The organism is Paenibacillus ottowii, from assembly GCF_006874425.1.
GTDB classification, from domain to species: domain Bacteria; phylum Bacillota; class Bacilli; order Paenibacillales; family Paenibacillaceae; genus Paenibacillus; species Paenibacillus ottowii.
This window is the reverse complement of sequence record NZ_VIJZ01000012.1, coordinates 57,672-115,342: the sequence shown is the minus strand read 5'-3', so window position 1 is coordinate 115,342 and position 57,671 is coordinate 57,672. Positions and strand designations below refer to the sequence as shown.

Annotated in this window: 60 protein-coding genes and 1 pseudogene (2 of these 61 cut by a window edge); 29 read left to right on the top strand and 32 right to left on the bottom strand. The window is 41.9% G+C overall.

Features of this window, described 5'->3' with window-relative positions; all coding sequences use genetic code 11:
* From FKV70_RS22840 to FKV70_RS22825, 4 genes are all read right to left on the bottom strand, one after another.
* Positions 1-1,371 carry the 5' portion of a S9 family peptidase gene (locus FKV70_RS22840; protein WP_142614656.1) on the bottom strand. The gene continues 657 nt to the left of window position 1, outside the view, so the window shows 1,371 of its 2,028 coding nt (coding positions 1-1,371); it begins with the start codon at positions 1,369-1,371; its stop codon lies off the left edge, out of view.
* A gap of 324 nt (positions 1,372-1,695) precedes the next feature.
* On the bottom strand, positions 1,696-2,244 hold the full coding sequence (locus tag FKV70_RS22835; protein WP_064797005.1) for a GNAT family N-acetyltransferase: 549 nt from the start codon (positions 2,242-2,244) through the stop codon (positions 1,696-1,698).
* A 291-nt stretch (positions 2,245-2,535) separates the two neighbouring features.
* A complete protein-coding gene (locus FKV70_RS22830) occupies positions 2,536-3,039 on the bottom strand; it encodes a ferritin (RefSeq protein WP_063212945.1) in 504 nt (167 codons plus the stop codon).
* Between the two features lie 136 nt (positions 3,040-3,175).
* A complete protein-coding gene (locus FKV70_RS22825) occupies positions 3,176-6,163 on the bottom strand; it encodes a glycoside hydrolase family 48 protein (RefSeq protein WP_142614655.1) in 2,988 nt (995 codons plus the stop codon).
* 277 nt (positions 6,164-6,440) lie between these two features.
* Between FKV70_RS22825 and FKV70_RS22820 the strand changes: the two genes are divergently transcribed.
* The gene (locus FKV70_RS22820; protein ID WP_142614654.1) at positions 6,441-6,809 is read left to right on the top strand and encodes a DUF423 domain-containing protein; all 369 of its coding nucleotides are present in this window, start codon (positions 6,441-6,443) and stop codon (positions 6,807-6,809) included.
* Between the two features lie 86 nt (positions 6,810-6,895).
* On the opposite strand, the gene FKV70_RS22815 is transcribed toward FKV70_RS22820, so the two are convergent.
* Positions 6,896-7,753, bottom strand: coding sequence for a sugar phosphate isomerase/epimerase family protein (locus FKV70_RS22815; protein ID WP_142614653.1), 858 nt, complete (start codon positions 7,751-7,753; stop codon positions 6,896-6,898).
* A 16-nt stretch (positions 7,754-7,769) separates the two neighbouring features.
* A complete protein-coding gene (locus FKV70_RS22810) occupies positions 7,770-8,504 on the bottom strand; it encodes a thioesterase II family protein (RefSeq protein WP_142614652.1) in 735 nt (244 codons plus the stop codon).
* Positions 8,505-8,723: 219 nt separating this feature from the next.
* On the opposite strand from FKV70_RS22810, the gene FKV70_RS22805 reads away from it, so the two are divergent.
* The 3 genes from FKV70_RS22805 (at position 8,724) to FKV70_RS22795 (ending at position 13,064) form a co-directional block, all read left to right on the top strand.
* Entirely contained in the window at positions 8,724-11,159 is a 2,436-nt protein-coding gene (locus FKV70_RS22805) for a glycoside hydrolase family 94 protein (RefSeq protein WP_142614651.1), read from the top strand.
* Between the two features lie 94 nt (positions 11,160-11,253).
* Positions 11,254-12,378, top strand: coding sequence for a GGDEF domain-containing protein (locus FKV70_RS22800; protein ID WP_142614650.1), 1,125 nt, complete (start codon positions 11,254-11,256; stop codon positions 12,376-12,378).
* 167 nt (positions 12,379-12,545) lie between these two features.
* Positions 12,546-13,064: an NAD(P)H-dependent oxidoreductase gene (locus tag FKV70_RS22795; protein ID WP_063212938.1), complete on the top strand. Its 519-nt coding sequence runs from the start codon at positions 12,546-12,548 to the stop codon at positions 13,062-13,064.
* A 92-nt stretch (positions 13,065-13,156) separates the two neighbouring features.
* Here FKV70_RS22795 and ectB read toward each other — a convergent pair whose 3' ends face one another.
* Entirely contained in the window at positions 13,157-14,419 is a 1,263-nt protein-coding gene (gene ectB / locus FKV70_RS22790) for a diaminobutyrate--2-oxoglutarate transaminase (protein WP_063212937.1), read from the bottom strand.
* A gap of 548 nt (positions 14,420-14,967) precedes the next feature.
* On the opposite strand from ectB, the gene FKV70_RS22785 reads away from it, so the two are divergent.
* Complete coding sequence (locus tag FKV70_RS22785) at positions 14,968-15,660, top strand: response regulator transcription factor (protein ID WP_142614649.1); 693 nt, start codon at positions 14,968-14,970, stop codon at positions 15,658-15,660.
* 5 nt (positions 15,661-15,665) lie between these two features.
* Here FKV70_RS22785 and FKV70_RS22780 read toward each other — a convergent pair whose 3' ends face one another.
* Both FKV70_RS22780 and FKV70_RS22775 read right to left on the bottom strand, forming a co-directional pair.
* The gene (locus FKV70_RS22780; protein ID WP_142614648.1) at positions 15,666-18,227 is read right to left on the bottom strand and encodes a hybrid sensor histidine kinase/response regulator; all 2,562 of its coding nucleotides are present in this window, start codon (positions 18,225-18,227) and stop codon (positions 15,666-15,668) included.
* Between the two features lie 152 nt (positions 18,228-18,379).
* On the bottom strand, positions 18,380-20,380 hold the full coding sequence (locus FKV70_RS22775) for a methyl-accepting chemotaxis protein (protein ID WP_142614647.1): 2,001 nt from the start codon (positions 20,378-20,380) through the stop codon (positions 18,380-18,382).
* Between the two features lie 754 nt (positions 20,381-21,134).
* Here FKV70_RS22775 and FKV70_RS22765 point away from each other — a divergent pair.
* Positions 21,135-21,329, top strand: a complete 195-nt coding sequence (locus FKV70_RS22765) for a hypothetical protein (RefSeq protein WP_244310817.1) — start codon at positions 21,135-21,137, stop codon at positions 21,327-21,329.
* 672 nt (positions 21,330-22,001) lie between these two features.
* Here FKV70_RS22765 and FKV70_RS22755 read toward each other — a convergent pair.
* Together FKV70_RS22755 and FKV70_RS25980 are read right to left on the bottom strand one after the other, a co-directional pair.
* Complete coding sequence (locus FKV70_RS22755) at positions 22,002-22,268, bottom strand: IS3 family transposase (protein WP_142614644.1); 267 nt, start codon at positions 22,266-22,268, stop codon at positions 22,002-22,004.
* 275 nt (positions 22,269-22,543) lie between these two features.
* Complete coding sequence (locus FKV70_RS25980; protein WP_162305689.1) at positions 22,544-22,705, bottom strand: hypothetical protein; 162 nt, start codon at positions 22,703-22,705, stop codon at positions 22,544-22,546.
* A 168-nt stretch (positions 22,706-22,873) separates the two neighbouring features.
* On the opposite strand from FKV70_RS25980, the gene FKV70_RS22750 reads away from it, so the two are divergent.
* Both FKV70_RS22750 and FKV70_RS22745 read left to right on the top strand, forming a co-directional pair.
* Positions 22,874-23,191, top strand: coding sequence for a helix-turn-helix domain-containing protein (locus FKV70_RS22750; RefSeq protein ID WP_244310816.1), 318 nt, complete (start codon positions 22,874-22,876; stop codon positions 23,189-23,191).
* A complete protein-coding gene (locus tag FKV70_RS22745; RefSeq protein WP_142614643.1) occupies positions 23,179-24,015 on the top strand; it encodes an IS3 family transposase in 837 nt (278 codons plus the stop codon). The genes FKV70_RS22750 and FKV70_RS22745 overlap by 13 nt, the downstream gene beginning before the upstream one ends.
* Positions 24,016-24,107: 92 nt before the next feature.
* Here the strand turns inward: FKV70_RS22745 and FKV70_RS22740 are convergent, their stop codons facing one another.
* Together FKV70_RS22740 and FKV70_RS22735 are read right to left on the bottom strand one after the other, a co-directional pair.
* Positions 24,108-25,097, bottom strand: a complete 990-nt coding sequence (locus FKV70_RS22740) for an alpha/beta hydrolase fold domain-containing protein (protein ID WP_142614668.1) — start codon at positions 25,095-25,097, stop codon at positions 24,108-24,110.
* A gap of 283 nt (positions 25,098-25,380) precedes the next feature.
* Complete coding sequence (locus FKV70_RS22735) at positions 25,381-25,650, bottom strand: CD3324 family protein (protein WP_142614642.1); 270 nt, start codon at positions 25,648-25,650, stop codon at positions 25,381-25,383.
* Positions 25,651-26,187: 537 nt separating this feature from the next.
* Here FKV70_RS22735 and FKV70_RS22730 point away from each other — a divergent pair.
* Positions 26,188-26,718, top strand: coding sequence for a DUF4303 domain-containing protein (locus FKV70_RS22730; protein WP_142614641.1), 531 nt, complete (start codon positions 26,188-26,190; stop codon positions 26,716-26,718).
* A 102-nt stretch (positions 26,719-26,820) separates the two neighbouring features.
* Here the strand turns inward: FKV70_RS22730 and FKV70_RS22725 are convergent, their stop codons facing one another.
* Together FKV70_RS22725 and FKV70_RS22720 are read right to left on the bottom strand one after the other, a co-directional pair.
* A complete protein-coding gene (locus FKV70_RS22725; RefSeq protein ID WP_142614640.1) occupies positions 26,821-27,489 on the bottom strand; it encodes an alpha/beta hydrolase in 669 nt (222 codons plus the stop codon).
* A 59-nt stretch (positions 27,490-27,548) separates the two neighbouring features.
* A complete protein-coding gene (locus FKV70_RS22720; RefSeq protein ID WP_142614639.1) occupies positions 27,549-28,274 on the bottom strand; it encodes an RNA polymerase sigma factor in 726 nt (241 codons plus the stop codon).
* Positions 28,275-28,472: 198 nt separating this feature from the next.
* On the opposite strand from FKV70_RS22720, the gene clpP reads away from it, so the two are divergent.
* From clpP to FKV70_RS22705, 3 genes are all read left to right on the top strand, one after another.
* A complete protein-coding gene (gene clpP / locus FKV70_RS22715; RefSeq protein ID WP_142614638.1) occupies positions 28,473-29,057 on the top strand; it encodes an ATP-dependent Clp endopeptidase proteolytic subunit ClpP in 585 nt (194 codons plus the stop codon).
* 70 nt (positions 29,058-29,127) lie between these two features.
* Positions 29,128-29,334 (top strand): hypothetical protein, encoded by a 207-nt coding sequence (locus FKV70_RS22710; protein WP_142614637.1) that lies wholly within the window; start codon positions 29,128-29,130, stop codon positions 29,332-29,334.
* Between the two features lie 112 nt (positions 29,335-29,446).
* Positions 29,447-30,112 (top strand): MBL fold metallo-hydrolase, encoded by a 666-nt coding sequence (locus FKV70_RS22705; protein ID WP_142614636.1) that lies wholly within the window; start codon positions 29,447-29,449, stop codon positions 30,110-30,112.
* Between the two features lie 735 nt (positions 30,113-30,847).
* Here the strand turns inward: FKV70_RS22705 and FKV70_RS22695 are convergent.
* Positions 30,848-32,140, bottom strand: coding sequence for a DNA-methyltransferase (locus FKV70_RS22695; RefSeq protein WP_142614635.1), 1,293 nt, complete (start codon positions 32,138-32,140; stop codon positions 30,848-30,850).
* A gap of 97 nt (positions 32,141-32,237) precedes the next feature.
* Here FKV70_RS22695 and FKV70_RS22690 point away from each other — a divergent pair, with 97 nt between their 5' ends.
* The 3 genes from FKV70_RS22690 to FKV70_RS22680 all read left to right on the top strand — a co-directional run bounded on the left by FKV70_RS22690 (position 32,238) and on the right by FKV70_RS22680 (position 33,616).
* The gene (locus FKV70_RS22690; RefSeq protein ID WP_142614634.1) at positions 32,238-32,483 is read left to right on the top strand and encodes a helix-turn-helix domain-containing protein; all 246 of its coding nucleotides are present in this window, start codon (positions 32,238-32,240) and stop codon (positions 32,481-32,483) included.
* A 17-nt stretch (positions 32,484-32,500) separates the two neighbouring features.
* Positions 32,501-33,142: a PDDEXK family nuclease gene (locus tag FKV70_RS22685; RefSeq protein WP_142614633.1), complete on the top strand. Its 642-nt coding sequence runs from the start codon at positions 32,501-32,503 to the stop codon at positions 33,140-33,142.
* A 246-nt stretch (positions 33,143-33,388) separates the two neighbouring features.
* A complete protein-coding gene (locus FKV70_RS22680; protein ID WP_425280379.1) occupies positions 33,389-33,616 on the top strand; it encodes a helix-turn-helix domain-containing protein in 228 nt (75 codons plus the stop codon).
* Positions 33,617-33,697: 81 nt separating this feature from the next.
* Here the strand turns inward: FKV70_RS22680 and FKV70_RS22675 are convergent, their stop codons facing one another.
* The gene (locus FKV70_RS22675; protein WP_142614629.1) at positions 33,698-33,976 is read right to left on the bottom strand and encodes a DUF6809 family protein; all 279 of its coding nucleotides are present in this window, start codon (positions 33,974-33,976) and stop codon (positions 33,698-33,700) included.
* A 115-nt stretch (positions 33,977-34,091) separates the two neighbouring features.
* Here FKV70_RS22675 and FKV70_RS22670 point away from each other — a divergent pair, with 115 nt between their 5' ends.
* Positions 34,092-34,310, top strand: coding sequence for a helix-turn-helix domain-containing protein (locus tag FKV70_RS22670; protein ID WP_142614627.1), 219 nt, complete (start codon positions 34,092-34,094; stop codon positions 34,308-34,310).
* 493 nt (positions 34,311-34,803) lie between these two features.
* Positions 34,804-35,265: a hypothetical protein gene (locus FKV70_RS22665; protein WP_142614626.1), complete on the top strand. Its 462-nt coding sequence runs from the start codon at positions 34,804-34,806 to the stop codon at positions 35,263-35,265.
* Between the two features lie 77 nt (positions 35,266-35,342).
* Here the strand turns inward: FKV70_RS22665 and mle are convergent.
* Both mle and FKV70_RS22655 read right to left on the bottom strand, forming a co-directional pair.
* Positions 35,343-36,184: pseudogene (mle, locus tag FKV70_RS22660) on the bottom strand (alpha/beta fold macrolide esterase).
* Positions 36,185-36,258: 74 nt separating this feature from the next.
* Positions 36,259-36,627: a hypothetical protein gene (locus tag FKV70_RS22655; RefSeq protein ID WP_142614625.1), complete on the bottom strand. Its 369-nt coding sequence runs from the start codon at positions 36,625-36,627 to the stop codon at positions 36,259-36,261.
* A 244-nt stretch (positions 36,628-36,871) separates the two neighbouring features.
* On the opposite strand from FKV70_RS22655, the gene FKV70_RS22650 reads away from it, so the two are divergent.
* Genes FKV70_RS22650 through FKV70_RS22635 form a run of 4 tightly spaced genes read left to right on the top strand, consistent with a single transcriptional unit; the run spans position 36,872 to position 40,869 of the window.
* On the top strand, positions 36,872-38,299 hold the full coding sequence (locus tag FKV70_RS22650) for a spore germination protein (RefSeq protein ID WP_142614624.1): 1,428 nt from the start codon (positions 36,872-36,874) through the stop codon (positions 38,297-38,299).
* 14 nt (positions 38,300-38,313) lie between these two features.
* Complete coding sequence (locus tag FKV70_RS22645) at positions 38,314-39,522, top strand: Ger(x)C family spore germination protein (protein WP_063210764.1); 1,209 nt, start codon at positions 38,314-38,316, stop codon at positions 39,520-39,522.
* Between the two features lie 6 nt (positions 39,523-39,528).
* Positions 39,529-39,756, top strand: coding sequence for a hypothetical protein (locus FKV70_RS22640; RefSeq protein WP_142614623.1), 228 nt, complete (start codon positions 39,529-39,531; stop codon positions 39,754-39,756).
* A gap of 12 nt (positions 39,757-39,768) precedes the next feature.
* Positions 39,769-40,869 carry a GerAB/ArcD/ProY family transporter gene (locus FKV70_RS22635; protein WP_142614622.1) on the top strand — a complete coding sequence of 367 codons (1,101 nt, stop codon included), beginning with the start codon at positions 39,769-39,771 and terminating at the stop codon, positions 40,867-40,869.
* 56 nt (positions 40,870-40,925) lie between these two features.
* Here FKV70_RS22635 and FKV70_RS22630 read toward each other — a convergent pair whose 3' ends face one another.
* Complete coding sequence (locus FKV70_RS22630; RefSeq protein ID WP_142614621.1) at positions 40,926-41,618, bottom strand: pseudouridine synthase; 693 nt, start codon at positions 41,616-41,618, stop codon at positions 40,926-40,928.
* Positions 41,619-41,759: 141 nt separating this feature from the next.
* Positions 41,760-41,948 (bottom strand): DUF3934 family protein, encoded by a 189-nt coding sequence (locus tag FKV70_RS22625; protein WP_142614620.1) that lies wholly within the window; start codon positions 41,946-41,948, stop codon positions 41,760-41,762.
* 212 nt (positions 41,949-42,160) lie between these two features.
* Between FKV70_RS22625 and FKV70_RS22620 the strand changes: the two genes are divergently transcribed.
* Positions 42,161-42,589, top strand: a complete 429-nt coding sequence (locus FKV70_RS22620; protein WP_142614619.1) for a VOC family protein — start codon at positions 42,161-42,163, stop codon at positions 42,587-42,589.
* A 71-nt stretch (positions 42,590-42,660) separates the two neighbouring features.
* On the opposite strand, the gene FKV70_RS22615 is transcribed toward FKV70_RS22620, so the two are convergent.
* Positions 42,661-43,044 carry a winged helix-turn-helix transcriptional regulator gene (locus tag FKV70_RS22615; protein ID WP_063210757.1) on the bottom strand — a complete coding sequence of 128 codons (384 nt, stop codon included), beginning with the start codon at positions 43,042-43,044 and terminating at the stop codon, positions 42,661-42,663.
* A gap of 235 nt (positions 43,045-43,279) precedes the next feature.
* Between FKV70_RS22615 and FKV70_RS22610 the strand changes: the two genes are divergently transcribed.
* On the top strand, positions 43,280-43,855 hold the full coding sequence (locus tag FKV70_RS22610; RefSeq protein ID WP_142614618.1) for an NAD(P)H oxidoreductase: 576 nt from the start codon (positions 43,280-43,282) through the stop codon (positions 43,853-43,855).
* Positions 43,856-43,988: 133 nt separating this feature from the next.
* On the opposite strand, the gene FKV70_RS22605 is transcribed toward FKV70_RS22610, so the two are convergent.
* Positions 43,989-44,438, bottom strand: a complete 450-nt coding sequence (locus FKV70_RS22605) for an Imm63 family immunity protein (protein WP_142614617.1) — start codon at positions 44,436-44,438, stop codon at positions 43,989-43,991.
* A gap of 177 nt (positions 44,439-44,615) precedes the next feature.
* Between FKV70_RS22605 and FKV70_RS22600 the strand changes: the two genes are divergently transcribed.
* On the top strand, positions 44,616-45,050 hold the full coding sequence (locus FKV70_RS22600) for a hypothetical protein (protein ID WP_142614616.1): 435 nt from the start codon (positions 44,616-44,618) through the stop codon (positions 45,048-45,050).
* 47 nt (positions 45,051-45,097) lie between these two features.
* On the opposite strand, the gene FKV70_RS22595 is transcribed toward FKV70_RS22600, so the two are convergent.
* The 7 genes from FKV70_RS22595 to FKV70_RS22565 form a co-directional block, all read right to left on the bottom strand.
* Positions 45,098-46,018 (bottom strand): aminoglycoside phosphotransferase family protein, encoded by a 921-nt coding sequence (locus FKV70_RS22595; RefSeq protein WP_142614615.1) that lies wholly within the window; start codon positions 46,016-46,018, stop codon positions 45,098-45,100.
* A 209-nt stretch (positions 46,019-46,227) separates the two neighbouring features.
* Positions 46,228-46,773, bottom strand: a complete 546-nt coding sequence (locus FKV70_RS22590; protein WP_142614614.1) for a hypothetical protein — start codon at positions 46,771-46,773, stop codon at positions 46,228-46,230.
* Between the two features lie 142 nt (positions 46,774-46,915).
* A complete protein-coding gene (gene aguB, locus FKV70_RS22585; RefSeq protein ID WP_063210749.1) occupies positions 46,916-47,791 on the bottom strand; it encodes an N-carbamoylputrescine amidase in 876 nt (291 codons plus the stop codon).
* Positions 47,792-47,823: 32 nt separating this feature from the next.
* Positions 47,824-48,855 (bottom strand): agmatine deiminase family protein, encoded by a 1,032-nt coding sequence (locus tag FKV70_RS22580; RefSeq protein ID WP_142614613.1) that lies wholly within the window; start codon positions 48,853-48,855, stop codon positions 47,824-47,826.
* Positions 48,856-48,974: 119 nt separating this feature from the next.
* Entirely contained in the window at positions 48,975-49,526 is a 552-nt protein-coding gene (gene yfcE / locus FKV70_RS22575; RefSeq protein WP_142614612.1) for a phosphodiesterase, read from the bottom strand.
* Positions 49,527-49,758: 232 nt separating this feature from the next.
* Positions 49,759-51,174, bottom strand: coding sequence for a glycoside hydrolase family 1 protein (locus tag FKV70_RS22570; RefSeq protein ID WP_063210743.1), 1,416 nt, complete (start codon positions 51,172-51,174; stop codon positions 49,759-49,761).
* A 260-nt stretch (positions 51,175-51,434) separates the two neighbouring features.
* Positions 51,435-52,343: an ROK family protein gene (locus FKV70_RS22565; protein ID WP_142614611.1), complete on the bottom strand. Its 909-nt coding sequence runs from the start codon at positions 52,341-52,343 to the stop codon at positions 51,435-51,437.
* Between the two features lie 318 nt (positions 52,344-52,661).
* On the opposite strand from FKV70_RS22565, the gene FKV70_RS22560 reads away from it, so the two are divergent.
* From FKV70_RS22560 to FKV70_RS22545, 4 genes are all read left to right on the top strand, one after another.
* A complete protein-coding gene (locus FKV70_RS22560) occupies positions 52,662-53,012 on the top strand; it encodes a hypothetical protein (protein WP_142614610.1) in 351 nt (116 codons plus the stop codon).
* Between the two features lies 1 nt (position 53,013).
* Positions 53,014-53,493 carry a Cys-tRNA(Pro) deacylase gene (gene ybaK, locus FKV70_RS22555; RefSeq protein ID WP_142614609.1) on the top strand — a complete coding sequence of 160 codons (480 nt, stop codon included), beginning with the start codon at positions 53,014-53,016 and terminating at the stop codon, positions 53,491-53,493.
* Between the two features lie 89 nt (positions 53,494-53,582).
* Complete coding sequence (locus FKV70_RS22550) at positions 53,583-54,770, top strand: oxalate decarboxylase family bicupin (RefSeq protein ID WP_208738439.1); 1,188 nt, start codon at positions 53,583-53,585, stop codon at positions 54,768-54,770.
* Between the two features lie 173 nt (positions 54,771-54,943).
* Complete coding sequence (locus tag FKV70_RS22545) at positions 54,944-55,696, top strand: COG4705 family protein (protein WP_142614607.1); 753 nt, start codon at positions 54,944-54,946, stop codon at positions 55,694-55,696.
* Between the two features lie 228 nt (positions 55,697-55,924).
* On the opposite strand, the gene FKV70_RS22540 is transcribed toward FKV70_RS22545, so the two are convergent.
* Complete coding sequence (locus FKV70_RS22540) at positions 55,925-56,644, bottom strand: YebC/PmpR family DNA-binding transcriptional regulator (protein ID WP_063210795.1); 720 nt, start codon at positions 56,642-56,644, stop codon at positions 55,925-55,927.
* 217 nt (positions 56,645-56,861) lie between these two features.
* Here FKV70_RS22540 and FKV70_RS22535 point away from each other — a divergent pair, with 217 nt between their 5' ends.
* The gene (locus FKV70_RS22535) at positions 56,862-57,473 is read left to right on the top strand and encodes an undecaprenyl-diphosphatase (RefSeq protein ID WP_063210731.1); all 612 of its coding nucleotides are present in this window, start codon (positions 56,862-56,864) and stop codon (positions 57,471-57,473) included.
* A 63-nt stretch (positions 57,474-57,536) separates the two neighbouring features.
* On the opposite strand, the gene FKV70_RS22530 is transcribed toward FKV70_RS22535, so the two are convergent.
* Positions 57,537-57,671, bottom strand: the final stretch of a protein-coding gene (locus FKV70_RS22530) for a HAMP domain-containing sensor histidine kinase (protein WP_142614606.1). The gene runs 1,272 nt beyond the window's last position; 135 of the gene's 1,407 nt are visible here — the last part of the coding sequence; the start codon falls outside the window, past its right edge; it ends in the stop codon at positions 57,537-57,539.

Genomic DNA, 57,671 nt, shown 5'->3' with positions numbered 1-57,671 from the left:
GGGACCGCCGTGAATTTCCAAAATGGCAGGGTAAGTTACCCCCTCTTTAAAACCAGCAGGCTTCATCACCCACCCCTGCACGCGCCGGCCATCCTCAACCTCAGTCCAGAAGCTCTCGGGCACACTGATCTCAATCTCATCAAGCAGAGAATCATTGACTCGTGTCAGTCGTTCCTCGGTTCCTGAATGAATTGCAATTCGGAACAAATCACCTGGTAAAGCGACATCCGTGGAAGCGGCAATGATATGCTGCTCATCTGAGGTAAGCTCAAATTGGTAAATTTCCCGTTCACCTTGGGTTAAAATTTTATAAGTTCCATCAAGCGCAAACTTATATACGTGCACATTTCCTTCAATGATCACCAGCGTATATAGGGATTGACCGTCCGCACTGAAGCGTGGTGGACCTACATGAAGATGCGAACGCATGTCGCTCATACCCGCATTCCCGAGGTGAGCGTCAAGCGTCTGACTAATACATACTGCCGTCCCGCCACCCGAGGGAACCGTATACAGTCGAGTCTGAGTAGCACCTTTGGCATGACGATCATGACCGTAAAAGGCAATCATTGTACCATCGGGGGAGAAAGCGGCACTCTCGATTTGAAACTCAGAGTGGGTCAGCTTAAACGGCGCTACCGCATTGCCATTAGAAGTCGCAGGAGCTATCGTAAACAAATCATTTTCCATACGTAAATCCGTATCCTCTTTGGAATGCTCCGCTATTCTAGCGACAAATAAAATCAGTTGGCCATTCGGTGACCAGACTGGCTCCGCTACATCATAAGCGCCTGACGTCAGTTGAATCGTGTGGCCCGAAGTCACGTCAGTTACATACAAGTGGTCACGAGTATCATCCCACAGCCCATAACCGTCGGATTTAGCTTTTGTCCGACCAACGATTCGTCCCTTAAGTTGTTCCTCCTGATTTTCTGCATTGGATGTAGAAACTGACGGATTCTCGGCTGTTTTAGCTACAAACGATATGTATGCTCCGTCTGGCGACCAGGCTAATGAATGAACGTTGCTCTTTACATGTGTAAGTTGCCTAGCCTCCCCCCCACGTGCTGGAATAATCCATACCTGACGCTTGTTGTCTGTCGTACGGAGAAAAGCAAGTTGTGATCCATCCGGTGACCAGACAGGCGTTTCATCTTTTGGCCCGTATGTAAAGGGTATCGGAGCTTCACCTTTGAATGGCAACAGCCAAATAGCCGAGTTATAATCTGTCCGCTCTTTATTAATACACTGCTCTACGTAAGCGATTTCGCCACTCGTAGGATGAACAGCGGGATCGCTAACCCAGTGAAGTCGATATAAATCCTCGGCTGTTATACGGCGTTTGGTCGTGCCAGATTGCGAGTTGCTCAAGTAAATTCCTCCTTAATATGAACAAATTTGTACAACTTCACATTCCATTATTCCGATTAAATTTATATGAATTAACATACAATTTACGTTACTCTTTTTATGTATCTCTGTCAATTTATCCAAAACTCAAAGACCCTCTCTCAGTCGCTATGGACCCGAAAGCACCGCTGCTGCGGCTGCTTCCATGAGAGAAGGTCATAATCCATTAATGCTCTTCCATAGTAATGCTTTAGCAGATTAGCCAGTAGACTGTACAGTCCAAACTTCATTCGCTTCATGCCCTTCGCGGCAAACGAATCAGCTTTCCGTTCCCAGTGATCGGGTCTAATTTCGGTTAGCCGTCTCGGCTTCATTTTTTTCACGGATGTACGTGGAGAAAAGTTCAGGATTCACTACTTTACGCAGTAAATGCATGGTCCCATCCCCCGTTCCATGGTCAAAAGCATGGATACGTTCATATCCCCAACGCTCGTACATGGATAATAAATAGGGATGTTTTTCCGCAGTCGCCAGTGTCACTGCAGGAGCTCCGGCCTGATCACGAATAATCGTTTGCTCTACCCAGTTCAGCAGTTTTTTCCCATATCCTTTGCCCTGGGCAGCTGGGTCTACGGCAAACCACATCACAAACGGAAGATCAGTTATAAAATTAAGGGCTCTATTTTTCAGATGGCTAACCGTAGCCTGGATGACACCATCGACTTCCAGCACATAGCAATCATTATTTTTAATGTTTTCTTGAATGAGAGCAACGTCTGCCTGAGCGGCAGGCCATTTAAGCTCCAACTGCCGAATTGTTTCATATGCCTCATACGTTACATACTGCAATCTTTCTGCGTCCTCTTGCCGTGCCAGACGATAGATTTCGCTCATATAGTCCTCCGCCTCCCTATAGTGTTGTAATAATGTACATAACGACTTTTCAAGTAATCCTATATATTTAATCAGATATAAAAGTTAACCTAACTGTAGCATGCTCACCATTCAGCGACAAATTAATTTTTTCTATACCTTCATTTAAAATAACAATCTCCCTGTGAGGCTTGGAAACTCCATGAATTAAAAAGAACGTAAAAAAGCCCGAAAATCGGGCTTCTTTACTTTGTAGACCCAAAGAATGCTGTCTTCTGTCTCTGGGCATTTATGCGCAACCTGTATGCTGTGTTATTCAGCAGGGGCAACAAAGCTGCGTTTGGCAAACTCGCTGTCCAGCATATAAAAGGCATTGCTGTCTCTTTCAATGCGCTTAAGCTTTTGGATAACACTATCGAACAGAGCTTCTTCCTCGACTTGCTCATCAATAAACCATTTCAGGAAATGAATCGTTGCATGCTCACGCGCATCGAGGGCCAGGTCAGCCAAATGATAAAATTTTTGTGTGTTTTGCTGCTCATGCTTGTATCCATGCTCAAAAACGTCCAGCATGGAATCATAGCTATTTTTGGGCTCCGGTAATGCTGCCAATGTGGCGCGTCCTCGACGGTCATTAATGTATTTATACAGTTTCATGGCATGAAACCGTTCCTCCTCCGCTTGTACCAGGAAGAAGTTTGCAAACCCCTCCAGACTTTCACTGGAGCAATAAGCAGCCATCGCCAGATATACATGAGCAGAGTAAAATTCAAAGTTCATTTGCTCATTCAGAGCCTGTGCCAAATTGTCATTCATGTCTCAGGTCACCTCGGTCAGATATGTAATGATGTAACGATCATAGTGTACCATGAATTTGATCACAAAAAAACGGACGGAAGTGAATTCAAGCATACTCACGCTCCGCCCGCCGTGCTCAATATTTAGTTCACAATCATGGCTCCAGACCCCAGACACGTTTGTCGTTTATATACAAAGGTGCTTTGTCCCAATCCGTATAAGAGGTCGTGCTTGCATCATAGGAAAAATCGCCACTTTCATTATAATTGCTCCAATCCACCTTGTTCATGCGAATCTGAATATCCCCTGTGTTTTCCCCTGCTGCCAGACTTCCCGCACCAGCTCCAAAGGAAATCTCCAGATAGTAGTCTGCCCCATTCACGGCCTTATCCAGTTTCACAAAACGTCCCTGAACGTTGCCGCTGCCTAATTGCGCATAATCACAGTGGAACTCCTGCGCTTTATCGCCATCTACAGTAAAGTAGTATCTCAGCTTGACGGTTTTCAGATCAATGGCCTCTTTACCTTTGTTTACGATACGGAAGAGTGGTCGAATCTGGTTATCTGCCGGGTTGGTATCGCCCACACGGTATTGAGCAATCACATCTCCCTTTGCCGGAATAGGCGCTGCTGTTGGCTTGGCACTGACTTCAGCAGAATCCGGACTCGTTCCCAAGGAATTTGTTGCACTTGTTACATAATAATAAGTGGTTTCATTCACCACCCCTGTATCCTTGTAAGTGGCGTCAGTTACCGTTGCTACCGTTGTATATGGGCCACCACTGGTTGTGGAGCGTTTAACCGTATAGCTGTCAGCACCCGTCGCTTTGCTCCAGGTTAGTGTAACTTGTGCATCTCCTGCACTTGCCTTCACATTTGCCGGAGCTTTGGGAGTTGTAGGCTCAGCTGGTCCATTGCCGTTAATGAGACGGTCATATTCTGCATAAGCGGTGGCCATATCTACTTGGGACCAGAAACGGTGATACGTAAATTCTGGTGCACCCTTGTCCCATTTTTGGGTCTGTTTGTTCCATGAAGTCGTGTATTTGTCTTTAAGATAGGACCACTGCGGATCTTTGGTGATATTAGGGCGGATGTCGCTATAGCTGGAGTACGTACCGTTACCGCCCTTGGACGGATCAGACGGTGTAGCATCTGTGCCTGGGATCGTGTTGCCTTGCCCAGTCTTACCACTCCATCCGCTCGGAATATATACTTCTTTAGTAAAATAACGATAATATTCCTCACGTGCTTCCTTCGTTGTAATCCCTATGCCGTCGTTATAGCCCCATGCTGCATCAAGCAAGGCTTTGGACAGATCTTTGGCTTCCTTGCCTAACTCGGTGTAGTCTCCTTTTTCAGCTTTTGTTCCGGCAGCGAAGAAGGTCAGCACTTTTACATAACTGCCCAGCACTCCTGCATCTTGTCCCGGACTTTTTGTTACTACATGAAGATTGGCATTCCCTTTATGCTTGGCAAATCCACTCCAGGTTTCAGGCTTGCCGCTCCATTCCAGATTGCTCGGCAGCCAGAACTCACCTTTAGCTGCTGTAGTGGCTACCTTCGGATTTTTACCACCCAGAATACGCTTGCCTTGTGCATCCAAATAGTATCCCTGTGCGTCAGCTACTGGCCGTTCGTTGGCAAATACATAGTTTTTAGACCACGCGATCCAGTTTTCTGTCACTTGTTTTGCCATTTTAAACTGCTCAGACGAAGTGTCACCTTTCTTGGCTAAAATATAGTACAGCTCCGCAATCCGCTCGACAGGCCAAGCCTGCATCCCAAACCAGTTGTTGGACGGCGGATCTTGATATACAGGAGCCCCTGTGTACGCCATGCCATAAAAGGTGCTCGTACCAGACGGATACGCCTTGTAGGCGCCATCCCAGCTATTCGTTGCCCCACCTGCAATGGCCCCCTCATCAGATTGCAGCCAAGTATAAAATTCCAATTGGCGCTTGAGCGAAGTCGCCCAGTCCTGCCCTGCCGTAGGTGAATTTGGGATCAAGCCGCTGTCCTTATCGGATAATGCATATGATGCAACGACGTTCTGGTAACCCTGATGCGCATGGCTGGCACCAATCCGCCAAGCCCAGTTTCCATTTTGACCCAGTCCGCCGCCCCAAGACGTATACCAAGCCATTAGATACAGACTGGCATCCTTGCCTGTACCAGCAATCGGGCTTCCATTGGAAGCGCTTCCTACTTTTTGAAAGTATTTATCGTACATGCCGTAACGCAAGAAGTCTCCCATCTTTTTCGCTTTGTCCAAATATACCTGGTTGTCATACCCCAGTTCTTTTGCCCAGTACATCGCCTGAATCGCCCGTGCGTCCGCATCCGTGGCATTCGTGTATCGCCATTGCTGTGCAGGAGCATTATTTTCCTTGGTGAACAGGCTCATAAAGCCTTCATTAGGCTTGCCAAACTTATGATTATCCTGCGATGGATGCGGTACGACCTCCCAGACCGATTCCTGTTCCCCACGCTGGAAAGTGTTCACATAGGTCGCTGTATGCGAAGGATTCAGCAAATTGCCAAAACCATACCAATTGTCTACATCCAGCAGCCAATGCATCAGGTAGGTCTGGTTGTTGCCATAAGTTGCCTTCAGTTCAGCGTCCAGTGGGTCCTTGCCGGCGCCATATTGACCACTCAGACGGCTTGGATATTGATCAGGCTGCGGATATTCTGCGGCATAAGTGGCAGGGCTGTTCGGGTTATAGTTATTCATTGTAGGCTGCTCTTCCTTGCTGTCACCTTCATTGACCGGGATGATATATTTCTCCATGTTGTCCCATGCCGATTCCAAATGACCCCAATCCCCGGTATAATGACCATAGAGAACTTCCAGCCACATCCAGTAGCTGTATGCTTCCGAGGTCGTTAAGTGTCCATAGTCAGGAGCCTCACTCATCAGGGTTTCAACGGAATGATAAGGGATACCTTCTTTTGAAAAGTAACCGCTAGCTGGGTCTTTCAGTTGTTTATACATTTGCAGAAAGCGTGTCGATTCAGGGGTTGCAGCTGATGCACGGTCAGGTTGGGCCTGAAATAAGCCCAAGCTTAACGGAAGGACCAAAATGGCTGACATGACTATAGAGACAGATTTTCTGAATACAGATTTTTTACTGGTCATCTTTGCAGTCATCCTCTCCATTATCAATTTTGGCTTACTCAAAATTTGATTCCGAAAAACGACAGCACAAAAAGACAGCGCCATCACCTCACTTTCCCGTTATAAAGGTGGAGGACACGCTGTCCGTAGCTCCAAATGCTTCACATTGGCCCTGGCAAGAATATACCACACTAGTCGCCAAATGAGAGTCGAAAAATTCTATATGTTTAGAGTTGCGTAAGGTAAATTGACGAAATCGAGAGGAATCGGTACTATTTCACAAGGGAGGCGTTAAATCATGAAAGTATTACTGTTGCTTGGTTGTATCATGATGTTTTTAGCTGTAGCTCTGGGAGCGTTCGGGGCGCATGCGTTGAAAAAAAGACTTTCCACAGACATGATGAGCATATTCCAGACAGGAATTCAATATCAAATTGCCCACGGTTTGGGTTTGTTGCTGCTGGGAGTACTTGCAGGCAACCTGGTTCATTCTTCTCTTATTGTGACCGCAGGTTGGGTTATGTTAGTGGGCATTCTCCTGTTTTCCGGCAGTCTGTATGTTCTTAGTGTGTCTGGTGTGAAAAAGCTTGGAGCCATCACTCCGATTGGCGGACTGGCTTTTTTGGCAAGCTGGGTCATTGTGATTGTGGCGGTAATGCAAGGCTAAACAAGATTTAAGATCGGAGACTTGAAAAAGTAGGCGCTTCCAAGTCTCCTGAATCATTGCCGAATTATTGATGGGTCTGAAAGAATTTATGATTTCGTTGGCACTTGCTGTGCTTTCTGAGCCGCGAGCCTGTGACCTTCGATATAGCGTTTGGATTGAGCCATCTCATGCTCCTGCGCAGCTTCCATAATAATATGGACCCCTGGCTTGTACTGCTCCAGCAGTTCCATATATAGACCATAGTTCATGTCACCAAAACCCGGCGGTACGGTCTCGATCTCACCTGATGATGACAAACGCCGGTCTTTGGCATGTGCTGCGATAATCCGAGGTCCCAGTAGCTGAAAAGCTTCGCGGATGATCTCATCCTGTCGAGCCAAGTTTTCCGTTTTTAACAAATTACCCGGATCAATCACAACGCCAATGTGTGAAGACGGTACTTCCTCCAGAAAGGTAGCCAGTTCTGCTGCTGTTCCGACCAAATGATCGTTAGCAGCTTCCAATCCTACGAACACTCCCCATTTCTCTGCCTCATCTGCTAATTCTCGCACAACTTCTTTTACAACTCTCCAGTCTCGTTCCGAATAAGGGGCGCCATCCTCATTGCGTCCGACTTCAGCTGCAACCATGGGTGCTCCTAGTAGGCCCGCATATCGGATCAGCTCTTTGAAGCGTTCTACATTTTCACGTAACAATTCCTCATCCTGTACAAAAAAATGCAGATAGCACCCGAGTACCGATATCGATACTCCGTGCTTACGAAATTCCTCTGCGATAGACAATGCCAATCCGGGATTGAACTTGCCAGGTTTATTAAAATCGACATCACGGATTGCTCTCCACGGAGCGAGCTGAACATGAGTAAAGCCCGCTGCGCCTACCTTTGCAGCCAACTCCCGATAAGGCAACTTGCCAAACAAATGTGCCAATACACCTACTGTCACTAAAAATCACCTCTTTTTAGTTTTGTATTCTACTAGTCACCGTACTCAGCTCCAAGGACTCATTGATGATATTCGTAATTCGTTCTACTTCATCATGAATAAAAAAGTGTCCTCCCTCAAAGGTAAACACACGAAACTGCTGATCCGTATGTTGTGCCCAGGCCTCCGCATCTTGTAAGGCCACCGTGTTGTCGGTCAGCCCTGTCAAGGCGGTGATAGGGCAATGTAAAGGCGCGGCTTTATCCATGTACTTATACATCTCAACAGCTTTAAAATCTGCTCTTAATACTGGCATAAAATAGTCATACAATTCCTGATTGTCAAAAATGGCTTCTGAAAGCTGGCCGTACCGTCGCAAATGCGTTCTAAACTGATCTGCGGGCAGATCATGTAACCACGGGAGATTTCTTGGGATATGTGGTGCCCGTCCACCCGAAACAAATAGATGAGCCGGCTCCCCATATCCTCCAGCCAACAACTTGTAGTACAACTCAAATGCAATCATTGTTCCCATGCTGTGACCGTATATAGCATAAGGATCACCAGGGACTAACTCTTGGCTGATTTGGCGCAGCAGATCCTCGCTCATCTCCTCAATACTATCCTTTAGCGGTTCACCAGAACGAATACCTCGGCCCGCTAATTCCAAAGGGACAAGTTTAATATGCGGAAGCAGCAGCTTTTTCCATTTGAAGCTAACTGATGCCGATCCGCCTGCATACGGGATGAAAAATAATGTGATGGGTGCCATTTTTGCAACCTCCTGCCTTACATAGTCCTAACTTTTTTATCTTAACACGGAAAGGTATATTTACCCATTTTAAATATTTTGCAAATTCTAAAAGAAGGTTCACGAATTAAAGCACATTTTGCATAAGGCAGGAAATGTCTTTCTTAAGGAAGAACTGCTGTATGTTTGAATATAATCATGTGTTGGGTCATTTATTTTCAATTCGAGAGGAGTCTGCGCATGAAGTACGGTTTCTTCGATGATGCCAATCAAGAATATGTTATCACCACCCCTCAAACCCCTTATCCCTGGATTAATTATTTAGGTAATGAACGATTTTTTGGACTGATTTCCAATACAGGCGGCGGCTATGCATTCTATCGAGATGCTCGCCTACGTCGCTTAACACGTTACCGGTACAACAATATTCCAGTCGATAACGGCGGTCGCTATTTTTATATTTATGATGATGGAGATTATTGGACTCCGGGCTGGATGCCGGTTAAAAGGGAGCTAGAGCAATATGAATGTCGTCATGGACTTGGCTATACCACAATTATGGGTGAACGCAGAGGTATTCGGGCTACGCAACTAGCTTTTGTGCCCCTTTCCTTCGACGGCGAGGTCCACCAGGTCAAGCTTCAGAACACATCATTACAAACTAAAAAGATCAAACTTTTTTCATTCGTCGAATTTTGCCTGTGGAATGCCTATGACGATATGACCAATTTTCAGCGTAACTTAAATACGGGAGAGGTTGAAATACAGGACTCTGTTATTTATCACAAAACAGAATACCGTGAACGCCGTAATCACTATGCTTTTTTCTCTGTGAATTGTCCGCTGGCAGGCTATGATACAGACCGTGAAGCTTTTCTGGGTCTCTACAACGGACTGGATCAGCCCCAAACCATCACCGCAGGGCAAGCATCTAACTCAATAGCCAGCGGCTGGTCCCCTATCGGATCACATTGCATTGAGATTACACTGGAGCCGGGCGAAGAAACAAGCTGTAACTTTGTACTCGGTTACGTGGAAAACCCAGAAGAAGAAAAATGGGAGTCGCCCGGTATTATTAACAAAAAACAGGCTCATGCCATGATCGCGCAATTTGCGAATGAACCTGATGTGGAACATGCGTTGAATGAACTGCGAAGCTATTGGAATGATCTACTGTCTAAGTTCACTCTTCAAAGTCACGACGACAAGCTGAACCGAATGGTGAACATCTGGAACCCGTATCAATGTATGGTTACATTCAATATGTCACGTTCGGCTTCGTATTTTGAATCTGGTATTGGACGTGGCATGGGCTTCCGGGATTCAAATCAAGACCTACTCGGCTTCGTCCACCAAATACCGGAGCGGGCAAGGGAACGGATTATCGACATTGCTTCTACTCAGTTTGAAAACGGCGGAGCATATCATCAGTACCAACCGTTAACCAAAAAAGGAAACCACGAGGTTGGCGGTGGCTTTAACGATGATCCGCTATGGCTTATTGTCGGTACCTCAGCGTATATCAAAGAAACCGGAGACTTTGGCATACTGGACGAACAGGTTCCCTTTGACGGGGATATGGATCGTGCCGCTTCGCTGTTTGAACATCTGAAGCGTTCTTTTTATCATGTTGTAGACAATCTCGGTCCGCATGGTCTTCCACTCATTGGCCGGGCTGACTGGAACGACTGTCTGAATCTCAACTGTTTCTCTGCTACACCAGATGAGCCCTATCAGACAACACAGAATTTGGAGGGTCGAATAGCCGAATCTGTGTTCATCGCCGGACTATTTGTATATACTGGACCAGATTTTATTGAGCTTTGTAAGCGCAGAGGTTTAAATGAAGATGCAGCCGCAGCGCAAGCACACGTGGATCGTATGCGAACAGCCACATTAGAGCATGGGTTTGATGGGGAATGGTTCTTACGTGCGTACGACCATTATGGACACAAAATAGGGAGCAAGGATTGTGAGGAAGGTCAAATTTTCATAGAGCCCCAAGGCTTCTGTGTAATGGCAGGAATCGGCGTTGAAGAAGGTCTCGCTGAGAAGGCTCTCGACTCTACACGTGATCGGCTGGAAACTCCCTACGGCATTGTACTACAGAATCCGCCTTATTCCCGCTACTATATAAATCTGGGTGAAATCTCCTCCTATCCTCCTGGATATAAGGAAAATGCGGGGATTTTCTGTCACAATAACCCCTGGATTATGATGGCCGAAGCTGTCATAGGGCGCGGGGATCGCGCTTTCGAGCTATATAGCAAAATTGCTCCCGCTTATCTGGAGGACATCAGCAACATTCATCGTACCGAGCCATATGTGTATGCTCAAATGATTGCGGGCAAGGACGCCATTCGTGAAGGCGAAGCTAAAAATTCCTGGCTAACAGGTACCGCGGCCTGGAATTTTATGGCTATTACTCAATCCATTCTCGGTATTCAGCCGGAATGGGATGGTCTGCGTATTGATCCGTGTATCCCCAAATCTTGGGACGAATTCACGATCACCCGCGTCTTCCGTGGCGACACCTATGTGATTCATATTGCGAACCCGCAACATGTCTCTAAAGGTGTAGTTGCCGTTACCGTAAATGGCACTGTTCTAACAAATAATATTCTACCGGTTGCAGGAGATGGAACTATTCACCAGGTAAAAGTGCTGCTGGGCTAACGAGTTCATACCCTTAAAAAAATTAGCTTCAACTTCATCACATAGTATCTTATAATACGAGAATGGCTAATGATACATTAAGTGTGGTGACATCATGAACAAGACAAAACGGCTTACTCAATCTATGGATTACAAAACAAAGCAAGCCCGCTGGGTTCGCAAAATGCTATTACTTTACTGGACGATTATAGCTGTACATTTTATTGTCCAGCTGGGCAGCTACCTATTCCTTGATTATCCCGCTTCGCCTTATGAATTTTACGTGGGCACCCTTATTGTTCCCACGCTAATCATGTGTGGATCCAACTTACTTGCAGAACTCGCACATTTTAAATTTAACAGGTTTTCTTTTGAAATTCTGTTTATGGCAAGTACCGTCATTTGTTGGATGATTATTCGCTTAAACTATGATATCCGGATTATTCCAGCGGTGTGCTTGTTGCCTATTTTCTCTTCGATCCTGTTCTTCAATCGTCGCTTAATATGGCTTTCTTTTATATTGCAAGTGATCGTCTTTTTTCTGTTGCTAGCAATAGGTGAGTCATTCCGCAGCTATTTGTCAGAATTTGATATCGTGGCGATTCCAACATTTTTGATTATGTCTACCTTTATTGCCCTCATTATTCAGGCCAGCGGCCGCGATTTGTTAGTCGATTTATACAAAACCAAGCGTGCTCAGCAGGAATTAATGATCAGCAACGCGATTATCAGCAAAATGTCCATGACCGATGGTTTGACAAAGCTGTACAATCATTTGTCCTTCCAAAATTTTTATGAAAAAGCACTGGAATATGCCGAACAAGGCGCGATCATCCATCTGGCATTAGTGGACATTGATAATTTCAAGAAAATCAATGACACTTACGGACATCAGTTTGGAGATAAAATTTTGGAAGGCATCTCACAAATTATTACGGAGCAGATTACAGCAAATGACATTCCCGCCCGCTATGGCGGTGAGGAGTTTGCTATTTTAATGTTCGAGCATACTTTTGAGGAAGCTTATCAGATTGTAGAGAACATTCGACGTGAAGTGGAGAAGATGACCTTTCAGGAGAAAATGCAAATCGTTTCTGTAACCGTAAGCATTGGATTAAAAAGCTACACCGAAGATATGAACAAAGACAAAGATGTATTTTTCCAGGAGACAGACGACTATTTGTATCAAGCCAAGCGCTCCGGTAAAAATAAAATTGTTGCTCTTAACCATATCGCTTAATGTAAAAATGCATTTAATGTAACTCCGGCATAGATTGTCGGAGTTTTTTTGTATGTAGAGCATAAAAATTGAGAAGAGTTGACAATTTTATGGGTTAAAACTAAAATGGGTACACGCAGAATGGTTATTTACTTACGAAAAATAAGCTTTGGGGAGATGGTTTTCACATGTCAACACTCGTTATCGTTGTTCACCCTGATCTGGCAGAGTCTCGTATTAACAAAAGATGGATGCAAGAACTCGAGAAGCAATCCAATGTGACCGTTCACAACTTGTATGAGGTATACCCGGATGAGCAAATCAACGTTGCCCACGAGCAGAAACTGCTAGAGGAGCATGATCGCATTGTTCTGCAATTCCCTTTTTACTGGTATAGCAGTCCTTCCCTGCTGAAAAAATGGCTGGATAAGGTTTTAACCTACGGCTGGGCTTATGGAAGCGAGGGTGGCAAGCTACAGGGCAAAGAGTTATTGATCGCCTTGTCTGCTGCCAGCGTGGAGGAAAACTATCAACATGGTGGACGAAACAGGTACACGATCGAAGAACTGTTGAGACCTTTTGAAGCTACAGGCCATATGATTGGTGTGAAGTTGCTCCCTTATTTCGTGCAGTATGGTGCAGCCGTTTTGACAGACGAGCAGTTGGAGCAATCTGCACAAAAATACGTGCAAGCGGTTATTTCTTAATTTTTGCAAAATACCCCTTGGAAGGTGTCGCCCTTGCTTGCCTTGCAGCAGATGGCGACTCCAGCCAAGGGGCTTGCTGATGGAATTACAATTTACAGCGTAACTAAGTTGCTGGTTACCTGAGCCATGCTTTCTTTAATAATGTTGCAGCCCTTACTCAAGTTTTCCAAAGTTATCGTTAACGCTGGCATAATTTTAAGTACCGTATCGTTACGCCCAGCTCGCTCAATAATAAGTCCCTTACTGAAGCAGAGGGTAGCTACTTCCTTGGCGAAAGCTTCTCCCAGATGGGTCACATCAATTCCCCAGATTAATCCCAAGCCGCGAATTTTAATAAGCGGATCCATCGTTTGGATATGTTCACGCAAAAACTGCTGAACAAAAGCCTCTTTTTCCTTTACTTGAGCTTCCAGCTCTACTGTGTCTCTAAACTCCAGCGCTGCCTTTGCTCCGACAAATGCTAGCTGATTTCCACGGAAGGTGCCGTTATGTTCACCAGGACTCCAAATATCCAGTTCTGGCTTAAGCAGCAGCAAAGACATTGGCAGACCGTATCCACTGATTGACTTGGACAGGACAACCATATCAGGAACAATTCCTGCTCGCTCAAACGAGAAGAACGAACCAACTCGGCCGCAACCGACCTGAATGTCGTCAACAATAAGCAAAATATCATGATCATCGCACAACTGTCGCAAATCACGCAGCCATTCGTTATCTGCGATATTAATACCACCTTCAGCTTGTACTGTCTCTAAAATAATCGCAGCAGGCTTTTCCACACCCGAATGAGTGTCTGTTAAAAGCTGTTCCATATACAAAATGGTATCCATTCCATTAAACGTACTGTTATAAGGTATAAAGGTAACATTATTCAGTGGGACTCCTGCGCTCTCTCGCATGGAGGTGTTGCTGGTAATAGATAGACTACCCAGCGACATACCGTGGAACGCACCCATAAAAGCAAAAATACCGTTTCTTTTTTTCACTTTACGCGCAAGTTTCAGTGCTGCTTCCACCGCATTCGTTCCTGTCGGTCCGCAAAATTGAAGCTTATAATTCAAGCCCTTAGGCTGGAGAATACGCTCGGAAAAAGACTCTATAAACTCTTGCTTGGCCGTGGTGTACATATCCAGACCATGCATGATCCGATCAGAGGTTAGATAATCTAGTAACCGATTTTTCATAAAGTCATTATTATGCCCGTAGTTTAGAGCCCCTGCACCGGCAAAAAAGTCAATATAGCCCTCCCCTGTCTCCGTGTACAATACATCGTTTTTCGCCTTGTTGAAAACAACTGGAAAACTTCTGCAGTAAGATCTTACATTGGACTCCAGTGTTTCGAAAGTATTCATAATCATTCGTCCTCCCGCTGACCTGATTTTTTGAAAAATACAAGCATGGAAAGCAAAAAAAGTGTAAATATGTAAGCTAAAATGAGTAGACAGTCTGAATCAAAATGGGGTATCCACACCAAAAAAATCATGAGTACGATCACAGGAACATATAGAGTACAGAAAAATACAAAAATGGAATATTAAGAGTAAGTTAATGGAAGATTTAAATAGTGGGGTTTTCTAAGGGGTCTTGTCAGAGGATGTCAACTCCTATGTAATAAAATACCATAATTTTCTTTAAAGTCAATGCATGTTTCTGAGATCTTTTGTTAATTTATTGTAATTAAGGGTCATTTCCCTGCAGTATATTGTTAAATTTATATGAAAAACGATGTAATATAGCAATAAATCTCAAAAAAAGTACATTTCCATATCAAATAGATATATATCGAGACTGTCTGGCTACTGGATTTTCATCATATAGCTGAGCTTTTGACAGACTGACCAAAGGAGTTTACTCTATCAAAAGAACTTGCAAAATTTAAAAATAGATAAGGAAACACATCATGTCTAATGTTTTAATTATTGAAGATGATAATATGCTAGGTGACACTCTCTCCTTATATTTAACAGGAGAAGGCTACAACGTTACACGAGTGGAACAAGCGACTGAAGGGATTGCCCAGCTCGATAGGGTGCAGCCTGATATTATTTTGCTAGATCTGCTGCTTCCTGATTTGGATGGTGTAAATCCCTGTCCCCTGATACGCAAGCATACGGACGTGCCAATCATTGTGATTTCCACAGAAAACAACATTTCAGAGCGCATTCGTACACTTACGTTGGGAGCAGATGATTATATTTGCAAGCCTTTTAGTTTGCAGGAGCTCAAAGCACGGATCGAGGCTCTTTTTCGTCGGATAAAAATCACACGCTTGCAAGGAAGAAGCATTTCACCCGAGGCTGAACCTGAAAATGGCATTACTTTAGATCTGGCGAGAAGAATGGTTACCGTGAATGGTCAAATAATAGAAATGACCTATTCGGAATTTGAGCTAATGAAGCTTTTTTATTCGAACCGAGGAATTGTATTTAGTAGATATGCCTTGATTCAGGCTCTCCGTGGCACAGACTCCTTTATTAATGAAAGGGCAGTAGACGTACATATTAACCATTTACGCAGAAAGATCGAAAAAGACCCCAAGAAACCACAACTGATTAAGACCATCTGGGGAATCGGCTACAAATTTATGCAATAACGAAGTTATATCCAGGGTATGGATGATTTAATATGATTAATCTCCTTTTGAACCGCACTCAGTTGCTCTCGCCAGTCTGGATACAGTTCTCCAGCTGAGGTTTCATTGCTGCGCTTCAATGTTTTCTCCAGCTCGATCACCTTGGCCAGCAGTTCAGTCGCACACAGATTCCCCGTCCCTCCCTTCAGCGAGTGAATTAATCGAAGAGCCGAAGACAACTGCCCATTGTCCATCTTCCTCACAATTCTCTTGTCAAGATACTGGTATTCTTGTATCCATTTATATAGGGAAAATTGAAAAATATACACCTTGCCATCCATTCCCGCTATCGCCTTCTCCGCATGAATGCCATATAATTCTTGCAGCCATGCTAAATGGATCCAGCTATTCAACATTCTTGTTGCGGTCAATTCATGTACAGGCTTGAGCAGCATATCATTAATGCCCGCACGAAGCCAAACTTCCCGTTCAGGCTGCACAGCATCTGCGGTAAAAGCGATAATCGGGAGCCGGTCAAAGGCTCTGTTCTTTCGAATATGTCTAGCCGTCTCAAAACCATCCATTTCCGGCATATGCAGATCAAGCAACACCACATCCCAGGAACACCGTTCCAGTACCTTGATTACTTCTCTTCCATTTGTAACTACTGTTACCTCGAAACCGCGCTCTGCCAAAAACTCGGTTATCACGACCTGACTAATCTCGTTATCCTCCGCTATAAGGATTTGGTACTTTTGTGTTGAGTTCCCCACTTCGTATTGGGAATTCATTGTTGCAGCAGCTTCCAGACTGTGATTATCCACAGACCCTGACTTTTCCTGCTTAGACCTCAAGCGGAGAAGCTCCAGAAGAGCGCTCCGAGTTACAGGCTTAGACAAAAAAGCATCCACCCCATGATCTGCGGCATCAGCAGCTACAGCTTCCAATTGGAATACTGTTGTAAGTCCAATCACCTGAGTCATTTGCTTATCCAGCATATGAAACCAATGCCTCCATGATTCAAGTTCTCTAAAACCTGCTATCCCCATATCAATCATAACAAGATCAAATTGTTCACCCTTTTGAAAAGCATCTGCATATTCCTGAAAGGATGAAACGATGAGAGTTTGTAGACCCAAATCTTGCAGTAGTTCGTCCAGGCTGCGGCTTACCAGTTCATGCTGTGCAAGGATTAAGGCTTTGTCGTAGACCGATTTTTCTAGCTGAGTGCTTTTCGTTTTCAATTCTCCTTTTTCCAGCTCTACATTAAAGTAAAATTGACTATACTCTCCTAAACAACTTTTCACTTCTATGGTACCACCCATCGCTTCAGCCAATTGCTTACTAATAGATAAACCTAGTCCAGAACCCCCATATCGGTGGGTTGAGGTACTCACTTGGGAAAAAGGGACGAATAGCTTGTCCATCCCCGTTTTGGAAATGCCTATGCCCGTATCTTCCACCATAAAAGAAACACTTATCCGTCCGTCCTGCTGGCCTACCATTTTTACCTCTAACAATACATGTCCTTGATCCGTAAACTTAATGGCGTTGGTCAAAAGATTTAAAAGTACTTGCTCCATTCGAAGCGGGTCTCCCTTGAAACTTTTCGGCAATTCCGGGTCTGTTATGAAAACTACCTCTATTTCTTTATGTTCCAGCAAAGTCCCAACAGTATCTGCGAGATGCCGAAGCATGTCTTCCAACTCAAATTCAACCCTCTCCAGTTCCAGCTTACAGGCCTCCATCTTGGAGAAATCCAACACATTATTGAGCATGGATAAAAGAGTGCGTGAGGAGGCAAGCAGCTTGTGGAGGTAATCTTTTTGAACGTCAGTCAGTTGAGTCTTACTCAACAGCTTTGAGAGGCCAATGATGCCATTCAGCGGCGTTCGAATTTCGTGGCTCATATGGGCTAAAACGCTTTTCGCATGGCTAGACTCGCTCATTTCCTTTTTTTTCTGCTCGGAAGCTTTATACTCCGTAATATCCAATACATGACCAATGACATATCTGGTGAACCCATCCATCCTGACAGGATGTAGGGTAATCAAGGCTGAATATTCCCAAAACTCCAATTCAAATACAATCCGATCACCGAACCAAGCCTGTTTGTAATATTCGGTCAGCTGCTCTAATGTTTCAGAGGAAAGCTCCAAAATATCTCCGATCCGCTTCACATGCTCCCATTTATTGAGATTGACTTGCAGATTTAGACCCATGCGCTCCAGCAATTCACCATCAAGCAGCATATAATAAAATTCATCATCTCTTTGCTCCAGCCTGAAGGTAAAGCCAGGTTGAACTCGAAGTAAAGTTAGCAGATCATGATTTTTCTTCAGCACACACTGCCTATATGTATACTTGGTCGGGGTTAGAGCTTGTCCAAGCAGAGTCATAAACAATAGACTCCCCCCAATTTCCAGCATGCAGGTCAGCAGTGTTGTATCATTTATGCCATAATATAAAAACAGAATTCCTGCCAGCCCATAAAAGACAGTCGTGATTGCCTGACGAATGAGCTGACGCTGAAAAATCAAAACTAACAATAATATCACAATCGTATATAACAATAAATCTCGAACCAAGTGTTCGTCCTCCTTGTAATCTTTGGATACGTCGCAAGAAGCTGTAACGGAAATATAAAAAAAACTCAGGACAGTTTCCTTATGCCATAAGGCTTAAAGAACTGTCCCGAGCATTCATTGTACTATAGATTCGATAGGGTTCAAGCTCGTTTTTAATATTTGAAGCGACTGACCATTACCTTCAAATCAGCAGCCATATTGGAAAGCAACTGAGCAGCAGCCGAGATTTCCTCCATGGAAGCCAGTTGCTCTTGTGAAGAGGCGGCCACTTCTTCAGATGTGGCGGCATTACCGGTTGCAATCGTCGCCAGCTCATTGGCTGTCGCTGCAATCTCTTGTACACTGGCGGATATTTGCTGGGCAATCGAGGCAACCTCTTCGATCTGAGGCGTGGTCTCCCGAATGCCTTCCATCGCATGGTTCAGCTTCACAATAGTCGCTTTGGAAATCTGCAGTCCGTCCTTCACCTCAGTCGTAACCCTGTCCATCGTCTCCACCGTCGTTTCGGTTTCAAGCTGAATTTCGCCAATCAAGTTGGCAATCTGGGTGGCAGATGTCTGAGACTGTTCTGCCAGCTTGCGCACCTCATCCGCAACGACCGCAAAACCTTTACCATGATCACCTGCTCTGGCTGCCTCAATAGCTGCATTCAAGGCCAGCAGATTCGTCTGATTGGAGATATCGCTAATGACCTTCGTTATTTCTCCAATTTCATGAGAGCGGGCTTGCAAGGTTTGAATCATTCCGTTGGAACGCTCTACTGACTGGTGAATGGAATCCATCTGCTCGCCTGTCTGCTCCACAGATTTTCGTCCTTCCTCTGCTTGCAAGGCAGATCGTCTGGCCAGATCCGCTACTGAAGTCGAGCGTTCAGCGATTCGCGTGACTCCTTGTGCTATTTCATCCAGTGCCATTGAATTATTTTCAAGTCCTGTCGTCTGCTTCTCCGCTCCGCTAGCAATTTCTTGCACAGCCTGAGACACCTGCTCACTTGCAGCGCTGGTTTGTTCCGCGCTTATCGTCAGCTCATTCGAAGAGAGAGCAACGTGATCTGCACTGTTCCCTACGTTCTGAATAACCGATCGCAAGTTGTTCTGCATTTTCTGAAAAGCTGCTCCTAATTCTCCAATCTCGTCCTTGCTCATGACTTGAATGTCCTGTGTCAGATCCCCGGCACTCACATTTTCCGCCTGTTCTTTAAGCTTTAAAATCGGTTTGATGATGGAACGGATCAAGATATAAACAATGATAACACCAACCACAAGACAACCAACAATGGTAAGCAAAGTGCTGACCAAAATCGGCCATGCTGCTTCATCCACTTCGGATAAATAAAGCGTTCCGCCTACCTTCCAGCCTGTCAGCTTATTGGTCGCATAGTTCATATACTTGAGCTGACCTTCATACTCATATTCGTATTCACCAGTGTCGCTCTGAAACATGCGTGATTCAATATCTGTAATTTTGGTGCCTACTGCCTTCGTCGGATGAACAATGTAAGTATGGTTGCTATCTAGCAATATGGCATAACCCTCATGGCCTACTTTAATATTATTCAATGTATCTTTAATACCACTGATTTTCAGGTCAATGCCAATAACACCTGATCCATCTGGTGTAGCTTTGGACACTGTAACCGTCATTTGCTTTGAGTCTGCCGAAAGATAAGGTGAACTAATCACTGTCTTGGTATTTCCCTTTATCGCTTCATCATACCAAGGTCTGATACGTGGATCATAATTATCTGGTAATTGCTTTGGTGGATAGGTTGTAATTTTAGCGTCTTTCGTACCATAATAGATGGATTCTGCTTCTGGGTGAAGTGCAGCATATTGCTTAAACAACTCTTCCAGTTTAGACGCTTGTTCCTCCGTCTCTACCCGATTACCTTTTAGTTTTTCTGCAAAATATTCTGCATCATGCAGCTTGGGTTCAATGGTACTATCAATAATAAAATTAGTACGGATGATAGCCTGCTCAGCACTTTCTTCGATCTGGTTTCGAATCTGCTGACTAGCACTCTCAAACGACAAAGCCCCCACGATCATAGATGGTATGATCAAAAATGCAACAAAGGCCACCATTAGTTTTGCTTTAAAATTTTCATTGATTACCCTCGCCACCTTCCATTTTTTACCCGAAAACTTTTTCATTACTAAACATCTCCATTTCATCGCCTGAATTTCGTAACCTACGGTGAACCGCTTCGTCTTACCGAGGATGACAGTCTCCCGACAGTTTTTATTTCTCGTTATTTCACAATTCCTTGCTTAAATGCTTCGATATAAAAAGATATAAACACGCTAGCTGAATAGGTATATGTACTTATTTTTGAATACCGAAAGGCTGAACGGAACCGGTTCTTTGATATAATATACCTAAAAATTATTAAGAAAAATGCAATGTAGATATTAAGAAAATGTTAGTTTCAATACACTATACCTACCTCTTTACATAAAATAATCCCCTTGAAGTCGGCACACATAGGGTCATTTATCGAAAATCACCATATGTTGCCCACCCAGGGGATTAAATTTGCTTTATTCCATTCTATTCAGCAAACTCCTAAGATCGCCGATACAAGTGATAGGTGCCTGACAGGCAAAATGCTCACATATATACGGCTGGTTTACCATCGACAAGGTCGCAATCATGGATATAAGGAGCTTTCTCTGCAATCTCTGGCTGTCCTTTATCCTTCAAAATAACAACCCTATTCGGCTTAAATCCAACTTGAACTTCCAGATCGGATTGTTTAGCTGGTAGATCATCCCTTAGTCCCAGGTAGCGTACCCCAAGTAAGGCGGTTTACAATAAGGTGTACAATCGGACAATGCTTGATGAGTTTAAGCTGATCAGTAAATTGTTAAATAAGGGGTGTAAGATATCATGGAGTTAGAAAAATTTATGGAAATACATCGTAGGAATGTACAGGATAAATTACAAGAGGAAAGACCACAAACCGAAGAACAAAAGCAATTAGTGGTAGCGTTGTACATCGCCGAAACTCTGAATCACCTTCGTAATAACCTCAAGATAGAAGAAGTCTTGGGACTAACGGAAATATATAGAGAATACCGCCGAAAAGGTTCCATGAAGTGATAACATTAAAAATCTCTCCTGACCAATTTAGATTTGCAGTGATTTCTCTTACTCGCTTACCCACTTTTTCCAAATATGAACATGCCGATAAATGCGACAACTATTATAGCGGGAATTCGCCATGGATTCGGTAAAAATTTTGTTAACCATAGGGCAGCGAATACTGTGGCTATTGCCAAATAGCCTAAGCGTTCAGATGGTTCAAAATTTCTCCTATTGAAAAAAACATTCAAGTAGCCTATCGGTGGGGTTATGATGATCATTAAAATTATAACCATCGGCCTTAAATACCACTTTCTTTTCACTTTTCCTCCGTCACTCGTCATTTTTAATCACAGTTATTAAAGGAATATAGCTCCGATTGCTCTAGCGAGAACAACATTATCAATTTTGCTTGCCTGTGACTTAAGTGCCGCCTTTATTCCTTTAGTTGTCCAAGAGACTTTACCTTGTGTCGTTACATCTCCATTAAGGCTTGACCAGTACCATTAAATACTGGTGGTACAACATCTTACGTTTATTAATATATAATTAATCACATGTCGAAGTAAGCGGAATAAATGCGCAGAGAAATAAACTGTCAGAAAGTTCCATACTAAAATCGTTATATAGCGCATCACTTCAAAATCATAGAAATGCTCGCATTTTCTCCATTTATGCTGGTGCTACCCGCTACACCTTGATTAGCTTCGCTTCCACCGTACCCTGCTTAATTGCAGTCATATACTCGTAAGGCGACATATCATAGATGCTGCCATGTAGCCGATCATGATTATAGTTGTGGATAAAGCCAGTAACAACTTCATACGCATGGGGATAGCTTTCAAATTCGTGCCGCTGATAACTCCGATTCCAAGATGGCGTGGAACGACTCGATATGCGCATTCTTATTGGGTGTCTTGGGCGGAATACGTTCATGGATGAGTTCAAACTACTCACAGGCCTCCGTAAATCGATGGCTGATAAACTGTGGTCCATTGTCTGATCGGATGACGGGTCTCTTCGCCCTGTCAAATAGCTGGCGCTTTATCAGCGTCTCCTGCGTAATTTGAACCAGATCCTTGGCTTAGCAGGACAGGCCCAAGTGGTAGGTGACGATAGATCGATCAAACACGTCGATGATGCTCAGGAGAAAGAAGAAGCGCTGCTCACCTGCAATCCAGCCATATTTAATATCCGTTTCCCATAGTTGATTGGAGCCGGTGATGGTTCGATTATTCGCGAGTCTCTTCGGATGCTTGACCCTGAGCTTCCGCTGCGGACGCAAGACACGTATCTGCTTGCACAGCCGGTAGACTTTCTTCTTGTTGATCACCAGCTGACCCTTTGCTTACTACCATCTTCTTGAAATTCAGATCATACCGTTTTCTTTCCATTGTCGTCCCCTCCGATTGATTTCATTCTATCGGAATAAGGGGTGTACTGTCCAAGTTCATTTGGGGACTGAATAGAAAGCACTGATGGGTATTTGAAGTGCACCCCTTAGAATAGACATTGGAAAAACCCCCGGGTTTAGCCGATGAAATTCTAGGGGGTGTATTTTTATGGGACAAAAGTTTAAGACCTATTCAATTAGGCTGAAAAAAGAGGCGATTCGCCTTCACGTCGAAGAGAAATGGACATATCGCCGAATCACGGAGCACTTGGAGATTCAGGATGCAGATCGTGTGAAAAAGTGGATGAGGAAATATAGAGAGCAGGGAGAGTATGGACTATTAGATGGACGGGGACGTCGGAAGCAATATGTGAGTCAGGGTCGGTATGTGCAAAACCTGAAACGGGAGAATGAGTTGCTAAAAAAGTGCTTAGTAGCCTGGAAGGAGGAAGCAAACAAGAGAGATATCAGATCATGGAAAAGGTAGCCACATACGGAGATATTCAGAAACTCTCTCACGTGTTTGGTGTGTCCCGAAGTGGGTATTACGCCTATTTAAAACGTAAACGAAAAGATCGCGATGCAAAGGCGAAGAAACAGGTGCTTCAAATTTATCAGCGATATGAAGGGAAATATGGCTATCGGCAGCTTCAGTTGTTCCTTTGGCAAGATCATGGGATTTGGATGAACCACAAGAAGGTGCTTCGTCTAATGCAAACGCTCGGTATTCAATCCCGAATTCGTCGCAAACGAGGCTTCATAAGCTCGTATGCCCCTGCTCAGCGTGTAGCAGAGAACCGCCTGAAACGGAATTTCACTGCGGAAAAGCCTAATCAGAAATGGGTAACTGACATTACCCAGTATCGTGTTGGAGAGCGCTGGGTATATCTATCGGCAATTAAGGATCTGTTTAATAACGAGATCGTGGCTTACGAAATCGGCGAACGCAACGACAATGAACTCGTGCTCCGCACATTCAGCAAAGCGTTTGCTAAGCAGAAAGACGTGACCGGACTGATCGTTCACAGCGATCAGGGATTCCAGTACACGTCTCACGCTTACCAGGACATGCTACCCATGGTTGGCGCCCAAATCAGCATGTCTCGTCGAGGAAATTGTTATGACAATGCCTCGATGGAGAGTTTCTTCTCGCATCTCAAAACGGAAGGGCTCTACCCTTATCATATCCGAACAGTTACCGAAGCACAAAGCAAAATCGAGAAATATATTCGTTTTTATAACCGAAAACGGCCACAACGAAAACTAAAAAAACTGACACCGGTAGAGTACCGACGCCAGTTTGCCGCCTAGGGTCTTTTTCAATGTCTACAAAATGGGGTCTTGACTATTCTCCAACAGCGCTCTTTATTTACTACAATCGTAGCTTATTAGCTTTTAGCATGTTACTCATTAGAAACTGTATCTACTATCTTCAGAGCTTTCAGTAAGGCGTATTCACTTGTTCTGGCCCCTTCTTTTGAAAAATGCGCATCCGGAAACGCGGGAGACATATGATGGTATCCGGGATACACATGTAATTCCACTAAGACACCATCAAAGACTAGTTGTTTTGCAAAAAGCAAGGCTTCATCAATGAATAAATCAACGGTGCCTATATTTATATAAGTCGGTGGTAACCCGACCAATGATTTAGCACGGGCCGGCACATAATACTCACTTACCTCCTCCTGACCTGGTTCATTCCCTAATACAGACTTCCAGCCAAAATAATTACTTTGTTTTGTCCATATAAACTCTCCTGCGTATGGATGCTCTGGTGCGATACTTGTGCGATCATCTAGCATGGGCCTCATTAATCTTAGATGATGGATTTCGAATTCTTTCTGATCACGAATATACAAGGCTAAGCCAGCCGCCAAACCGCCACCAGCACTGCTGCCTCCTACAGCAACCTTTTGAATATCTATCCCTAACTCTTCCGCATGTTCAATGCACCATTTTAGACCTGAATAACAATCCTGTAACTGACTCGGCTGTACATGCTCTGGGGCTAGGCGATAATAAACAGATACACAACAGAAACCATGCTGTACAGCAAGAGCTGCATTCGCAGGACGATCCACGACTGGACTTCCTAAGACCATTCCGCCTCCGTGTATCGAGTAATATAGGGGCATCTTATGATGCTGTGATTGTTTGGGCTTAATGATATCGATTTGAATATCTGGACCACTAAAATAACTGGGCACAACCCTTTTTTCTAATGTAACTGGGAACATCTGTGTTACATCTATTTGCTGCATCATTTGAGATTGACTTTTACGTGATTCCATTAGTGTAGATTCGGTAAGATCAGTTATTGGTATTAAATCTACTGCACTGATAATTTCGGGATCAATCAGATGTCTGCTTCTACTTTTTTGTTCCCCCATAGTAATCGTTTCCTCACTTTCTTGTTTCAAAGACCATTTATCCATACATATATTCTTTCATTATTCAGAAATGGTCCCCATCCAAATTCATTGTTGCTATCGTTTATATTCATATTTTAAAGATTAAAATAAACTTTATAAATGAAAACAACGATTTAGAATCATTTTTGGCATAAAAACGTTCATGAGAAAATTGACGGTGGAATCAAATCTTTTATCAAACAAAAAGACGTGACCGGATTGGTTACATCGCCATCATCCGGTCACGTCCTAGCACGCCATCCTACTTTTTATGTGAATAAACAATTTTCTTAATGGTTTCGGTAGAGAGGAAAAACTCCTTGGCTAATTGCTCGATACTACTGCTATTTTGAAAAGCACTTCTGATTGCGGCATTTCGCTGTTCGAGTAGCCTTCTCCCCCCACTCAAACTGCCCCAATCCATATATTCAGTTTTTGGCTTTGGGATGTACAGAGTCTCTCCCTGAACATATTTTTGGATTTCCGCTATTAGTTTTTGGGGTAAAACTTTTGTAGCATTCGTATATCTCAATTATACTCGCCCCTTATTCTGATTGTTTAAAATAAGGTGCAAAGCCAGTAAGATAAAAAAAAGCTTGTTCAGCGTTAAAAAATATTTCGCCCCACACAAAGTAACGCTTTTCCAATAACTGGCTTTGCATGAGTGTAAGAAGTCACAGACAATCCTAACAGATTCTCCATCAGTAGGCACCCCCTTTTACCTCGCAAGTATAGCATAACTTCTATTCACCTGGGACCAGCAAATAATATCGACCAATAGTAAGCGATTAGCATTTGGGCTGATAGGTAGCTGATTTTATACACTATCCAAGAATGCTAACCACATAAAACCGAAAATTAAAGCAACTAGCCCTACAATGCCCAACAAGCAAAAAAGTAAAAGCAAAAGAACAAATTTTTTACCATCCATAACAAACACCTCAGTAAACAATATAACACTATAAATAGCAACCTTTTCAAACCTATTGTAAGAATTTCTAAAACCGAGCCGAGCTAATGATGTAAAATATAATTAAACATAAAACTCACAAAGGAGTATATGAATCAGATGAGCAATTTTCTGAATGAATTTGAGGAAAGATTTAGAACAGGATTTCTGGATGATCTTAAAAGCATACTGGAAGAAGTGAAGGATGAGAAGGTTTACGCATGCGCGTTTGGCACAGACAGCGATTTTGTCACTTTGTTTCTAGCTGTTAATACAGAGGAATCACTGGTTAGACATATTACAAACATGAAAGCCCAAGACCTGTGCAACAGCAAGGAAGATGAAATTTATTACAGATGGGGATTAAGCGAATATCAATATGGCGATACAACACACCTTAATCATATTAGCAAATTTCTGTATGCAACTGACAATGTGTTGGACTATAAAGATGAAATGATAAAAATAATGGCCAAAGTAGTTATAGGAACCGACGATGTACTTTTTACTCAATTCGGTCAATCCAAGGAAGATATCACCTTTTTCGTGTCCATGACGGATGATGATATGGCCGAGGAATTGGAAAATCAGTCCGTAATTCAGATGACCAATGCCAAATTAGTTGATGGCTTCCTGCGTCGTTATCAATAGAAGTCGGTTGAAGCAACTCACGAACAGGCATCTCCTCCACTGTTTTTTCACCAGTTAAAATGGGAAGCAGGGAGATCAACTCCTTACTTCCCATTATGCTTATTATGCGGTTACATGTTCTTTCAAGCACTGCCTATAAAACTGCAATTGCTCCGTGGTGTGAAAATAATGCTGTCCATGTTCCATCACTTTTAGCTGGCAATGAAATCGACTTGCAAACGTAGATATGACATCATATTCGCACAAGTCATCTGCAGAACCATAAAGAATGGCAGTTGGCTTATTCCAAATATCAATTGGATGTGATTTGACATAGCAGTAGTAATCCCAATAAAGTGTTCGCCCAATGGGGGTAGATATCTCTTTTTCAACTTTTAATCTATCCTCAGTTACACCAAACCATGTCATCATATTTTTGATTATTCTCTCCATATCTAGCACTGGAGAAAGAAACAGGCATTGTCTAAGTGGGAAATGATTATAAGCAAGCAAACTAAAGTAGGCACCCATGCTGCAAGCGAAAATACTAATGTCGTCATAAACACAATTTTGAACTTTACAGACATACGCTTCTTCTTTGCGCTCACCATGTTCAGGCAAATCAAAACTGATGACTTGATACCCCTGTGCTGTTGCTTCTTCTGCAAATATAACGGTCACATCATCCGCCTTGTGTGACATATTACCGTGGATAACTATAAATATCTTATCCGATTCACTGCCCCACAAAATTGCCGGAATACCTTCTATTTTCACTTTTTGCTTTATCATTACTTTACCCTCGCTTAAAACAGCCTATTGTAAGTTATCTTCCGGGTCAAAAAAACAAACTACGCCGCCACCATATTTACGGTGTGGGAATCCGTTTGTTTTACAGGAGTATGACTCCAGAGCAGCTTATTATTGACGATACCAATCATCACGTCTGGCTCTACCACATCCTGATAAGAGAGCATAACTAATGTTGCAATATCTCCCATCTGATATGCAGCCGTCAACGCTCTTAGAAAAGTTTTCGATTTTTCACTTTCCGGTAAGGATAAGTCTCCTTTTAGAAATTCCTCCTGAACGGCTCCTAGCGATTTTCGTGCCCGATGAAGTGCAACTTTTACCGCTCCCTCTGTTGTGCCCAGTATGTCAGATGTCTCATTAATCGAATATCCAAACACATCTCGCAGCAAAAAAACAGTCCTCTGAAGTGGAGATAGATGTTTTATTAAAGACTGTAACGCGATTTCAATTTCAAAATATCCATGATCCGGCGCAGTTACTTTCACTTCTTCCTTGTTCAATATCCGAGTGAAGACTGCTTTTCTTCGCATATCATCAATCCAGGTATTTTTAGCAATCCGCAGCAAAAGCGCTTTGGGATTGGTATGCTCGAATTTATTTAACTTTCCTAATGCTTTTACCCAAGTGTCCTGAGCCAGTTCTTCCGCATCCCAATTTGATTTCGTAAGTGACAGACAGTAGCGCTTCAGGACCGCCTGTAATTCCTCAAAGTTGTGGATGCTCACTGTATTGTCAGTCATTTGAATAGAATCATTTATGTTCATAGGCCTTCTCCTCCACGGTCATATTCTGCCCTTTGCAAAAGCAAATCCATTTGCTACCTTCATTGTAAACGAACAAGCGGTTGGAGAAGTTACACCATATACGCAAATCGTTTCCCCATTAAAACTCCGTATCTTTTTACGGTCTCGGTTCGTTTACAAGAAGAAATCAACTGAACCAAGAAAATGGGGGTATCACAAATGAGTGTTTATGTTCCTTATGTTGTTGAGCAAACTGCTCAAGGTGAAAGATCGTACGATATCTATTCCAGACTGTTAAAGGATCGTATTGTGTTTGTAGGAGCAGCCATCGACGATCAATTAGCTAACAATATTATTGCTCAGTTATTATTTCTGGCGGCAGAAGATCCGAAAAAAGAAATTTATATGTATATCAACAGTCCAGGCGGCTCTACCTCCGCAGGATTTGCCATTTATGATACGATGCAGTACATCAAACCTGATGTGCATACGATATGTACGGGATTTGCTGCTTCGTTTGGCGCAATTCTTTTGTTGGCTGGCACTAAAGGGAAACGTTCGGCACTGCCGAACAGTGAAATTATGATCCATCAACCGCATGGCGGCGCACAAGGGCAGGCCAGCGATATTGCGATCAGCGCCAAACGAATTTTATTAACTCGTGAAAAGGCAAACTGCATCACAGCTGAACGGACCGGCCAACCTTTGGAAAGGGTCGAAAAAGATATGGACCGGGATTTTTACATGTCCGCTCAGGAGGCATTAGATTATGGCATCATAGATCAAGTGATAACTTCTTTGTAGAGTATGCAGAGGACTTGGTGATTTCCCTAATCCGGCTAAGAAAGTACAAGAAAAAATACGAGGTGATTTCATGTTAGCAAGCTTGCAAGGCAAAGAAGTTACTATTCATTTCATTGACGGAACATGTGCATGCGACGGGGTATTGGATCAGATTGACGACAAGTTCGTTAAATACCTTACGCAATATCAGATGCTTGTCATTCCAATCACGTCCATTCGCACCGTATCCATAGACACTAAAGAAAGACAGCCCCACAGAGTTGGATTTGCCCCATAATTCTATTTTAACATTACTGGCACTCGCCGATCCGACAAGTAAAGTGATCCTTTCATGACTTGTGGAATCAACGAGCCGCATGGGTGTAAATTATTTATGGAGGCATGATATTATGGAAATCTCAAAGGGAGTAGAAATGCTTCAGCTAGATTTTCATGGGAATAAGATTCACCCTATTCTTTTATGGGATCGAGAAATGACTGTGTTAATAGATACAGGATTTCCCGGACAAATTGAAGATTTACGGGGAGCTATGAAAAAGGTAGGGGTATCGTTCGACAAACTAAAAGCTGTGATTTTGACGCATCAGGATGTGGATCATATAGGTAGTCTTCCCGAGATTTTGCAGGAGTGTGGCAACATTGTTAAAGTATATGCGCACGAACTGGATAAGCCGTATATTCAGGGAGAGGTCCCTCTTTTAAAAGATAGCCAGCTTGAGAAACCTCCGAAGGGCAAAGTAGATGATACCTTAACAGATGGTCAGGAGCTGCCGTTTTGCGGCAGGATTCGAGTCGTCCATACGCCTGGACATACCCCTGGTCATATCAGCCTTTATTTAGAGCAAAGTAAGATTCTCATTGCTGGTGACTCGATGTACAGTGAAAACGGGATTCTCGCAGGAATTCATGTCCCGACCACACCGGATATGAATGCTGCTCGTCTCTCATTGAAAAAGTATCTGGATCTCGACATTGCATCGGTAGTTTGTTATCACGGGGGATTAAGTAACGTAAATGTGAATGACCAGATATTAAGACTTAGCCAAGGATTATAAAGTTGAAATTAATGTTCCAACCAGCTATCTTTTGGTGAATCAATATTGTAAACGAAAAGGATTATTTAAAATAACACTTTGTTAATTCTTGATTGAACTTTAACAAAGTGTTATTTTACATTTCACAAAATAGATCTCATTCTTTATAGATCAAACTTTAACTTATTTAACAATTTATTCTTGCATTTGATCTAAAAAAGAATCATGTTAGCAGCATATAGTTCAGATAAATACTCCAATACGATCGAAGTTGAGGAATTCTGTTGCTTTAAACAATCTAAACAAGTCCGAAACAAAACTTGTTCAAATTTTTTACGTAAATCAGCTGATACTTCATGAACGGTTCACAATGTTGAAATTTCGAACTTATTTTTAATCATATTATTGGTTACAAGTTATATGGCATTGGCCACCTTGCCATATTCCATGGAATCAAAACGATGCTCAATTTCAACTTTAGAATCAGAAGTATACTGTTTAACTATTTTTTTGCAAATCGTACTTATCCAAATAATTACCATAAAAGTAATAAGTAAGCAAAAAGAGGGTGTTCCCTATGCAGAATGATCTCTGCACAATGGACAGCCTTGTTTCCTCTGTGTTTCGCTTGAGGAAAATTATCTATACAGTAGATTTATTTTCTCGTCAAGTAATATTTGTATTTTTTCTATTTTTAGATAATTTAGGTTATCACCATAGTTAAATTCTAGTTAAATTCACCCATTAAGAATCCTCTCATTTTAGACTTAATGAAATCTGATCATAATTTATGCTATCACTTTTTTTATTTTTTTTCTCGACATTTTCAGGTTCTTCTTCATTATCTTGTTTAAAATCATCATCAATCCATAAACTATTTTTCTTACGTAATTCTTTTACCTTATCAGGGAACAGCTTGTTTTTTTCTTCATAGACTTTATCAAACAGCTTTCTATCTTTTTCTTTATTTTCAAGCCTCTCTTTGATAATCTGACAATTCCCCAATTCAAAGCCTATCCATTTGCGACCTAACAATTCACTAACCGCAAAAGTTGTACCGCTTCCCCCAAATGGGTCCAAAACAACATCACCTTCATTTGTACTCATGCTAATTACACGATCAAGCAATTTAACAGATAGTTCATTAAACTTCCTGCTTTTAGAACTGCTATGTCTAACAGGGTAAATATCTGACCAAACATCAGAAAGAGTTACACCATTAGGATTCATTTTATTTTTGTAACCACCGTAATCTTTTATTTCCCTCCCACAATGAGGACAAGTTTGTAACGGTATTCTTTGAACATTAAATGAGTTAGGTTTTTCACCTTTTACATAATATAAAAGACTGTAATTCGCTGGATATAGTCTATTCTGAATTGGAAGTCCAAACTTCATATCAACTGTTATCCAGTTTCTAAAATTTAGTTTTCTGCTAAGGTACTCAGAAAGGTAAGTGTTCCATTTAGGAATATTATAAATGAATAATGAACCTCCGGGCTTTAAAACTCTTATACATTCGTCAATCCATTTATAGTACCAATCTAAATATCCACTAAAGGAATTTTTATCTGTTACACCCTCGTCATACTCTTTATCTAGATTGAAAGGTGGATCAGCAAATACAGTGTCCACACTTTCACCAGGAACTAATTTAAATAGTTCTAAACAATCCCCATTGTATAGCTTTCCAAGATTGGATGAATAATAAGGCTTAATTGTTGGAGTAAAGTTCTGTTCTTTTTGCCTAACGCTATTCTTTTCCTCAAGAATTTTGGCTATTTCTTTAGTGTTATTTAGGAATATGTCCTCAAAACCAGAAGGTATTCTCCCCAATTTCAATTCTAATTCCACTTTAGATATATCAAGGTAGTTAAGAATTCCGTTCAATACCTTTTCATCAGTGGGGATAATTCCACTTTCTTTATAAGCAAGTAGATCTTTTTTAGTCAACTTATATTTTTTCAATGAAGCATACATTTCCATTTCCGTATGCCCTAACTGATCAGCTTTATTTTTTAAAATGTCAAAAAAAGAGAAGAAACGCAATTTTATACACCTCATGTAACTCATAGTCTGTAGACCTATAGTCTACATGATTTTATCATTCCCTTTAGACAAACGTCAATTGCTATTAGGAGGCACTATGGCTAACAATATCAGATCGTTATTCGGTCAAAAAGTTCGTCAAATACGATTGTCAAAAAGCAATGTATCACAAGAAAAATTAGCCTTTGAATGTGACCTACACAGAACCTACATATCTGATATTGAACGAGGAACAAGAAATGTTTCATTAGACAATATAGATAAGATTGCTAAAGCGCTTGATGTTCAACCAAAGGACTTACTTGATTTTACTACAATCGACAACATTGAACAAAAGAAATAAGTGGGGGAGAAATTAGAATGAAAATCGAAAAAGAGTTTATAACTGATGAAGCAAAAGAATTACTATTAACAGACAGTATAATTCTACAAGCATATAACGAAGTAAAAACTTCTATTTGTTCACCTGTTTGGCCAATGAAATCGAAAATTTTCACGATTAACAACATTGAAAAGAACTGTAATGGAGTAGTGCCAATTAAAGAACTATGTTACACCTTACTTGAAGAAACATATAATTGGTATAGGGAAAAACCACTTGATGTACTGAAACTGGAAAAGAAAAAAGGTGGACCGATTGACGTTTATAAAGAGTTCATTAAAAATAATGATCTTAAACGTGTAGGTATGGAATTTGAAACTGGAAATATTAGTTCAGCTCACCGTTCCATGAACAAACTTCTATTAGGATTAAAACGCGGGGAAATTGATTTGGCTGTTATCCTTATGCCTATTAAACAATTGGCCTATTACCTCACAGATCGTGTAACTAATTTCGAAGAATTAGAACCGTATTTTGAACTTACTGAGGGGCACCCATTTATCTTTATTGGGTTTAATGCAGAGGCTTATGACCCGAATGTTCCTTTGATACCTAAGGGTTCTGACGGTATGTCTAAACGTTCAATCAAGAAATGGAAAGATAAAATCGGAAATAAATAATATACGTTTCATTTATCTGCTTCCTTTTGGAAGTCTTTTTTCTTCTATACAGAATAGAGACATTCTAAGAACTAATTCGCTTAAAAGGCCTCATTAGATAATTACTTTGTCTGAAACAAGTGTCCACCTCTCCAAGGTATTTTAGTGAATTGGTATTCCAACCTAATGAAAACCTTTCGACTAAATAGCGAAATAATCGCTAAAAATAAATAGCGATTATTTCGCTTAGATATTATTGGTTTGGAGGTGAGTAAGTTGTACCAAAGAATCCGAGATTTACGTGAAGATAGAGATTTGACTCAAAAACGAATGGCTGAATATTTGAATTGCAGTCAACGAATTTACAGCAATTACGAACGCGGTGATGTTGATATTCCTACAAGGATTCTAATCAAACTAGCGGATTTCCATAACACAAGCACAGACTATTTATTAAACCGGACGAAACAAAAAAATCCATATCCAATGGAATAGTTCCTTTTAGAGAAAAAAGGTAACTCCTCGCATGAAGGAGCTACCTTTTTTATAATCGACTCCTTCATTCCTCAGAACTATCTATATTACCTCTCCTTTCCCGTCAAATACTTCAATCATCATTAATGCTCCCATTTTATAACCCTCAATATAAGCTGAAGCGGACAATAAGGAAATTAAAACATCTTGTAAATCCGAAAGTTCTTCAATTAATTTGTAATTCTGTTCTGGCAATTTTGTTTTGAGCGCTTCCTCAGCATCGGTTATTCTCTGAGAGATCAGTTCAAACTCAGTGTCTTTCGATTTGATTCGTTCACTTGGGTTACATTTTCCGTAATAAAAATTCTCCAAGATACTCATGATCTGCTCCTTCTTTATATGTATTATTAATCTCTTTAATCAATATTAGCGAATTATTCGCTAAAAATCAATAGCGAGTATTTCGCTAAGATATTCTTGTTTTGAGGTGAACAAAATGTATCAACGGATTCGAGATTTACGCGAGGATAAGGATTTAACTCAAACTCAAATCGCCGATTATCTGAATTGTAGCCAGCGGATATACAGCAATTACGAACGCGGTGATATAGACATTCCAACGGAGATTTTAATTAGACTAGCCAATTTCCACCAAACAAGCACAGACTATTTACTGAATAGAACAAACCAAAAAAAGCCCTACCCCGCAAGATAGAGTTCAGTATTACCCGCTTTAAGATTATATCATTCTATTGTGCAAGTCGGGATTCTTCCGTTCAAGCAACATTTTCATCTGGATACTCTTTTTCCACAAACATGTATTTATTTTTTGCAGTGTTAATTCCTCTTCCTACCGAATAATGTTCTAAAAGTAGCATCTTATGCTCTTTTTATTTTAGTTACTGCAGCATTCAGCAATTCATCTGTACAGTTGCCAAAGGATGATAAAGCATTTTCTTAATGTGGTAATAAATAGGGGGACGAGCTAAAGCGAAGACGCGTGCCATCCTTTTTTTGACTAATATATCTGAAGAGGTGAAATATGATTCGGGGAGTAATTATCGAGGGCTTGCCTACTACAGGCAAAACATCAGTCTTTTCTGCAATAAAAAGATTACAAAGTCAAACACAATGCTGAAAAAACGATAATTGCAATAAGCGAACACTATTCACAAGTCTTGCATTCATACCAAGGTGTCTTAAGATCGATGGACAAGAAAGAACATATTCAACTTTTAAATCGTCATGTTTATTATCTTGAGCAACAATACAATTGGATTGATTTACTTGGTCATTTAAAACCATCAAACGGTGTATTTTATCTTTTAGAGAGGTTCCATTTAAATCATCGAGCAGTATTTATAAATACTGCAGAAATTGAAATGCTGGAAAAACGACTATCAAGTATGAATGCGCATTGCATGCTTTTAACCTTGTCTAAGGATTCTGTTGAGCCTAGATTTATTGAAATTCGTAGTGATACTTGGAGATCATATATAAAGGAAAACCATCCCACGATAGCTGAGGCATGTGAGAAGTTCTTAGAGGATCAGGAAAAACTTCTCATGTATGCAAAACAAATACTCAAGGAATTTAAACAGAGAACTATAGATTACCAAATTTGCTTTAACCGTTTGAACAACATGCTACATTACTTATTTAAGTCATAGAAACAGTGACAGCCATGGACGGAAATTTAATCTTAGACTGCCACTGTTTTAATCAATGATCCTACACCTCAGCTGACCTAATTGAGTATCGAAGTGTGTTTTGAGATAGAATCGATTATTAAATCCCAGTCGTCAAAGTGAAGCTCATGCCCGGCACCTTCCAATGTCAGTAAAACCGCACGCGGAATTGCGTTAGCAAGATGTTTTCCGTGTTCATAAGGGATAATTGGATCTTCAGTACCGTGTATAACCAGTGTAGGAACGTTTATTTCCCCTGTCCTCGCCAAATAGGATTCTCCACCTGACAGCATAGCGTGATTGTTCATACTAGCCATATTGTTGCTTCTTTTCCATTCTTCTTTTGCCAATTGATAAACCTTATTCTCATCGAAAGGATGCTTTGAACCTACTAGAATCTAGATCTCCCCACCACAAAATCGACCACCGATTGTTCGTTCGTCCAATCTATTGCTTCCATATTCGAGAAGTAGTCCATAACCTTTTCCTCCATCGGTGGAAGATCAGGAGCAAAATTGGACGTGGCTAAAAGAGTCACCGTTAATACTCTGTCTGGATGTCGTAGAGCTATCATCTGAGTCAGCATTCCGCCCATAGACATCCCTACGATATGTGCTTGGTCAATCTTATAAGCATCCAATACCCGAATCGCATCATCTGCCATATCTTCGAAAGTATAGTCTGGATGACCAGGTTCGTAAATTGTAGAACGGCCAACATCTCGGTTATCATAACGAACGACAAAACGACCTGTATCAGCTAAACGCTGGCAGAATTCTTCCTCCCACCAGATCAGTGAGGATTGAGCACCCATAATCAGTAATATTGCTGGGTGAACTCGCTCGCCGAAACTGTCACTACAGATTTCTATTCCATCGCTTTTTATAAGTAGCTCATTCATGTAGAATTCCTCCCCATAAAGTACTTTCGGTGCCTCTGACTTAGGTAGATAGGAATTACCGATCTACTCGGTAGCTAATTTAAGATGTTTTGTTGTAAAAAGTTTAAGAAATCTCTTTGCATAGAGCCAAGAGGAAGAATTTTTTTGATTATCCTGAAGCTACTGTGCTGGCCTTTGATTTTAAATGACCATATTGCAGAAGACAGGTGTCCAGAATGATATTTTTGTTCTTGTAAATCAGCTACTTCATATTCAACTTTTTGTACTACTTTTGTGGAAAATAGATTGAGGAAAAGGATAATAATCCTATCATTATTTAGGAGTAATATAGCTCGACTTGTATAAGCTGAAAAGCTTTGTGGAGTTGAATAGCAAATAAGCATGTCAGATTCTCTATGAGGTTCTGCTAGCTTGTCGATCAATTTTTTTGTAATGAATAGCATGATTAAATACCTCTCTATTTGGATGTTTAAATGAATTGACAGTAAAGAATATCCGTCAAAAATATTATACTACACAAGTAAACTATTCCAAAAAAGGATAGTCATCTGTAGCCTGTTTGAATAATGGGATGAATTGAAATTTGGATAATTGATGTTATTTATCTTAACGATAACGAATAATTTGTGGATGATTGTGGTATTATTTCTGATTATTGTTAATACTACAAAGCTGAGGAGGGTAACAATGAAGTTAAATAGCAAATTCTCAAGACATTTATGCCGGAATATCGATCTGATTTGTGACTTCATGGGAAATAGTTCGGATTTTGTTGTTCGCGAAATCACAGCTGGTCATCAACACGCCGCTCTTTTTTATCTGGACGGCATGACTGACATGCAAAAGGTACAGGACAACGTGATCCGTCCGCTGCATGAACGGGTTTCCTCTGACGAGATCACTTTACCGTTATTGAAAAACGCAATTTTGGACATTGGTGAAGCAAGCTTCACTCAAAACTTTGAAGATGCCTTGGAACAGATCCTCGCCGGTAGTCTTCTCTTACTACTCGACGATACGGATGAAGGATTGGTCATTTCTTTGCCTGGATGGGAAGAACGCAGCATTTCAGACTCGAAGACGCAGCCAGTGGTCAGAGGTCCGCAAGAAGCGTTTACAGAAACCTTGCGTACGAATACGACTATGGTTCGTCGAAGGGTGAAGGATACAAGAGTACGACTAACTACCATAAAAGTTGGAGAAAAAACCAAGACCGATATATCAGTTATGTATTTAGAGGGAGTCGCTGACCCAAAAAAGGTGCAGGACATGATATCCAAGTTAAAGAACATGCATCTAGAAGGTGTACTTGAAAGCGAATATTTGGAAGAATGTCTCCATGAAGATAAACAACTCACAATATTTCCGCTCTTTTATAATTCTGATCGCCCAGACTCCATTGCAGCAGGAATTATAGAGGGGAAAATTGCGATTTTTGTGGATGGATCTCCTTTCGCCATCCTTGCACCTGCGGTGTTTGTAGATTTCCTTCAATCCGCAGAAGATTATTATCAATCCTTTATTTACAGCAGCCTCATTCGAATATTAAGGTACATCTGCCTGGCAATCTGCATGTTGGCTCCGGCCATTTATGTCGCATTAACGACATTTCATCAGGATATGATTCCAACAGTTTTGTTATTAAGCTTATCCGCGCAACGTGAAGGAGTTCCGTTCCCGGCATTTATTGAGGCGATGATCATGGAAGTGGTTTTTGAAATTCTAAGAGAGGCAGGTCTTCGTATGCCACGGACGATTGGTCAAGCTGTTTCTATTGTCGGGTCCATCGTGATCGGCCAGGCAGCTGTAGAAGCAAACATCGTTTCGGCTGTTATGGTCATTGTTGTTGCAATAACTGCCATTTCGAGCTTTGTCATTCCCTCCTACACCTTTGCCATTCCAATTCGGATATTACGCTTCGCTTTCATAGGTATAGCCGCTATGTTTGGTGTGTACGGATTGACTGTTGGTATTCTCATGCTCTTAGTGCATCTGAATGGGCTTCATTCATTTGGTGTACCGTATTTAAGCCCTTTTGCCAATTACAAATCGTCAGAGCAGAGAGACGCCATACTGCGTTTTCCATATAGAACTAAAAAACATCGCAAAAACTAAAGGAGTAGACCATCATGAACTCGTACCGATCCACCATTTTGTTACTGTTCATGTGCATCTGGCTAATGGTGTTTCTTACGGGTTGCTGGAACAGTAAGGAATTGAGCTCAATTTCCGTCGTAATGGCTCTAGGCATTGATGCCGTGGATGACCAATATGAAGTCAGTTTACAAGTGGTTGATCCATCGAAAATGTCTCAGAATTCCCCCATGGAACGGACACCAACGATCGTTTTTTCCAAACGCGCCGATACCATATTTGAAGCTATTCGAAAATTAACAACGGAATCCTCCCGGAAAATGTATATGTCTCACTTAAAGTTTGTCATTTTCGATGAGAAAACGGCAAAAAAAGGAATCAAGGAGCCGCTGGACTTTCTCTTCCGTGATCATGAAGTTCGGCCTGATTTCTATTTGGCCGTTGTGAGAGAAAACTCGGCAAAGGAGGCCGTTACCTTTGTAGCTCCAACCGAGGTCTTGCCTGCAATGGATATGTATAAAGCATTAAAGATTTCTGAAAAAGCATGGGCCCCCACTTCCGCGGTCAATGTAAAAGATCTTTTGCAGAAATTTACGGAGGATGGCATTGAACCGGTGCTCACTGGTATTCGACTGACAAACGTAGCAAAAGGTTTAACTATTGATAATGTGACAAAATCGCCCCAACATGTTAAATATTTCTTCACTGGAATTGGTGTTTTCAAGGGTGATCGACTTATCGATTGGATGGATGATTCGCAAAGTAAAGCCTTTACCTATATATCCAACCGTGTTTCCAGTACCGTAGCTTCCATCGATTGTCCGAATTCCAAAGGAAAATTTGTTGTTGAAGTAATCCATTCCAAAGTAAAAATACGTCCAGAAATAATAGACCATGAGCCGCACATTTCTCTTATTGTGGATACAGAATCCAATATCGGAACGGTCTCCTGCAAGGCCAACCTTAAGAATGAAGAGACATTTAGAGATCTTCAAGAATCAGCTAAAGAGCATCTGAAACAGTCTTTCAGGAAAGGCATTTCGCACGCACAACAAATCGGTTCCGATATATTCGGGTTTGGAGAAGCTTTTCACCGCAAATTCCCGCGTGAATGGCATAGATGGAAAAAGGATTGGCCACAAAAATTCCAAACGCTTAAAGTGGATATTCAGCTCAATTATCGTTTAGTTCGGTTCGGAGACATTACTAGTCCAATTGATATGGGAATACACAATCAGGAGTGAATGCATATGCTTTATGTAATTCTCGTAACTTCCATTTTAACATCGTTGTATGAGTTTAAGAAATTTAAGGAAAGACAATATGTGCGTGAAATTGCATTCAGCTCGGTATTGTTAATTATAGGCGTTATATTGGTTATCCTGCGGATCGCCGACGTTAAACTACCGACTCCACTGACGGTTATTCAAGTCCTATTCCAACCAGCAAGCCGTTTACTTACAGAAATGCTATCTTAAGGAGGCATTAGAATGAACTCCAACTTGACCGTTCGACAAGCTATTATGTGGTTTGCATTATATCAAATAGGAAGCGCATATTTGGTGCTCCCTGCGGCAATTACCGCTACCGCCAAACAAGATGCCTGGCTCTCCATTCCAGTCTCCTTAGGTTTCCATCTGTTATTGATACCTTTATATGTCTCCATCGCTAGGCAGATACAGGGAAAATCTTTTGTAGAGCATCTCCGTTGCCTCTTCGGTCCCTTGGGCGGGACGATCAGCATCGTTTTCATTTTTTTCTTTCCCTTTCTTGTGTTCATCATGACGCTTCGAAATCTGGGCGACTTTATCTCGATAGCTATTATGCCTGAAACTCCCCCTGACGCGGTATATTTCACCATGCTTATAGTCATTTATTTTGCCGTTCGATCAGGTCCTACTGTAATTGGCCGTTGTGCAGAAATCCTGTTTTTTTTCCTTCTCCTTCTGTATCTTTTGGTCAGGATTACCCTTCTTCCTGATACTCACATAGATAATGTGCTCCCTATATTCGAGTATGGTGTGAACCCTATCGTTCTCGCTTCGTTCAATTTGTTTGCCTTTCCCTATCTTGAAGCAATTCTGTATCTGTTTTTTGCACAGTACATCCCCGATCCAAAAAAGTGGAAAAAGACAGTGATAACTTGTGCTTTGATTAGCGGCGGCATGTATTTTTTCATGGTTCTACAAATAATCGCCGTGATGAGTGAAGGTGTTGTATCTGATTTGACGTTTCCTACTTATTTTATTAACCGAACAATCAGTAACGGAGAGTTTCCTCAACGGTTTGAAATTTTCGTTGCAGTGTTCTGGTTTGTCACCATTTTTTTTCGACTCGCACTGCTTTTATATGTGTCAGCGCAAGGGCTTGCAGATGCTTTTCGCCTTCGAAGCGCTAACTCTCTCTTAGTGCCTCTGATCTTAATTGCAATATCAATGGTTCATTCTATTTGGCCAAATATGCAGTTTATAAACAAGTTTTTCTCAGTATGGCCTTTTTACGCCATGATTTTCGGTATCGTGTTTCCAATTGTGCTATGGCTGGTGGGTAAGGTAGGCGGTTCGTTGAAATTACGTAAAAAGTATCACTAAAGTTGCGCTGGCTGCATGAAACATGCTGTCCTCAAAATCAACTTTTGTTGTACTTATTATTGCAATTTAGCAAGAAGTAGCTCTAGTTCCTCCTTCTCAAGATGTCTCCATTGCCCACGTTCCAGATGGTCCAATGTAATATTCATAATTCGAACACGTTCCAGTTTGAGCACCCTGTAACCCAAGGCTTTGCACATTCTGCGAATTTGCAGGTTTAGACCCTGTGTCAAAATAATGCGAAACTCGTATTCACTTATACGATCAACCTTGCACGGTTTGGTAATGACGTTCAATATTTCAACCCCGCGAGACATGGTCTGCGTAAATTCATCTGTAACAGGCTTGTCTACCGTCACCACATATTCCTTCTCATGACCATGCTCGGAACGCATCATTTGATTGACAATGCTCCCATCGTTCGTTAATAAAATGAGCCCTTCTGAAGCTTTATCCAGCCTGCCAACGGCAAAAATACGTGAAGGATAATTGACATAACGAATAATATTGCCCTCCACTTGCTCAGCTGCCGTACATACAATGCCGATAGGCTTATTTAATGCCAAATATACAGGTTCACTACGGTTAACTGGAATAGCTTTCCCATCAATTAGCACGATATCCTGTGGCTCTACTTTCGCGCCCGCTTCACAAACGTTGCCATTAATTGTGATTCTCCCTGCTGCAATTAGCCTGTTCGTTTCCCGACGTGAGCAGAATCCTGTCTCGCTAATATACTTGTTAATTCGCATGATTCACCTATTTTACGTTGTAGTATGAGAAATATGGATCAATACAGGCGGTACGTCTTTAATCCATTAAAAAAACATCTGATTATGCGTACGTAATCAGATGTTAGCCTTTTAAAACAACCCTATACATGCTCGGCCTACTTACATCTTGCCGCCTCTGTTCCCAATTGGCTTGGCAGAGCCGCCTTTTGCAGTTCCTGCCGCTGTATTTCCTGGTGCACCGGTAGCAGCGCTTTTTCTCCTTGCAGGCTTCGCTGTTTTGTTCCAGCGTGTCCAGCCCTTACTGCCTGTACCTCTGCCGGTTCCGCCACCCTTACTTTTTCCACCCATATTATGATCACTCCATTAGTAGTCGTTCAGATTTAACTAAGCTATCATACCATTACTTTGATCATAATGCCCATTTGTTTTAAAAATTGAACATGTTAAGCCGCAAATACTTTCGTAAAACATACCTTATTGTATTTTTGTTCGTTTGCAGGTCAATAATGAAATGAAGTCGTATAGTATGGAAAATAATGATCCTTAAAGGAGTGAAACACATGTCCGTTGATGTTTATCTTAACTTTAATGGAAACTGTCGCGAGGCAGCAGAATTTTACGCACATGTTTTCGGGACTGAGAAACCAAAGATCATGACATTCGGTGAAGCGCCGCCCAACCCCGATTATCCTCTCCCGGAAGAAGCCAAAAATTTGGTCATGCATACGCGGCTTCACATTGACGGTAGTAATGTGATGTTTTCGGACGTTTTTCCTGGTATGCCTTTTGTTGCGGGAAATAACATAAGCCTCGCCATCGTCAATAAGGACGAGGAGAAAATTCGATCGTACTATCATAAGTTAAAAGAAGGCGGGACCGTAAACATGGAGCTTCAAGAAACATTCTGGAGCAAATGTTATGGCAGTCTTAAAGATAAATTCGGAATTGAATGGCAATTGAGTTATGATAACGGAATGACCAACAGTTAGCGTTTATATTGTTATACGACAGTTAAGCCCTCGCAAGCTATTCTGATTGAATGTTTTGTGAGGGCTTAATATCAGTCGCAGCCTTGGAATTCTTCCAGAACCTTGGATTTGTCCCCATGAATCTTTTCCAGGTGGTCCTCTCCCCAGTAGCATAGATGGTCTAATGCAGGTTTTAATCCCCAGCCGTATTGCGTTAACTCATACTCCACTTTAGGAGGGATTTCTTTATAAACCTTTCGTGTAACGATTCCATCCTTTTCTAGGCATCTGAGCTGAGTGGTCAGCATTTTTTGAGTAATGCCAGGCATTAACCGACGAAACTCAGACGTTCGTTTCCGTCCTGTCATCAGATGGTAGATAATTAAAGGCTTCCATTTTCCTCCCATTACCTCTAAAGCCGCTTCCACACCTATTTGATACTTCTTTTGAACCTTATTTTGGGTCTGTTCATTCATTTCTTACTCCTCCTTTAGAAGGCTACGTTTGCTCAGAACAAACTATCACTCGAATTCTTTACTCCAGGTCAGTTTCCAGGGTACCTATCTAGGGTACTTCCATGTTCCTATGGCACCTGTATCATCCTATAGAACTTCAAAGTGCGTACTTCCAGATTATTTTCCTACTGTTTATAATAGCATCAACCATTGAACATGCCTAGAAATCAGCTATTGAGAAAGGTAGTGAATAAATATGAAAGTATTAAGCGTTGTTTCACACCCAAGAAAAGATTCTTTGACCTTTAAGGTTGCCGGTCGTTTCGTACAAGGTCTTGCCGATGCAGGCCACGATTATGAGATATTGGATTTGCATGGGATTGGTTTTGATCCTGTTTTAAAAGGAGTAGATGAACCGGATTGGTCCGTTGCGGAACAAACCTTTTCTCCTGAAGTAGAGATGGAAATAAAGCGGATGAAGGAGTATGATGCGTTGGCATTTATTTTTCCACTTTGGTGGTGGCATTTGCCAGCCATGCTGAAGGGTTATATTGATCGTGTATTGAACAATGGGTTTGCGTACGGTTCGAATAAGCTTCATCATCAGCATATCTTGTGGCTTGGCTTGGCCGGCGTTTCGCAAGAACAGCTGAAAAAGCGTAACTATGATGAAATGATCACTCATTTACTGAATGTGGGTATTGCAGATTATTGCGGTGTTTCCAACTCCAAGGTTGAATTCTTAGATGAGACTCTGGGTTCAAATTCCGATCATTATGAAATGCTGCTGGACCAAGCTTATCGCTTGGGTCTGAATTATGCCAAGGATTAGGTTTTATTTACAAGCCGCTAACCCATTTCCATGGATATGGGTTAGCGGCTTTTCATTTAGCTTGATTTGACTAGCCTTCGATAACAAATTGCTACCTCCTCCGTGATTGTCAACTGTTTCTTTAGAGTTTTATTTACTTTAATGGGTTTTCCAATGTCGCCCTTCTATTCGCTGTATGCCATTCCTGATAGATTCCTCCAATTTCATAAAAAGTTTTATTCATTGCAGTTGTCAGCTCCTTCATGATCTCCTTGGTATATTTTAAATGAGTATTTTTGTTATCCACTTCATATTTGCGAAGCAGATTTAGATGAGCAGTGATATGAATCGTATCCTCAATGATCCAATACATCACATCCTCTACATCTTGAGTAAGCTTGTTTAGCATCTGTACGCCTCTTTCATACATCTGGAGTGTGTACCCCTGTTTGCCAACTTTCACATACGGACTCAGATCATCATAAAAATCCGTGCGAAAAGGTCGTCTAACATATTGTTCATACTGTTCTTCGTACATCGAAGTTTGTTTAAACAGTTGAATGGTCATCTCTATAATTTCTTGTTCGTTATATATTTTTTCCATTGGATTTTTTCCTTCCCTTTCTCTACTACATTCAAGTCATATTCATAGTAGATTACAAGTGATGCAATAAGATGACGAACTCCTTTTTTACCAACTATTAACAATTCTTTGGGCTGTATACGATAATTAGAATAGAGGAGATTTTCCTCGATACTTTAAACTGAAGGGGACAGGCAAATGAATAGAATATGGACGAAAGCATCGGCTATTTTATTGGTAGTGGTATCCCTGATCTTCAATGGAACGTATGCGCTCGCAGCTTCAGCAACATCGACGTATATTGTTACGTTTCAGCAAGCAACCTTGGTTTCGAATGACCATGTAGGCAACGATTGGGCTATTGCCGCCCATGCGGCAGGTCAATCCATTAGTGAAGGCAGCAGCGTGAAGGTAAAGGTCAAATCAGGGGGTAACATTAAGTTGTATGCATATGCTGAGGAGCAAGACAAAATTCCTGACGAAGGTGATGCCACCAAGAACGTAAAGGTCTCCTCGATTTCTACCAAAGGCTCTACCGTTAAGTTAACAGTCACTGTTACTGAAAACCGTGGACGCTATTCAGGCCATCAAGCCGTTTGGGAATTCACCTATAAGATTAAGAAACAATCATAAAACACTATAAATAGACCGTCACTCTTAGGAGCGGCGGCCTTCATATTTTACAACTCAGGTGAACTAGGTAGATACCATTTAGGTATATCAGTCTGAAAGTAATCATACGCCTCCAAAACCTCTTCAGCTCGTCGCACCATAGCGTCTACCTCTTCTTTACCAAATGGAATGGCCCAGTGAATCGATGAAAGCTGATTGCTTGCGATATACAGTGCCATTAACCTAAAAAATACATCCGGCACATCGTTGTTGAAATAACCGTGAATACAACCCGAAGCAAATAACGGGCTTAATCCCGCACACCAGGTGATACGATTGAATTCTTCCCAGGGATCGCCATAATCCAGTCTATTAAAATCAATAATACCCAGTTCACCAGATGGGGTAACCACCATATTGCCCACATGATAATCCCCATGCTGAAATGTCTGGGGGCGATTTTCTAATAAATGACGGTTTTGCTCAATAAAGCTTATCGTTTGATCTGCTCCCTTTAAAGGAATACCGCATGACTTATAGTTTCTGATATATCTGTTGATTTTCGCATTATAATGTTCAGCCCATGGGACTTGAGCTTGCTCCGCGTGAATCTCATGCAATTTAGCCAATGCCTTTCCAGCTTGAACTCCGAGTTGGTACTGCTGGTCTGCATTTAAGGTGGGGATAACTCCTTCAGCATCATCCCCGTTGACCCAGGTAAATAAAGAGTATACCGATTGTCCGTTGTTGCATATCCCAAAATCAAGCGGACGGGACATTACAACATTTTCTATATGATTCAGCTTTGTTACGGATTCAAATTCTCGCTGTTTCTTTTCATATTGGGTAATGTTCGAAATTCTTAGTAATAAACCCATGCCGTCCGTGGTTTGAATATAATATTTGCTGTCACTGGACCAGCCTTTATGAATTTCTTGCACGCTCCTCCATGTGCTTGCACCCGGAATGCCACTCCAGAGTTGACTCACGCTCGCATCCCCCTCGCTAATCATGGTCTTACTACTACGCCTTCCATAGTTTACCTTTAAATTGACAAAGGAAGCAATCTTCTTGCCCGTATAAGCCTATTTTATGTACCGAATCATAGTTTCAATCTATAGATTACATATAGTCCTACATAAAAAAAGGAACAATCCTTTGAGAAATGTCCCTTTCAGCTCAAGCCCAAATTATGCTTTTATTCGTTATTCACCGATGTATCCGTTCTTTTGAAACCAAAAGGGCTACGCTTCAATTTCCCTTCCATGACATATCTGTCCAGTAGTTCACACATTGTAGCATATCCATTTTTTCTAAATAAAGGTGCATAGGCTGTGGCTTTAGGAGAAGTGTTCAAATATTGAAGAAAAAAACCCTCGTCTATCACCTGCGTATCGTAAATATAAGCTTCAATCAATGTATGCCGTTCTGGGTGATGCTCCCCAATATTCACAAACAGACAATGATCACCATGTAAGTCAGCTGACCATATTCTATCAATAATTAAGTCTGTTTCTCCTTGTTCCAGCCATTCAAACTGAGTTGGGAACGGATCGTACTCAGAAGGTCTGATTTGATGGGTTACGGTAGCCATTCGTTCACATAAACGCTGCGCAGATAGCGTATATTCGTCCCACAAGTTCAAAATAGCCATATCTCTTGCACACGAGTATTCCAACTCACGATCTTTTTCTGCCGAAATTTGTAGGTGTGTGAACGTTTGATCTATCTCCTTATGCCTCATTGCTATTCTCCTTCCTCCTATCTATCACAAAATGTACTCCATCTAGTAAGCAAAAATCCCTTGCTCGAAAAGCCGTATGAGTTCAAAAAGAGAACCATCACGGCTTGACGGCAAGGGAAACATGTCTAACTATATACAGAGATTATACTTTTAAATCACCATCATAGGTGGCAATCATTTTGTACAGTTCGGGACGACGGTCACGGAAAATGCCCCACTCGATCCGCCCGACTTCGAGCTCGTCCAGATCAAATTCGGCAGTAAGCACTTCTTCATCCGTACGACTTGCTTCTGTGATTTTGTTCCCCTGAGGACCGGCGATAAAGGATGAGCCATAGAAGTTGATACTGGATTCCTCATCTGTTTCCTTTCCAATCCGATTGGAGGCAATAACCGGAATCAGGTTAGAAGCCGCATGGCCCAGCATACAGGTCTGCCAGTGGTCTTTGGAATCAATAGAAGAATCCTGTGGCTCAGAACCAATCGCAGTCGGATAGAACAAAATCTCTGCGCCCATAAGCGCCATACAGCGGGCCGCCTCAGGATACCATTGATCCCAGCATACGCCTACCCCAATTTTGGCATAACGTGTATTCCATACTTTAAAACCGGTATCCCCCGGATTAAAATAAAACTTTTCTTCATACCCAGGGCCGTCCGGGATATGGCTTTTGCGGTATTTTCCCAACACTTCGCCGTCTGCATCAATGACAGCAAGACTGTTGTAACGAGCGTAGTTTTTCTTTTCGTAAAAGCTGATTGGCAGTACAACCTGCAATTCCTTGGCAATCTTCTTGAAATGGTTAACTGCTTTGTTGTGCTCCAGTTCGGTTGCATATACATAATAATCAGACTTTTCCTTCTGGCAGAAGTACGGAGTCTCAAACAATTCCTGCAGCAAAATAATTTGCGCGCCCTGGGCTGCCGCTTCACGTACCAGCTTCTCTGCTTTGCTGATATTTTCTTCGATATTGGTAGAGCAGCTCATTTGGGTAGCGGCCACTTTTACTTTTCTCACTTTAGTCCTCCTTTAAATGTTGTCATAATCGTTCAACGCTGTGCAGCGGGCATCTGCTGGGTTGTACAGTGTACGTTACCGCCCTCACGAATAACTGCCATACCATCTACAGTGCGGATCTTGCGGTTCGGAAATACTTTTGACAGTACTTGCTGGGCTGCAAGATCACTCTCAGCAGCAGTTCCGCCAAACACTGGCAAAATAATACCGCCATTCACAAAGTAGAAATTAATATAGCTTAGTGTCAGTCGGCTGTCTTCATAATCCACACGCGGCGGTTGGCCGATCTGAATTACTTCCAGCTTACGACCTTTGGCATCTGTTGCTTGCTCTAGAATGCGCAGATTTTCCTGCGTGATTTCATAATTTTCATCCTCTGGATCATTACATACTTGCAGAATGACCTTGCCAGGAGCAGCAAAGCAAGCAATATTGTCCACATGACCATCTGTTTCGTCGCCACTGAGTCCGCGTTTTAGCCATATAATTTTCTCGGCACCTGTATATTCGCATACATACCGTTCAATGTCTTCTCTGCTTAATTCTGGATTGCGGTTAGGATTGAGCAAGCACTCTTCGGTTGTAATCAGTGTCCCTTCGCCATCTACGTGCAGTGAGCCGCCTTCCATCACCAGCGGTGCATCAAACCGTGGAACTCCAAGTTGGTCCAGAATTTGCGGAGCAACCTGGTCATCCAGATCCCAAGGAGCATATTTGCCACCCCAGGCATTGAATTTCCAGTTAATACCTGCCAACTGGCCATGCTCGTCCGTCAGAAAAGTTGGACCGTTATCACGCAACCACGCATCGCTGTGTTCTATCGGCAGCAGTTCTACCCGTTCCCCAAGCTCAAGCGCTTTAACGGTTTCCAGATCGTCTGGATTTACAACAACGGTAACGGGCTCAAATTCTGCCATAGCACTTATAATTTCGGCGTAGCCCTTACATACCTCGGCATGCATCTCCGGATAAACCATCGAAGACTGTACAGGCCAGGAAATATACGTACGTTCATGTGGCGCCCATTCAGGCGGCATCTTATAATGTGAATCCTTAATTTGCATGTATTGAAGCTCTCTTTCTTATCAAAATGTAGACTCCGCTCCTATCATACAATAATATGATCTTTGTCTCAATCGAAGCAGAAAAGTTTTAATAATTTACATTGAGATTTAGAAAAAAATCATTTTGAAAAGGTGATTGCTTTCACCGTATTGCCATTAAAATCCTTCACAGTAAATTGTGCCCCCTCCAGCACACCATAAGAGGATGGATAGTTTTCTTTTGGCAATGCGATCGAACCAGGATTCAATACAAAGACCCCATTTTCCACATCTGCTACCGGAATATGAGTGTGTCCCTGGATGAATACATCCCCCACTTCTAAGGGCGGTAAATTTCCGATACTAAAACCATGCCCATGTGTGACATAAATTCGCCGTCCTTCATGGTACAACAAAGCATAATCCCCCATCATCGGAAACTCCAGCAACATCTGATCCACTTCTGCATCGCAATTTCCGCGCACCGACACTGCAATGTAGGATTTGTACTGGTTCAGCATTGCAGCCACTTCCGCCGGATTATATCCTTCAGGTAACGGATTACGCGGTCCATGATACATATAATCTCCAAGCAAGACAAGACGGTCAGCTTTCTCCTCCCTAAACTTTTCCAGTGCCAATTGCAACCAGTACAGTGAACCGTGAATATCTGATATAAACATCAACTTCATAACTTTTCCTTCCTCCCTGAATTCACCATTGTAATTTGAAAATATTTCTCTTACGTTCATTATTACATTATTTCCTGAACAAATCTGTGCAAAAATGTTAGTTAGATACTCCGTGGCAAATAAACGACCACAAAATAAAGTGACGACCGCTTCTCCCATAATAAAGTAGAAGCGGTCGCCACGTAAAAGACATTTACTGTGTTTTTATCTTTGTTACTGTTTTATTTATAACTTAACGTTTCAAGCTTTCTCCGTTCGTGGCAATGACTTCTTTGTACCAGTGGAACGACTTTTTCCGGTATCTTTCAAGTGTACCGCTGCCATCATCATGACGGTCAACATAAATGTAACCATAACGTTTTTTAAGCTGTGCAGTCGATGCGCTGACAAGGTCGATACAGCCCCAGGAGGTGTAGCCCAACACTTCTACTCCGTCTTCAATTGCTTCCCCAACTTGAACCAAATGATCATTCAGATAGTTGATCCGGTAATCATCTTCAACTGTTTTTTCACCTTTGTCATTGGTGATCAATTCGTCAACAGCGCCCAAACCATTTTCAACGATAAACAGTGGTTTTTGGAAGCGATCATAGAATGTATTCAGCACATAGCGCAGACCTTGCGGGTCAATTTGCCAGCCCCAGTCACTGGCTTCAAGATGCGGATTGCTAACCCCACCCAGGATGTTACCTTCACCTTTGACTTTTTTAGTTTCGTCTGCAGTCTCACAAGTACTCATGTAATAGCTGAACGAGATAAAATCAACGGTATGCTTCAGATCTTCAGCATCACCAGGCTCAAAATGGATAGAGATTCCGTTTTCTTTAAAGAAACGTTTCATGTAACCTGGATACTGACCTCTTGCATGAATATCGGCAAATGCCATGTTTCTGTGATCAAATTCCATCGCTGCAATCACATCATCTGGATTAGGTGTCAGCGGATAAGTAGGCATACTCAGTACCATACAACCAATTTTGAAGTCAGGATTAATCTGATGACCAACTTTTACCGCTCTTGCACTCGCTACCAGTTCATGGTGAATAGCTTGATAAAGGTCTTGTTCACTAAGTTGATCTTTGGGTGTGCTAATCCCGCCACTCATGAATGGCGCTTCAAGAATGGAGTTGATTTCGTTAAAAGTTAACCAGTATTTTACTTTATCTTTGTAGCGTTTAAAGACTGTTGTAGCATAGCGCTCATAGAAATCAACAAGCTTACGATTTACCCAACCATCGTATTCTCTGGACAAATGTAAAGGTGTTTCATAGTGGGACAATGTAACGAGTGGCTCAATGCCATATTTATGAAGTTCATCAAACAAATCATCATAAAATTGCAAGCCCTTTTCATTAGGCTCCAGTTCGTCACCTTTAGGGAAAATACGCGACCATGCAATGGAAGTACGGAACACTTTAAAGCCCATTTCCGCAAAAAGTTTGATATCTTCTTTATAATGATGGTAAAAATCAATACCGATCAATTTCATATTATCTTCTGTTGGTACATCCGTAACCGGTCCCCAACCACCACGAGGAGTTACATCCTGAATGGACCAGCCTTTTCCGTCTTCTTGATAAGCACCTTCGAGCTGATTAGCTGCAACTGCTCCGCCCCACAGGAAATCTTTTGGAAACTGTGTACTCATATTTTCTCCGCCTTTGCTGATGTTTTTTTCATGAACTAGGACATAAACACGTTAGCTCTACGCTAATGTCTATAAAGTACTTCTAACTGAATCTTAAGGTTTGTAACGCGTTTCATGTCAAGTATTATTTCAAAAAAACTTCCAGAGTCAATAATCGTATGATCTCCAATAGTTTCTTCCATATTTATAGCAACGTCCTCACACATTCATACGTTAATTACCAATTGTAACAGAGTGAGCTATTCTTCTATTGAATGACTCTATTTTCTTTTTTCCACCAATTGCAAATTGTACGTCAGACTCTCAAGGGTAACTGAAATCAACCCATATATGTATTCATCGTGCGTATCGTTTTTCACAAAAATCTCAGGCATATGTTCTTTGGGCACATCCTTTAGACAGCCGTTATAAATATCATCCAGTAGTGCCGGCTTAGATAGCTCTCCAGTCAAAGCGATCGAGACAGGGTCTATAATCGCAATAATGGATGTTATCGTTTGGATCGCCAGAGGAATAAATCCCTGTGTGCTGTTTAACTGTTTAAGCAATTCCTCTCTTGTTAAGCCAAAGGGCAAAAAGGAAACTTCCCCAGCAAACTTCGTATTTCCTTTTAATAAGTGTCCATCAACAATAAAACCAGCTCCCGGATAATTATCCTTGGGAAAAGTAACAATCGCGAAGGTCTTGTCCTCATCATAATTTTGCATGTTATAAAATCCATAGACGGTCAGATGCATATCATTTTCAATCGTGACTTCTAACCCGTATTTATCTTGAAGGCGTGGTCCTACAGGGACTCCTATCAGCAGGTCGAGATCACACACATCGATAATCCCTTGATGAACAACCCCAGGAATGCCAATTCCCACGGCTTTGACGTTTCCATAGTTATGAATTAGCTCTCCGATTTGTTCATCTATGACTTTATAATCAATATGCGGCACAGCAGATGTATTCTCTACGATAATATCGCCAAGCATATTGGCAACAGCATAAGTAAGAGAATGTACTCCTCCTTCTGTCTTCACTGTTAAACAGATAATATAGGAATAATCAGCGTTATATTTGTACCGCCTAGCCGGACGTCCGCCGTTCGATTCTTCTAGTTCCATCTCTAATACTTCTCCAGTTTGAAGAAGCTCATTCAGAATATTTCCGCAGGTTGCCACACTAAGTCCTGTAATACTGGCTATAGATGACTTGGTTGCATATTCTTTGGATTTCAGCGTGTTTTTAACTAGCTCTACATTAATTTGTTTGACCCGAATGGTATTATTGGAGAGTGATTGTATTTGAATACACCCCTTTTGAAGTGATTATTAAAAGGTTAATAATAAGCTGTAATATAACGCTCGGTCTGCCATAAGTCAATTTGCACAAATCATAGCAAGCATGTGATTCTCAATTTTATTAGCCGATCATCATGATATACTATGAATAAGAGAGAAAAACTTAGTGATAAAACTAACAAGAAGAGGGAGATTCTATTGTCAACAAGTGAATATGTAGCCATAATTGCGTTAATTCTCTCCGTTATACTTCTGTTCAAGGTCTATCGCCTTCAATCTCAGCTTCATGACCTGAAATCCGATGTGGAGCGTCTTGAGAATCGTTCGGGACTTACGGGAACACCAATATCAAACACAATCACATCCCCTGCTCCACATATCCTAGGCACAGAAGCTTCAGAAGAAATCAATGAAAGGCTGCTTCTATTGATCAGGGAAGGAAATAAGATTAAAGCCATCAAAGAGTTAAGAACCGCCAAGGATCTTTCTCTTAGGGATGCAATAGATTATGTAGATCACTTGGAAAAACGCTATGAAGGGAACATTTAAAATGAGTGTAAGTAAAACAAATGCCATGCGCATATTGGACGGGCAACACATCCACTATAATATTTTGAGTTATGACCACCAAGATGGAAAAATAGACGGTATGAACGTAGCCGAAAAGATCCAGAGAGCACCAGAATCCGTTTTTAAAACTTTGGTTGCACATAGCAAACAACATCTGTTTGTTTTTGTGATTCCTGTACATAAAGAGCTTGATCTCAAAAAGGCTGCCAAATCTGCGGGAGAAAAGAAAATTGAGATGCTTCCAGTGAAGGAGTTGCAAAAGCATACAGGATACATCCGGGGTGGATGCTCTCCTATAGGGATGAAAAAGCTCTATCCCACTTATATCGATCAGCCCGCAGTGGAGCTGGAAACCATCGTTGTAAGCGGTGGGAAAATTGGAACCCAGTTGGAGTTAAATCCACACGATTTGGCTGAAATCATTCAAGCCCAGTTTGCAGATCTAACGCACACGACATAAAACTCACCTTATCATCATAACATCTTTATGCGTATTTTCTCATAATCCTATGGTTTATTATGCTTTAACCTGGAGGGGAAATTCAAATGATGCATAATGATTATTCAAAAAAAGTCGGCATCCCCCAGCCCATTAGAAGCGATGGCGCAGGGGGGATCGACAAGGGTCCACGTGATGTGATGAGGGATTTACAAAATCCGGATATGCTGGTTCCTCCCGTAACGGACAATGGTCTCATACCGAATATGAGGTTTTCTTTTTCAGACGCCCATATGCAGCTTAATCAGGGTGGATGGTCAAGAGAAATTACAGTAAGGGAATTACCCATTGCCACCACTCTTGCTGGCGTTAATATGAGCTTGACACCGGGCGGTGTACGTGAGCTTCACTGGCATCAGCAGGCAGAATGGTCTTATATGCTGTTAGGAAGTGCCCGTATTACAGCAGTTGACCAAGACGGACGTAATTTTATTGCGGATGTGGGTCCAGGCGATCTCTGGTACTTTCCACCAGGCATCCCGCATTCTATACAAGGTCTTGAAGAAGGCTGTGAATTTTTGCTGGTTTTCGATGATGGCCATTTCTCCGATCTGAACACCTTATCCATCTCGGATTGGTTCGCACATACTCCCAAAGAGGTGCTTTCTGCAAATTTTGGGATTCCAAAAGCTGATTTTGCAGCGATTCCTCAAGACCAGGTATACATCTACCAGGATTCCGTACCCGGTTCAATCCAAAGTCAAGCGGTTCCCTCTCCCTATGGAACGTTACCCCAATCTTTTAAGCATAAATTACTAGCTCAGCCTCCGATCAAAACACCAGGCGGAAGCGTACGAATTGTCGACTCCTCTAACTTTCCGATTTCCAAAACCATCGCAGCTGCTCTTGTAGAGATTGAGCCTGGAGCGATGCGAGAAATGCATTGGCACCCCAATAATGACGAATGGCAATACTATCTTGCCGGGCAAGGGCGGATGACTGTCTTTGGTGGTAATGGTGCAGCTCGTACATTTGATTTTAGAGCCGGGGATGTCGGATATGTGCCTTTTGCCTACGGTCATTACATTCAAAACACAGGTTCCAGTACACTGTGGTTTCTTGAAATGTTTAAAAGTGATCGTTTTGCAGATGTGTCCTTAAATCAATGGATGGCACTTACACCCACAGAATTGATTCAAAGTAATTTGCATGTTGGCGCTGACGTGATCTCTAAATTGCGGAAAGAAAAATGGCCTGTCGTCAAGTATCCAGGGTATTCATTTTACCCGAAGGGGTGACCCGAGAAGAATCTAGTAAGGTACGCCTTGTTCGTGCACTCAGAAAAAAGTCTATCCTCATTCTTTTCTTACTGCTCTCTAATGCAAATTTAATGATCCCCGAATATAGTTACGCAAATGGCATTTTATGAAAAAACAAAATGCTGTAAAAATTCGGGGAGTGAGAAATAAAGATGCAAAAAATCGCACAAGTTACGGCCATTTTCTGGATTATGAAGATTTGCGCTACCACACTGGGTGAAACCGCAGGTGACTTATTGTCACAAACTCTTAATGTAGGGTACGCCATTAGTTCCATGATTTTGTTTAGTATTTTTTTAATTAGTCTTATTTTTCAACTTTTTTCTAAGAAGTATCATCCATTTCTTTATTGGACTGTTATTCTTACCACGAGCACTGCTGGTACTACTATGTCAGACTACATGGATCGTAGCTTAGGATTGGGTTATGCAACCGGATCAGTCATTTTAGTATGTATATTGTTAGCCATTTTTTCATTTTGGTATTTTAGTGAGCGATCATTGAACGTCAATAATATTACTACACGGAAAGTAGAAGTAATTTATTGGATTGCCATCTTGTTCTCAAACACTTTGGGTACGGCTTTAGGTGATTTTTTGGCGGATAGTTCCGGCCTTGGATTTGTAGGAGGAGCTGTCTTAATAGGGAGTTTGCTGGGTCTGATCCTACTATCAACATACTCTACAAATGTCTCACGAGTATTTTTATTCTGGTTAGCATTTGTATTAACGCGTCCTTTTGGAGCGACATTTGGAGACCTTCTTACCAAATCACACGCAAAGGGAGGATTGAATTTAGGTACTATGGGATCTTCATTGGTACTGGTTATAATTCTTATAGCTTTAATTATCTACACTACGCTCAATACTTCTAAAATGAAATCACCAGAGTTAAATGCAAGTTAATCATTTGTACCGACTCGTTTCCATAGCTACTTTATATACAAAGATATAGGCCTCTGCCTATATCTTTTAATCTTACACCGATGGCAGATCCGCCGCTGTACCTTTATCTCCAGATCTGCGTGGTTTTGCACAAACTGCTCGAATGAAATCGGGATCAGTCTAGAAAAAACGGTATACAAAAAAACACCGTATCGAAACACGATGTTTTTATAATCTGTTTAACAAAAACTATTCCTCAGAGTCTACGTTATGGTAAACCTGCTGAACATCCTCCAAATCCTCTAAGGCATCAATCAATTTATCGAATTGAGCCTGTGCATCTTCTGGAAGAGTAATATCATTTTGGGCAAGCATGGTGAGCTCGGCCACAGTAAATTCAGTTACTCCTGCCTGCTTGAAAGCTTCCTGCACAGCATGGAATTGGTCCGGCTCTGCATATACGATGACGGCTTCATCTTCTTCAATGATGTCACGTACCTCTACATCTGCTTCCATCAGCAGCTCCAGCACTTCATCTGCGGTTTTACCCACCAGACCAATAACTGCTGTTGAATCAAACATGTAGGCTACAGATCCGCTCACACCCAGGCTACCGCCATTTTTAGTAAAAGCAGAACGCACATCCGAAGCTGTACGGTTCACGTTATTAGTCAGTGCATCTACAATGACCATAGAACCGTTCGGTCCGAAACCTTCATAACGAAGCTCTACATAGTTTTCATCACCAGCACCTTTAGCTTTTTCAATAGCACGGTCAATGATCGCTTTCGGTACATTGTACGTTTTTGCACGTTCCAGTACGACTCTTAACACCCGATTGGATTCTGGATCAGGCTCGCCCTGTTTGGCTGCTACATAAATTTCCACGCCAAATTTGGCATATATACGACTCGTGTTAGCATCCTTCGATGCCTTCTTTTCTTTAATGTTATTCCACTTACGTCCCATAATATCCCGCTCTCTTCCTATATGAATATACATAACGAACTTCATTATATCCTTGTATATTATATCTCCTAAAGGACACATGGACAAGTTCAAACGATTTAGTCATATTAAGAAAACGATTTCTCATGAAATTCTAATCTTCATCTAAAGATGCTCCCATGTTGAAGAGTTAAGATCATACTACTTTCGAATCACATTAGAAAAGGAGTATCCCTGTATGTTATCCAACCTGGACTACCAGATTTTCCATCTCATCAATGAACAAGCAAATAGCTTTTCTGCTCTAAATGGACTTATGCGTTTTTTCGCTGAAGATGCCCAATATGTGTTTGTCCTTGCTTTGTTGCTATATTGGTTCTCAAGAAATACGCTTAATCGGAAAATGATCATCTCGGCGGTCATATCCATATGTATAGGCATGGGGATCAGTTTTATCATTGGACATCTCATGTACCGGGATCGTCCATTTGTCACCCATACCGTTATTCAGCTCATTAAGCACCCAGCGAATGCCTCCTTTCCGAGCGACCACGCCATTGGAGCTTTTGCACTGGCGGTCACGTTCTGGCTGTACAGTAAGAGGTTTAGAACGTTCTGGCTCGCCGCTGCCCTTCTTATCGGGTTTTCCCGAATCTGGACAGGTGTCCATTATCCGTCGGATGTAGCGGCTGGTGCGCTGGTCGGTGCCTTATGCGCGGTTGGTACCCGCTATCTGCTTCTACATTTTAAACGTCCTCAGCATCTGGTCAACTCATGCCTAGAGCTGTACGAAAGAGTAGAGCTTAAAATTTGGAACAAATCAACAGAGCCTCAATCTGAGGATGCTTGAGTATGATAAGACCCCATAAGCCATGGTTATGGTTGATGGGGCTTCTTTGATTTTTCCAGTATTTCAGGACCTGTACGCCGGAAAACAAAGCGTTACGGTTGTCCCTATATGTTCAGTACTGCTCACTCTGATATTCCCGTTATATCGCTTGACCAATTGCTTGGCTATAGCAAGGCCCAGGCCTGTCCCCCCCTGCTC

Coding starts and splice junctions, on each gene's coding strand:
- FKV70_RS22605 (WP_142614617.1), bottom strand. CDS start 44,438: ATGGAAAAAATATATAACGAACAAGAAATTATAGAGATGACCATTCAA.
- FKV70_RS22745 (WP_142614643.1), top strand. CDS start 23,179: ATGGAAAAGGTAGCCACATACGGAGATATTCAGAAACTCTCTCACGTG.
- FKV70_RS22615 (WP_063210757.1), bottom strand. CDS start 43,044: ATGAATGAACAGACCCAAAATAAGGTTCAAAAGAAGTATCAAATAGGT.
- FKV70_RS22740 (WP_142614668.1), bottom strand. CDS start 25,097: ATGGGGGAACAAAAAAGTAGAAGCAGACATCTGATTGATCCCGAAATT.
- FKV70_RS22610 (WP_142614618.1), top strand. CDS start 43,280: ATGAAAGTATTAAGCGTTGTTTCACACCCAAGAAAAGATTCTTTGACC.
- FKV70_RS22805 (WP_142614651.1), top strand. CDS start 8,724: ATGAAGTACGGTTTCTTCGATGATGCCAATCAAGAATATGTTATCACC.
- FKV70_RS22645 (WP_063210764.1), top strand. CDS start 38,314: ATGAACTCGTACCGATCCACCATTTTGTTACTGTTCATGTGCATCTGG.
- FKV70_RS22570 (WP_063210743.1), bottom strand. CDS start 51,174: ATGAGTACACAGTTTCCAAAAGATTTCCTGTGGGGCGGAGCAGTTGCA.
- clpP (WP_142614638.1), top strand. CDS start 28,473: ATGAGTGTTTATGTTCCTTATGTTGTTGAGCAAACTGCTCAAGGTGAA.
- FKV70_RS22820 (WP_142614654.1), top strand. CDS start 6,441: ATGAAAGTATTACTGTTGCTTGGTTGTATCATGATGTTTTTAGCTGTA.
- FKV70_RS22810 (WP_142614652.1), bottom strand. CDS start 8,504: ATGGCACCCATCACATTATTTTTCATCCCGTATGCAGGCGGATCGGCA.
- FKV70_RS22580 (WP_142614613.1), bottom strand. CDS start 48,855: ATGCAAATTAAGGATTCACATTATAAGATGCCGCCTGAATGGGCGCCA.
- FKV70_RS22655 (WP_142614625.1), bottom strand. CDS start 36,627: ATGCTATTCATTACAAAAAAATTGATCGACAAGCTAGCAGAACCTCAT.
- FKV70_RS22535 (WP_063210731.1), top strand. CDS start 56,862: ATGTTATCCAACCTGGACTACCAGATTTTCCATCTCATCAATGAACAA.
- FKV70_RS22620 (WP_142614619.1), top strand. CDS start 42,161: ATGTCCGTTGATGTTTATCTTAACTTTAATGGAAACTGTCGCGAGGCA.
- FKV70_RS22670 (WP_142614627.1), top strand. CDS start 34,092: ATGTATCAACGGATTCGAGATTTACGCGAGGATAAGGATTTAACTCAA.
- FKV70_RS22550 (WP_208738439.1), top strand. CDS start 53,583: ATGCATAATGATTATTCAAAAAAAGTCGGCATCCCCCAGCCCATTAGA.
- FKV70_RS22720 (WP_142614639.1), bottom strand. CDS start 28,274: ATGAACATAAATGATTCTATTCAAATGACTGACAATACAGTGAGCATC.
- FKV70_RS22675 (WP_142614629.1), bottom strand. CDS start 33,976: ATGAGTATCTTGGAGAATTTTTATTACGGAAAATGTAACCCAAGTGAA.
- FKV70_RS22775 (WP_142614647.1), bottom strand. CDS start 20,380: ATGAAAAAGTTTTCGGGTAAAAAATGGAAGGTGGCGAGGGTAATCAAT.
- FKV70_RS22730 (WP_142614641.1), top strand. CDS start 26,188: ATGAGCAATTTTCTGAATGAATTTGAGGAAAGATTTAGAACAGGATTT.
- FKV70_RS22825 (WP_142614655.1), bottom strand. CDS start 6,163: ATGACCAGTAAAAAATCTGTATTCAGAAAATCTGTCTCTATAGTCATG.
- FKV70_RS22750 (WP_244310816.1), top strand. CDS start 22,874: ATGGGACAAAAGTTTAAGACCTATTCAATTAGGCTGAAAAAAGAGGCG.
- FKV70_RS22540 (WP_063210795.1), bottom strand. CDS start 56,644: ATGGGACGTAAGTGGAATAACATTAAAGAAAAGAAGGCATCGAAGGAT.
- FKV70_RS22640 (WP_142614623.1), top strand. CDS start 39,529: ATGCTTTATGTAATTCTCGTAACTTCCATTTTAACATCGTTGTATGAG.
- FKV70_RS22705 (WP_142614636.1), top strand. CDS start 29,447: ATGGAAATCTCAAAGGGAGTAGAAATGCTTCAGCTAGATTTTCATGGG.
- FKV70_RS22665 (WP_142614626.1), top strand. CDS start 34,804: ATGGACAAGAAAGAACATATTCAACTTTTAAATCGTCATGTTTATTAT.
- FKV70_RS22545 (WP_142614607.1), top strand. CDS start 54,944: ATGCAAAAAATCGCACAAGTTACGGCCATTTTCTGGATTATGAAGATT.
- ectB (WP_063212937.1), bottom strand. CDS start 14,419: ATGAATACTTTCGAAACACTGGAGTCCAATGTAAGATCTTACTGCAGA.
- FKV70_RS22830 (WP_063212945.1), bottom strand. CDS start 3,039: ATGAATGACAATTTGGCACAGGCTCTGAATGAGCAAATGAACTTTGAA.
- FKV70_RS22795 (WP_063212938.1), top strand. CDS start 12,546: ATGTCAACACTCGTTATCGTTGTTCACCCTGATCTGGCAGAGTCTCGT.
- FKV70_RS22650 (WP_142614624.1), top strand. CDS start 36,872: ATGAAGTTAAATAGCAAATTCTCAAGACATTTATGCCGGAATATCGAT.
- FKV70_RS22835 (WP_064797005.1), bottom strand. CDS start 2,244: ATGAGCGAAATCTATCGTCTGGCACGGCAAGAGGACGCAGAAAGATTG.
- ybaK (WP_142614609.1), top strand. CDS start 53,014: ATGAGTGTAAGTAAAACAAATGCCATGCGCATATTGGACGGGCAACAC.
- FKV70_RS25980 (WP_162305689.1), bottom strand. CDS start 22,705: ATGGAAAGAAAACGGTATGATCTGAATTTCAAGAAGATGGTAGTAAGC.
- FKV70_RS22635 (WP_142614622.1), top strand. CDS start 39,769: ATGAACTCCAACTTGACCGTTCGACAAGCTATTATGTGGTTTGCATTA.
- yfcE (WP_142614612.1), bottom strand. CDS start 49,526: ATGAAGTTGATGTTTATATCAGATATTCACGGTTCACTGTACTGGTTG.
- FKV70_RS22765 (WP_244310817.1), top strand. CDS start 21,135: ATGGAAATACATCGTAGGAATGTACAGGATAAATTACAAGAGGAAAGA.
- FKV70_RS22710 (WP_142614637.1), top strand. CDS start 29,128: ATGTTAGCAAGCTTGCAAGGCAAAGAAGTTACTATTCATTTCATTGAC.
- FKV70_RS22725 (WP_142614640.1), bottom strand. CDS start 27,489: ATGATAAAGCAAAAAGTGAAAATAGAAGGTATTCCGGCAATTTTGTGG.
- FKV70_RS22685 (WP_142614633.1), top strand. CDS start 32,501: ATGAAAATCGAAAAAGAGTTTATAACTGATGAAGCAAAAGAATTACTA.
- FKV70_RS22785 (WP_142614649.1), top strand. CDS start 14,968: ATGTCTAATGTTTTAATTATTGAAGATGATAATATGCTAGGTGACACT.
- FKV70_RS22800 (WP_142614650.1), top strand. CDS start 11,254: ATGAACAAGACAAAACGGCTTACTCAATCTATGGATTACAAAACAAAG.
- FKV70_RS22625 (WP_142614620.1), bottom strand. CDS start 41,948: ATGGGTGGAAAAAGTAAGGGTGGCGGAACCGGCAGAGGTACAGGCAGT.
- FKV70_RS22600 (WP_142614616.1), top strand. CDS start 44,616: ATGAATAGAATATGGACGAAAGCATCGGCTATTTTATTGGTAGTGGTA.
- FKV70_RS22630 (WP_142614621.1), bottom strand. CDS start 41,618: ATGCGAATTAACAAGTATATTAGCGAGACAGGATTCTGCTCACGTCGG.
- FKV70_RS22590 (WP_142614614.1), bottom strand. CDS start 46,773: ATGAGGCATAAGGAGATAGATCAAACGTTCACACACCTACAAATTTCG.
- FKV70_RS22690 (WP_142614634.1), top strand. CDS start 32,238: ATGGCTAACAATATCAGATCGTTATTCGGTCAAAAAGTTCGTCAAATA.